The organism is Gordonia otitidis, assembly GCF_020735545.1.
Lineage (GTDB): Bacteria > Actinomycetota > Actinomycetes > Mycobacteriales > Mycobacteriaceae > Gordonia > Gordonia otitidis.
Genome location: NZ_CP085974.1, coordinates 461,242 through 518,912, shown reverse-complemented (window position 1 = coordinate 518,912; position 57,671 = coordinate 461,242). Strand labels below are relative to the sequence as shown.

General features: G+C 66.7%; 55 protein-coding genes (2 of these 55 only partly in view). 35 read left to right on the top strand and 20 right to left on the bottom strand.

Going from position 1 to position 57,671, the window contains the following annotated elements:
* Together LK459_RS02290 and LK459_RS02285 are read left to right on the top strand one after the other, a co-directional pair.
* Positions 1–221: the final stretch of an HAD-IB family hydrolase gene (locus tag LK459_RS02290; protein ID WP_227921523.1), read on the top strand. Its footprint begins 1,309 nt before the window's first position; only the last 221 of its 1,530 coding nucleotides appear in the window; its start codon lies off the left edge, out of view; the stop codon is at positions 219–221.
* Positions 218–1,654: a wax ester/triacylglycerol synthase domain-containing protein gene (locus tag LK459_RS02285; RefSeq protein ID WP_227921522.1), complete on the top strand. Its 1,437-nt coding sequence runs from the start codon at positions 218–220 to the stop codon at positions 1,652–1,654. The genes LK459_RS02290 and LK459_RS02285 overlap by 4 nt, the downstream gene beginning before the upstream one ends.
* A gap of 66 nt (positions 1,655–1,720) precedes the next feature.
* Here LK459_RS02285 and glpX read toward each other — a convergent pair whose 3' ends face one another.
* From glpX to LK459_RS02270, 3 genes are all read right to left on the bottom strand, one after another.
* Positions 1,721–2,716, bottom strand: coding sequence for a class II fructose-bisphosphatase (gene glpX, locus LK459_RS02280; RefSeq protein ID WP_007239496.1), 996 nt, complete (start codon positions 2,714–2,716; stop codon positions 1,721–1,723).
* Between the two features lie 159 nt (positions 2,717–2,875).
* On the bottom strand, positions 2,876–3,655 hold the full coding sequence (locus LK459_RS02275) for an amino acid ABC transporter ATP-binding protein (RefSeq protein ID WP_227923539.1): 780 nt from the start codon (positions 3,653–3,655) through the stop codon (positions 2,876–2,878).
* Positions 3,656–3,723: 68 nt separating this feature from the next.
* Positions 3,724–5,262: an ABC transporter permease subunit gene (locus tag LK459_RS02270; protein WP_227923538.1), complete on the bottom strand. Its 1,539-nt coding sequence runs from the start codon at positions 5,260–5,262 to the stop codon at positions 3,724–3,726.
* A 112-nt stretch (positions 5,263–5,374) separates the two neighbouring features.
* Between LK459_RS02270 and LK459_RS02265 the strand changes: the two genes are divergently transcribed.
* On the top strand, positions 5,375–5,947 hold the full coding sequence (locus tag LK459_RS02265) for a DUF4245 domain-containing protein (RefSeq protein WP_007239499.1): 573 nt from the start codon (positions 5,375–5,377) through the stop codon (positions 5,945–5,947).
* A gap of 34 nt (positions 5,948–5,981) precedes the next feature.
* Here the strand turns inward: LK459_RS02265 and LK459_RS02260 are convergent, their stop codons facing one another.
* The 3 genes from LK459_RS02260 to LK459_RS02250 are packed head-to-tail and all read right to left on the bottom strand — an operon-like array spanning position 5,982 to position 8,553.
* Positions 5,982–6,269 (bottom strand): exodeoxyribonuclease VII small subunit, encoded by a 288-nt coding sequence (locus LK459_RS02260; RefSeq protein ID WP_227921521.1) that lies wholly within the window; start codon positions 6,267–6,269, stop codon positions 5,982–5,984.
* Complete coding sequence (gene xseA, locus LK459_RS02255) at positions 6,266–7,687, bottom strand: exodeoxyribonuclease VII large subunit (protein WP_407648703.1); 1,422 nt, start codon at positions 7,685–7,687, stop codon at positions 6,266–6,268. Before xseA ends, LK459_RS02260 begins: the two co-directional genes overlap by 4 nt.
* The gene (locus tag LK459_RS02250; protein WP_227921520.1) at positions 7,684–8,553 is read right to left on the bottom strand and encodes a lipid droplet-associated protein; all 870 of its coding nucleotides are present in this window, start codon (positions 8,551–8,553) and stop codon (positions 7,684–7,686) included. The genes xseA and LK459_RS02250 overlap by 4 nt, the downstream gene beginning before the upstream one ends.
* A gap of 83 nt (positions 8,554–8,636) precedes the next feature.
* Here LK459_RS02250 and LK459_RS02245 point away from each other — a divergent pair, with 83 nt between their 5' ends.
* Positions 8,637–9,590, top strand: a complete 954-nt coding sequence (locus LK459_RS02245; protein WP_227921519.1) for a 4-hydroxy-3-methylbut-2-enyl diphosphate reductase — start codon at positions 8,637–8,639, stop codon at positions 9,588–9,590.
* 9 nt (positions 9,591–9,599) lie between these two features.
* On the opposite strand, the gene mycP is transcribed toward LK459_RS02245, so the two are convergent.
* Positions 9,600–10,949, bottom strand: coding sequence for a type VII secretion-associated serine protease mycosin (mycP, locus tag LK459_RS02240; RefSeq protein ID WP_227921517.1), 1,350 nt, complete (start codon positions 10,947–10,949; stop codon positions 9,600–9,602).
* 38 nt (positions 10,950–10,987) lie between these two features.
* Positions 10,988–12,520: a type VII secretion integral membrane protein EccD gene (gene eccD / locus LK459_RS02235; RefSeq protein ID WP_227921516.1), complete on the bottom strand. Its 1,533-nt coding sequence runs from the start codon at positions 12,518–12,520 to the stop codon at positions 10,988–10,990.
* 125 nt (positions 12,521–12,645) lie between these two features.
* On the opposite strand from eccD, the gene eccCa reads away from it, so the two are divergent.
* The 18 genes from eccCa (at position 12,646) to tsaD (ending at position 32,653) form a co-directional block, all read left to right on the top strand.
* A complete protein-coding gene (gene eccCa, locus LK459_RS02230; protein WP_227921515.1) occupies positions 12,646–16,749 on the top strand; it encodes a type VII secretion protein EccCa in 4,104 nt (1,367 codons plus the stop codon).
* Positions 16,746–18,083, top strand: a complete 1,338-nt coding sequence (locus tag LK459_RS02225) for a type VII secretion-associated protein (RefSeq protein WP_227921513.1) — start codon at positions 16,746–16,748, stop codon at positions 18,081–18,083. Before eccCa ends, LK459_RS02225 begins: the two co-directional genes overlap by 4 nt.
* Before the next feature lie 168 nt (positions 18,084–18,251).
* A complete protein-coding gene (rplM, locus tag LK459_RS02220; RefSeq protein ID WP_227921512.1) occupies positions 18,252–18,695 on the top strand; it encodes a 50S ribosomal protein L13 in 444 nt (147 codons plus the stop codon).
* Positions 18,692–19,294 carry a 30S ribosomal protein S9 gene (rpsI, locus tag LK459_RS02215; RefSeq protein WP_007239505.1) on the top strand — a complete coding sequence of 201 codons (603 nt, stop codon included), beginning with the start codon at positions 18,692–18,694 and terminating at the stop codon, positions 19,292–19,294. The genes rplM and rpsI overlap by 4 nt, the downstream gene beginning before the upstream one ends.
* 1 nt (position 19,295) lies before the next feature.
* Positions 19,296–20,660, top strand: coding sequence for a phosphoglucosamine mutase (gene glmM, locus LK459_RS02210; RefSeq protein WP_227921510.1), 1,365 nt, complete (start codon positions 19,296–19,298; stop codon positions 20,658–20,660).
* Positions 20,657–21,355: an HAD family hydrolase gene (locus LK459_RS02205; RefSeq protein ID WP_227921509.1), complete on the top strand. Its 699-nt coding sequence runs from the start codon at positions 20,657–20,659 to the stop codon at positions 21,353–21,355. Before glmM ends, LK459_RS02205 begins: the two co-directional genes overlap by 4 nt.
* Before the next feature lie 225 nt (positions 21,356–21,580).
* Positions 21,581–21,937 (top strand): hypothetical protein, encoded by a 357-nt coding sequence (locus tag LK459_RS02200; protein WP_227921505.1) that lies wholly within the window; start codon positions 21,581–21,583, stop codon positions 21,935–21,937.
* Positions 21,934–23,022 (top strand): hypothetical protein, encoded by a 1,089-nt coding sequence (locus LK459_RS02195; protein ID WP_227921504.1) that lies wholly within the window; start codon positions 21,934–21,936, stop codon positions 23,020–23,022. The genes LK459_RS02200 and LK459_RS02195 overlap by 4 nt, the downstream gene beginning before the upstream one ends.
* Positions 23,019–23,276, top strand: a complete 258-nt coding sequence (locus LK459_RS02190; RefSeq protein WP_227921503.1) for a hypothetical protein — start codon at positions 23,019–23,021, stop codon at positions 23,274–23,276. Before LK459_RS02195 ends, LK459_RS02190 begins: the two co-directional genes overlap by 4 nt.
* Before the next feature lie 10 nt (positions 23,277–23,286).
* The gene (locus LK459_RS02185) at positions 23,287–24,222 is read left to right on the top strand and encodes a dienelactone hydrolase family protein (protein ID WP_227921501.1); all 936 of its coding nucleotides are present in this window, start codon (positions 23,287–23,289) and stop codon (positions 24,220–24,222) included.
* Positions 24,223–24,228: 6 nt separating this feature from the next.
* A complete protein-coding gene (glmS, locus tag LK459_RS02180) occupies positions 24,229–26,091 on the top strand; it encodes a glutamine--fructose-6-phosphate transaminase (isomerizing) (RefSeq protein ID WP_227921500.1) in 1,863 nt (620 codons plus the stop codon).
* A 9-nt stretch (positions 26,092–26,100) separates the two neighbouring features.
* Positions 26,101–27,561: a bifunctional ADP-dependent NAD(P)H-hydrate dehydratase/NAD(P)H-hydrate epimerase gene (locus LK459_RS02175; RefSeq protein ID WP_227921497.1), complete on the top strand. Its 1,461-nt coding sequence runs from the start codon at positions 26,101–26,103 to the stop codon at positions 27,559–27,561.
* Positions 27,562–27,655: 94 nt separating this feature from the next.
* Entirely contained in the window at positions 27,656–28,846 is a 1,191-nt protein-coding gene (gene alr, locus LK459_RS02170) for an alanine racemase (RefSeq protein WP_227921495.1), read from the top strand.
* On the top strand, positions 28,843–29,970 hold the full coding sequence (locus tag LK459_RS02165; RefSeq protein ID WP_007237073.1) for an alpha/beta fold hydrolase: 1,128 nt from the start codon (positions 28,843–28,845) through the stop codon (positions 29,968–29,970). The genes alr and LK459_RS02165 overlap by 4 nt, the downstream gene beginning before the upstream one ends.
* Positions 29,967–30,419: a tRNA (adenosine(37)-N6)-threonylcarbamoyltransferase complex ATPase subunit type 1 TsaE gene (gene tsaE, locus LK459_RS02160; protein WP_227921494.1), complete on the top strand. Its 453-nt coding sequence runs from the start codon at positions 29,967–29,969 to the stop codon at positions 30,417–30,419. Before LK459_RS02165 ends, tsaE begins: the two co-directional genes overlap by 4 nt.
* A complete protein-coding gene (gene tsaB / locus LK459_RS02155; RefSeq protein WP_227921492.1) occupies positions 30,412–31,113 on the top strand; it encodes a tRNA (adenosine(37)-N6)-threonylcarbamoyltransferase complex dimerization subunit type 1 TsaB in 702 nt (233 codons plus the stop codon). The genes tsaE and tsaB overlap by 8 nt, the downstream gene beginning before the upstream one ends.
* A complete protein-coding gene (gene rimI / locus LK459_RS02150) occupies positions 31,110–31,607 on the top strand; it encodes a ribosomal protein S18-alanine N-acetyltransferase (RefSeq protein ID WP_227921491.1) in 498 nt (165 codons plus the stop codon). The genes tsaB and rimI overlap by 4 nt, the downstream gene beginning before the upstream one ends.
* Entirely contained in the window at positions 31,604–32,653 is a 1,050-nt protein-coding gene (gene tsaD, locus LK459_RS02145; RefSeq protein WP_227921489.1) for a tRNA (adenosine(37)-N6)-threonylcarbamoyltransferase complex transferase subunit TsaD, read from the top strand. The genes rimI and tsaD overlap by 4 nt, the downstream gene beginning before the upstream one ends.
* A 10-nt stretch (positions 32,654–32,663) precedes the next feature.
* On the opposite strand, the gene LK459_RS02140 is transcribed toward tsaD, so the two are convergent.
* Positions 32,664–33,074 carry a MarR family winged helix-turn-helix transcriptional regulator gene (locus tag LK459_RS02140; RefSeq protein ID WP_007237078.1) on the bottom strand — a complete coding sequence of 137 codons (411 nt, stop codon included), beginning with the start codon at positions 33,072–33,074 and terminating at the stop codon, positions 32,664–32,666.
* A 99-nt stretch (positions 33,075–33,173) separates the two neighbouring features.
* Between LK459_RS02140 and LK459_RS02135 the strand changes: the two genes are divergently transcribed.
* The 3 genes from LK459_RS02135 to groL all read left to right on the top strand — a co-directional run bounded on the left by LK459_RS02135 (position 33,174) and on the right by groL (position 36,892).
* Entirely contained in the window at positions 33,174–34,697 is a 1,524-nt protein-coding gene (locus LK459_RS02135) for an MFS transporter (RefSeq protein ID WP_227921488.1), read from the top strand.
* A 168-nt stretch (positions 34,698–34,865) separates the two neighbouring features.
* Positions 34,866–35,165: a co-chaperone GroES gene (gene groES / locus LK459_RS02130; RefSeq protein WP_005174150.1), complete on the top strand. Its 300-nt coding sequence runs from the start codon at positions 34,866–34,868 to the stop codon at positions 35,163–35,165.
* A 113-nt stretch (positions 35,166–35,278) separates the two neighbouring features.
* Positions 35,279–36,892, top strand: a complete 1,614-nt coding sequence (gene groL / locus LK459_RS02125) for a chaperonin GroEL (protein WP_227921487.1) — start codon at positions 35,279–35,281, stop codon at positions 36,890–36,892.
* 179 nt (positions 36,893–37,071) lie between these two features.
* Here the strand turns inward: groL and LK459_RS02120 are convergent, their stop codons facing one another.
* Positions 37,072–37,368 carry a WhiB family transcriptional regulator gene (locus LK459_RS02120; protein WP_005174148.1) on the bottom strand — a complete coding sequence of 99 codons (297 nt, stop codon included), beginning with the start codon at positions 37,366–37,368 and terminating at the stop codon, positions 37,072–37,074.
* A gap of 448 nt (positions 37,369–37,816) precedes the next feature.
* On the opposite strand from LK459_RS02120, the gene LK459_RS02115 reads away from it, so the two are divergent.
* The 3 genes from LK459_RS02115 (at position 37,817) to LK459_RS02105 (ending at position 40,221) form a co-directional block, all read left to right on the top strand.
* Complete coding sequence (locus tag LK459_RS02115) at positions 37,817–38,641, top strand: hypothetical protein (protein ID WP_227921486.1); 825 nt, start codon at positions 37,817–37,819, stop codon at positions 38,639–38,641.
* 61 nt (positions 38,642–38,702) lie between these two features.
* Complete coding sequence (locus tag LK459_RS02110) at positions 38,703–39,290, top strand: sigma-70 family RNA polymerase sigma factor (protein ID WP_007237082.1); 588 nt, start codon at positions 38,703–38,705, stop codon at positions 39,288–39,290.
* A complete protein-coding gene (locus LK459_RS02105) occupies positions 39,274–40,221 on the top strand; it encodes an anti-sigma-D factor RsdA (RefSeq protein ID WP_227921485.1) in 948 nt (315 codons plus the stop codon). The genes LK459_RS02110 and LK459_RS02105 overlap by 17 nt, the downstream gene beginning before the upstream one ends.
* A 135-nt stretch (positions 40,222–40,356) precedes the next feature.
* Here LK459_RS02105 and LK459_RS02100 read toward each other — a convergent pair whose 3' ends face one another.
* Entirely contained in the window at positions 40,357–40,746 is a 390-nt protein-coding gene (locus LK459_RS02100) for a DUF5319 domain-containing protein (RefSeq protein ID WP_039993237.1), read from the bottom strand.
* Between the two features lie 147 nt (positions 40,747–40,893).
* On the opposite strand from LK459_RS02100, the gene guaB reads away from it, so the two are divergent.
* The 3 genes from guaB (at position 40,894) to LK459_RS02085 (ending at position 45,516) form a co-directional block, all read left to right on the top strand.
* Positions 40,894–42,405, top strand: a complete 1,512-nt coding sequence (gene guaB, locus LK459_RS02095; protein WP_227921484.1) for an IMP dehydrogenase — start codon at positions 40,894–40,896, stop codon at positions 42,403–42,405.
* Between the two features lie 90 nt (positions 42,406–42,495).
* Positions 42,496–43,638, top strand: a complete 1,143-nt coding sequence (locus LK459_RS02090) for a GuaB3 family IMP dehydrogenase-related protein (RefSeq protein ID WP_227921483.1) — start codon at positions 42,496–42,498, stop codon at positions 43,636–43,638.
* A gap of 69 nt (positions 43,639–43,707) precedes the next feature.
* Entirely contained in the window at positions 43,708–45,516 is a 1,809-nt protein-coding gene (locus tag LK459_RS02085; RefSeq protein WP_407648701.1) for a GMC family oxidoreductase N-terminal domain-containing protein, read from the top strand.
* A gap of 7 nt (positions 45,517–45,523) precedes the next feature.
* Here the strand turns inward: LK459_RS02085 and LK459_RS02080 are convergent, their stop codons facing one another.
* The 4 genes from LK459_RS02080 to LK459_RS02065 form a co-directional block, all read right to left on the bottom strand.
* Positions 45,524–46,072 carry a cysteine hydrolase family protein gene (locus LK459_RS02080; RefSeq protein ID WP_227921482.1) on the bottom strand — a complete coding sequence of 183 codons (549 nt, stop codon included), beginning with the start codon at positions 46,070–46,072 and terminating at the stop codon, positions 45,524–45,526.
* Positions 46,073–46,382: 310 nt separating this feature from the next.
* Positions 46,383–46,985 carry an energy-coupling factor transporter transmembrane component T family protein gene (locus LK459_RS02075; protein WP_227921480.1) on the bottom strand — a complete coding sequence of 201 codons (603 nt, stop codon included), beginning with the start codon at positions 46,983–46,985 and terminating at the stop codon, positions 46,383–46,385.
* Positions 46,982–47,656 carry an energy-coupling factor ABC transporter ATP-binding protein gene (locus LK459_RS02070; protein ID WP_007238749.1) on the bottom strand — a complete coding sequence of 225 codons (675 nt, stop codon included), beginning with the start codon at positions 47,654–47,656 and terminating at the stop codon, positions 46,982–46,984. The genes LK459_RS02075 and LK459_RS02070 overlap by 4 nt, the downstream gene beginning before the upstream one ends.
* A 13-nt stretch (positions 47,657–47,669) precedes the next feature.
* Positions 47,670–48,323, bottom strand: coding sequence for a biotin transporter BioY (locus LK459_RS02065; RefSeq protein WP_007238748.1), 654 nt, complete (start codon positions 48,321–48,323; stop codon positions 47,670–47,672).
* Between the two features lie 198 nt (positions 48,324–48,521).
* Between LK459_RS02065 and guaA the strand changes: the two genes are divergently transcribed.
* Complete coding sequence (gene guaA, locus LK459_RS02060; protein ID WP_039993972.1) at positions 48,522–50,087, top strand: glutamine-hydrolyzing GMP synthase; 1,566 nt, start codon at positions 48,522–48,524, stop codon at positions 50,085–50,087.
* Positions 50,088–50,099: 12 nt separating this feature from the next.
* On the opposite strand, the gene LK459_RS02055 is transcribed toward guaA, so the two are convergent.
* Together LK459_RS02055 and LK459_RS02050 are read right to left on the bottom strand one after the other, a co-directional pair.
* Entirely contained in the window at positions 50,100–50,312 is a 213-nt protein-coding gene (locus LK459_RS02055) for a hypothetical protein (RefSeq protein ID WP_007238746.1), read from the bottom strand.
* Positions 50,309–51,730, bottom strand: coding sequence for a PspC domain-containing protein (locus LK459_RS02050; RefSeq protein WP_227921478.1), 1,422 nt, complete (start codon positions 51,728–51,730; stop codon positions 50,309–50,311). Before LK459_RS02050 ends, LK459_RS02055 begins: the two co-directional genes overlap by 4 nt.
* A gap of 82 nt (positions 51,731–51,812) precedes the next feature.
* Here LK459_RS02050 and LK459_RS02045 point away from each other — a divergent pair, with 82 nt between their 5' ends.
* On the top strand, positions 51,813–53,180 hold the full coding sequence (locus tag LK459_RS02045) for an ATP-binding protein (RefSeq protein WP_227921477.1): 1,368 nt from the start codon (positions 51,813–51,815) through the stop codon (positions 53,178–53,180).
* Positions 53,177–53,863, top strand: a complete 687-nt coding sequence (locus LK459_RS02040; RefSeq protein WP_227921475.1) for a response regulator — start codon at positions 53,177–53,179, stop codon at positions 53,861–53,863. The genes LK459_RS02045 and LK459_RS02040 overlap by 4 nt, the downstream gene beginning before the upstream one ends.
* Before the next feature lie 49 nt (positions 53,864–53,912).
* Here the strand turns inward: LK459_RS02040 and LK459_RS02035 are convergent, their stop codons facing one another.
* On the bottom strand, positions 53,913–55,187 hold the full coding sequence (locus LK459_RS02035) for a serine/threonine-protein kinase (protein WP_007238742.1): 1,275 nt from the start codon (positions 55,185–55,187) through the stop codon (positions 53,913–53,915).
* Between the two features lie 105 nt (positions 55,188–55,292).
* On the opposite strand from LK459_RS02035, the gene LK459_RS02030 reads away from it, so the two are divergent.
* Positions 55,293–56,324, top strand: a complete 1,032-nt coding sequence (locus tag LK459_RS02030; RefSeq protein WP_227921473.1) for an Rv2578c family radical SAM protein — start codon at positions 55,293–55,295, stop codon at positions 56,322–56,324.
* Between the two features lie 75 nt (positions 56,325–56,399).
* On the opposite strand, the gene LK459_RS02025 is transcribed toward LK459_RS02030, so the two are convergent.
* Positions 56,400–57,062, bottom strand: a complete 663-nt coding sequence (locus tag LK459_RS02025) for an ABC transporter ATP-binding protein (protein ID WP_227921471.1) — start codon at positions 57,060–57,062, stop codon at positions 56,400–56,402.
* Positions 57,059–57,671 carry the 3' portion of an FtsX-like permease family protein gene (locus LK459_RS02020; RefSeq protein WP_227921470.1) on the bottom strand. Its footprint extends 473 nt past the window's final position, so only the last 613 of its 1,086 coding nucleotides appear in the window; the start codon falls outside the window, past its right edge — the gene reads right to left on this strand; its stop codon occupies positions 57,059–57,061. The genes LK459_RS02025 and LK459_RS02020 overlap by 4 nt, the downstream gene beginning before the upstream one ends.

Here is a 57,671-nt window from a genome sequence, read left to right as displayed (position 1 = left end):
CGCCCGGCACGATCGAGGTTCGGGTGCTCCCGCCCGTCGACACGTCGGCGTGGCAGACCGAGACCATCGGCGAGCACGCCGAGGACGTACGTCAGATGTTCATCACCGCGTTGGCCGACTGGCCGGAGCCGAGTGGCGCTGCGCAACAAGAGGGTTCGCAGAACACGGGTGTTGAGCAGCAGGACGAGAAGCGCGACGACGCAGGGGAGACTGTCGGATGAGTGAGGACCAACCCCTCGAGTGGGGGACTGAGCAGCACATGAGTCCGGTCGACGCGTTGATGTGGCGCGGCGATACCGACCGACGACTACGCGGAACGATCTCCATGATCGAGATCTACGACTGCGAACCCGACTGGGACCGACTGATCGCGGCGCACGACTGGGGTAGCCGCATGGCGCCGAGGTTTCGTTCGCGCGTGGTGGATTCGCCGCTGCACACGGGGACCCCGAGCTGGGCCATCGACCCGGAGTTCGACCTCCACTACCACGTCCGCCGGATCAGACTGCCCGGCGACGGGTCGATGCGTGAACTGCTCACCACCTGCGAACAGTTGGCGATGACGGCGCTCGACCCCGCACGCCCACCGTGGGAGGGCTACCTGATCACAGGACTCGCCGACGGGAAGACAGCGTACTTCCTCAAGGCACACCATGCGCTGACTGACGGACTCGGAGCGATTCTCGCGCTCGCGCAACTTCATTCGACCTCGCGCGATCCGATCCCGGACAAGCCTCAGCCGCCGGCCCCCGCACCGACAGAACTGTCGGCGCTCGAGGTCCTCGCTCGCCAGGTCGGCCAGGAGATCAGGCGGACGCCGTATCGGGCCGGACTCGTCGTACGTGGTGCGCTCGCGTTGACCGATCCCAAACGCGCGCTGAGCAAGGTCTTGCGATACGGGCGTTCGGTACCCCGGGTAGCCGGGCTGATCAGTCCGCCCGGTTCACCGCTTCTCGCGCACCGGAGTCTCTCGTGGCGATTTCTGGCGTTCGAGGTTCCGTTCGCGGAGTTGAAGGCCGCGGCGACGTCGATGAAAGCATCGATCAACGACGTCTATCTCGGCGGACTGATCGGCGGCTTCCGTATCTATCACGAGAAGATGGGGCAGGAGGTCGACGCGATCCCGGTGGCGATCCCGATCTCGGTGCGTCGACCCGAGGACCCGGAGGGCGGCAACAGGATAGCGGTAGGCCGACTGGCGGGGCCGATGTCGATCGACGACCCCTTCGAACGGGTGTTGACGATCCGTGAGCAGGTCCGCGCGGCCCGTACCGAACCCGCCGTCGACATCTTCAACACGCTCGGATCGGTGCTGGCGTGGATGCCCGGTGAACTCCTCGGTCAGTTCAGCGGCGCAACGAGCATGAACGACCTACAGGCAAGCAACGTGCCCGGTATTCCGTGGGAGACCTTCGTCGCCGGGGCGAAGGTGGAGCGCTTGTTCCCCTTCGGCCCGTTGCCGGGCTGCGCGGTGATGGCGACCATGATCACGCACAACGCCACCGCATGCCTGGGATTGAACTGCGACGCGGCGTCGATCACCGACCCCGAGTTGTTCGCCGAATGCATCGTCGCCGGATTCGACGAGGTGCTCTCGCTCGCCGACCCTGCCGACGATGCGGCCGTGCGGGTCGGGATGCGGCGAGTGGTCTGAACGACCCCGGGGATCCGCACGAGCCGGGAGGTCTGGCGCAGACGTCCCGGCTCGTGGTGGTACCGACTAGATGTCGAGGCGGGCGTACTCGCGCAGCTTGGTGGTGCGGTGCACGGCCTCGATTCGACGGATCGTTCCCGACTTCGATCGCATGACCAGTGAGCGGGTGGTCGCCCCACCGGGACGGTAGGTGACGCCACGCAGCATGTCGCCGTTCGTGACACCGGTCGCCGCGAAGAAGCAGTTCTCGCCGCTGACCAGATCGTCGGTGCCCAGCACGCGGTCGAGGTCGTGGCCGGCGTCGATCGCCTTCTGGCGTTCTTCGTCGTTGCGCGGCCACAGCTTGCCCTGGATCTCGCCACCCATGCACTTCATCGCGACCGCGGTGATGATGCCCTCGGGGGTACCGCCGACACCCATCAGCATGTCGACGGTCGAGTAGTCACCGGCAGCGGCGATCGCGCCCGCGACGTCGCCGTCGGAGATGAGGCGGATCTTGGCGCCCGCCTTGCGGATCTCACCGATCAGATCGGCGTGACGCGGACGGTCGAGGACCACGACGGTCAGGTCGCCGACGTCGATGCCCTTGGCCTTGGCGACCGAGTTGATGTTCCACTCGACCGATTCGTCGATGTTGATGGCGCCCTTGGCTTCCGGTCCGACTGCGATCTTGTCCATGTAGAAGACGGCCGACGGGTCGTACATGGTGCCGCGTTCACTGACCGCGATGACGGCGATCGAGTTGGGGCGGCCCTCGGCCATCAGGGTTGTGCCGTCGATGGGATCGACGGCGACGTCGCACTCGGGGCCGAGCCCGTTGCCGACCTCCTCGCCGTTGAACAGCATTGGCGCCTCGTCCTTCTCGCCCTCACCGATGACCACGACGCCACGCATCGACACCGTGGAGAGGAGTTCGCGCATGGCGTCGACGGCTGCGCCGTCGCCCTTCTTCTTCTCGCCGCGACCCACCCAGCGTCCCGCGGCGAGCGCCGCTGCCTCGGTGACCCGCACCAGCTCCATGGCAAGGTTGCGGTCGGGTGCCTGGTGGTTCTCGGCTGTCATGTCTGATCGACTCCTTGACGTCAGCGATGAGGTGCGCCGACGGTGATGGGCGTCGGCGGTGATGCTCGCCCTCATCATTTCACGTCGCGCGGGAGCTGACGCACTCGCCCGGCGGCTGATCTGACGTGTCGACGCAGCGCACGCGGGTCGGGGCCTCGGTCAGAGCGGGTCGAGGATGCGTCGCAGGAACTGGCGGGTGCGGTCCTTGGCAGGGCGGGTGATCACCTCGTCGGGGCCGCCGCGCTCGACGATGACGCCGCCGTCGACGAACAACACCTGATCGGCGACCTCCTGAGCGAACCGGATCTCGTGGGTGACCACCACCATCGTCCAACTCTCCTCGGCCAGACTCTTGAGTACCTTCAGCACGTCGCCGACGAGTTCGGGGTCCAGCGCCGACGTCGGTTCGTCGAAGAGCAGCACCTGCGGGTGCAGTGCGACGGCGCGGACGATTCCCACGCGCTGCTGCTGGCCACCCGACAGCTGGTGGGGGTACTGGTCGCGCTTGTCGGCGAGCCCGACGCTCGTCAGCAACGCCTCGGCCTCGGCGACCGCCTCTGCCTTCGCGCGATGCTGCACGATGACCGGACCCTCGATCACGTTCTCGAGCACAGTCTTGTGGGGGAAGAGGTTGTAGTTCTGGAAGACCATCGCGCTCTGCGCGCGGTAGGCGGCGATGTCGGACTTCGTGTACTGCCCGCTGAAGTCGATCGTCTGTGTGCCGACGCGGATGACACCGGCGTCGGGGATGTCGAGAGCGTTGAGCGCCCGCAGGATCGTCGTCTTGCCCGACCCGGAGGGGCCGAGGATGACGGTGACGGTGCCCCGGTCGACGCTGAAGTCGATTCCGCGCAGCACGTGGTTGTCGCCGAACGACTTGGTCAGTCCGGCGACGTCGACGACGGGCCCGGGTGGGGCGTCGGGCGTAGGTCGTTCCATCGGGCCGTCGTGTGACTCGTCGTGTGGCTCGTGGTGTGGGGCGTCGGGATGCGTCGGGTCGTGGTCGGTCATCGTGTCACGAACCTCCCCAGTCGGGATTCGAGTCTGTTCTGCAGCGCGGACAGCACCAGGCACACGATCCAGTAGTAGATCGCGGCCGTGGTGTAGAGGGCGAAGAACTCGAACGTCGGAGCCGCGGCCAGCTGCGCAACGCGTAGGAGTTCGGTCACCAGGATCGTCGACGCGAGGGACGTGTCCTTGACCAGGGAGATCAACGTGTTCGACAAGCCCGGCACCGCATTGCGCGCCGCCTGCGGCAGGATGATGCGACGCATCGTCGTGCGATAGTTCATGCCGATCGTCTGCGCGGCCTCGGTCTGACCCTTCGGAACCGAGAGGATCGCACTGCGGATGATCTCGGCCGCGTACCCGCCGACGTTGAGCGAGAACGCGACGACGGCCGCGGGAAACGGCGGCACCTTGATGCCCAGTTCGGGTAGCGCGTAGAAGATGATGAAAAGCTGCACCAGCAGCGGCGTACCGCGGATGATCGAGATGTAGACACGCGCGAGCCAGTTGACCACCCGCGTGTCGGAGAGCCTCGCCAGCGCCACGACCAATGCGATCACCAGTCCGACCACGAAGCTGATCGCCGCGAGTGGGATGGTCACGGTGATCGTTGCCTTCGCCATGGGCCACAGGTTGTCGCCGATGATCTTCCAGGTGCTCCGCGGAACGGCCTGTTGGTGCCCGGCCGCCGCGCTGCCGCTCGCATCGGCTTTGAGGTACTTCTGCGAAATGCGGGAAAGTGTCCCGTCGGCGGTCAGTTCGTCGAGCGCCTTGTTGATGTCGCCGGTGATGCCGCTGTCTTTTCTGGCGGCGAATGCCTGCTCGCTCGTGTCCCCGGTCTTGGCGGCGATCTTGACACTCGTGTCGCCGGTCTCGGCGAAATAAGCGTAGACCGCGACGCTGTCGTTGACCGTCGCCTGGACGCGGCCCTGATTGAGCAGCTTGATCGCCTGGGTGAATCCCTCGACGGACTCGACGGTCGCGCCCGCGTCCTTGGCCACCTGCGCCCAGTTGCTCGTCGTCGACTGTGCGGTGGTCTTGCCCCTCAGGTCGTCGAGCGAACGGATCGAGTTGTCGTCGGCACGCGTGACGATGACCCCTTCGCTGACGGCGTACGGCTTGGAGAGGTCGTATTTCGCTTTGCGTTCCGGGGTGACCGACACCTGATTCGCGACGACGTCGAACCGGCCCGCCTCGAGGCCGGCGAAGATGGAATCCCATGGCGTGGTGACGAACTCGGTGCGCACACCCAACTTGTCGGCGACCGCGTTCGCGACGTCGACGTCATATCCCGCGAGTTGACCGGTCGTCGGATCGCGATAGCTGAAGGGTGCGTAGGTGCCCTCCGTACCGACGCGCAGCACGCCCGACGACCGGATCTCGTCCATGCCGTTGCGTTGACCGTCGGAGTTGCCGCAGGCGGCTAGGGCTCCGGCTGCGATCAGCGCGACCAGCACCGCGATGGCGACCCGTCCGCTGCGACGAACCAGCACAGTGCTGAACCCGAGACGGGACACGACGAGCTGTAGCGCGCGCATACGGAACGGTACCGCGTGGGACCGACGCTGACGTGATGCAACTGTGGCCGCGGGCACGCTCGTCGAGGGCCGCGGCACGAGGCGTCGTCGACGACTGGGATACTCGTGAGCCATGGCGAGTAAACCCCGCATCCTGACCAGCGGCAAGGACATGATCTGGACGCTGATCCCGTTGCTGGCGGTGTGCGCACTCGTCGCGATCGCCTCGGGGAATTGCTCGGTCGGGCTGACCGGCACCGCGTCGGATGACAAGACCCCCGCCTACGACGTCCGGGACGGCCTCGCCGCCGATGCCAGGATCATGCCGTTCCCGATCCGACGTCCGCCGACACCCGAGGGCTGGAAACCGAACTCCGGCAGCACGCAGGAGATAGCTAATTCGACGTCGAGCAATGTCGGATGGGTCACCGGCACCGGCGCATACCTGCAGCTCACGCAGACCAACGCGTCCGAGGATGACCTGGTCGAGAAGCTCGGTGGTGATGACGTGTCGTCGGGAACCGGTACCAAGGAGATCGGTGGCCGCACCTGGGTGGCCTATTCGACGCACGACGGCAACAAGTTCTGGATCACCGACCTCTCGGACGTGCGGATCGCAGTGATGTCGCGTGGCCCCGATTCCGAGATGCAGCAGATGGCCGAGTCCGTGCTGGCTCAGGAGCCGTTGCCGAAGACCGGTTCCTGACCACGGTGGCGCGTGTGGCGCGCCGGACAGGGTGTCACTCGCCGTCGAGATCCTCGTCGTCGGCGTCCGGATCGTCGTCCGAGTCGGTGTCTACCTCGTGCGAGAGTGCGGCCTCGATGCGGTCCCGGGCGCCGGTCAGATGTGCTTCGCACCGCGTGGCCAGTGCTTCTCCACGCTCCCAGAGAGCAAGGGATGCGTCGAGGTCGAGGCCCCCGTGCTCGAGTGTCGTGACGACCTCGATGAGCTCGTCACGAGCCTGCTCATAGCCGAGTTGCTCGACCGGAATCGGCTTGGCGGACTTGCCTTTCGCAGGGCCGGTCACGTGGTGCTCCTCTTCGTGCTGCGGTTGCCGGTGCCGTCGGCGGGATTCCTGATGCCGTCGGCGGGGTCTGTGGTGCCGTCGGCGGGTTTTTCGGTGCCGTCGGCGGGGTCTGTGGTGCCGTCGGAGACCTGTGCCAGCGCGGCGCCGTCGCCGACGCGGATGCGCAGCCGTGCTCCCGCCGGCATCTGGTCGGTCGAGGTCACCACGTGGGGTTCGCCGGTGTCGACGCGTTGGACCACGGCGTATCCGCGCGCGAGTGTCTGCGCGGGTCCGAGGGTGGACAGCCGCGCCGACAGGTGCTCGACGCGACGTTCCTCGGCATCCACCATCCGGACCACGTCGCGGCGGATGTCGCGGCGCATGCGCTCGACGTCGTCGGAGCGTCGGTCGATCATCGTGAACGGGTTTGCCAGGACCGGTCGGGCGCGCAGCCCCGAGATCACCCGTTCCTCGCGATGAACCCAGTTCCGGAGGGCGTGGGCGCTGCGTCGGCGCATCTCGGCGATCCCGGCCAGCTCGGCGGTGACGTCGGGGACCACCCGTTTCGCCGCGTCGGTGGGGGTGGCCGCCCGGACGTCGGCGACGAGGTCGAGAAGCGGGTTGTCAGGCTCGTGTCCGATGGCGCTGATCACCGGCGTCGAGCACGCCACGACGGCACGCAGGAGTGTTTCGTCGGAGAAGGGGAGTAGATCCTCGACGCTTCCCCCGCCGCGTGCGATGACGATGACGTCGACGTCGGGGTCGGCGTCGAGTTCGGCGAGGTGTGCCAGGATCCGCGGTACTGCCGTCGGACCCTGCACGGGCGCGTCACGCACCGCGAAGCTTACCTGCGACCAGCGTGCGGCCGCCACCGTCATCACATCGCGTTGCGCGGCACTGGCCCGTCCGGAGATCAGGCCCACCGTGCGCGGGAGAAACGGCAGCCGGCGCTTGAGTCGTGGATCGAGGAGACCTTCGGCGGCGAGGAGTTGTTTGAGTCGCTCGATCCGCAGCAGCAACTGGCCGATGCCGATGGGTCGAATGTCGGTGACGCGCAACGAGATCGTCCCGCGGCCCGCGTAGAAGTCGGGGCGTCCGAGCATCACCACGTGGCTGCCCTCGGTGACCGGGACCTCCGTGCGCATCAGCAGATCAGGGTTGCAGGTGACGGTGATCGAGATGTCGGCGGCCGGATCGCGCAGTGTCAGGAAAGACGTGCGCGTTCCGGGACGACGCGAGACCTGGGTGACCTGGCCCTCCACCCAGATCTGACCGAGGCGGTTGATCCACTCGGCGATCTTGCGGTTGACCGTGCGCACCGGCCACGGGTTGTCCGCATTGTTGCCTGAGTCGTTGTTGCCCGAGTCCCTGGAAGCGGAGCCCCTGGTGCCGGAATCCGCGGGGTTGCTGCCGGTCGGCGTTCCGTGCGCCGAGGTCACGAGTTGGGGGACCGCTTGTTCTGTGCCGTGATCCGGTTGTCGAGCATGGTGACGAACGGCGCGCGGTTCTTGGTGGCCGCCTCGTATGCCGCGAGGGCGGTCAGATCGTCGAGGTCGACGGCCCGGAGCTTGGCGCGCAGTTGAGCCAGGGTCAGGTTGTCGTACTCGATGAACTCGACGATCTCCGGTTTGTCGACGTCGGGGGTGCCATCGGTTGTCGGGGTGTCGCCTGCGACGAGATCTGCGGGAGCCGAGCTGTAGAGCGCGAATCGCCCCGCGTCGGCCCGCGGCGCCGTCGGCGATGCCGCGCTCGGTGATGATGCGGCGTCCGACGGACCGTCTGCGTCCGTGGCGCTCTTCGCCGGCGTGGCTTTCTTGGCCGGTGTGGCTGTCGGGGCCGCGCTCTTCGGTGTTCCACTCTTCGGTGTTCCACTCTTTGGGGCCGCACTCTCTGGTGACGCACTTTTCGGTGCGGCGCTGCTCGAGGGTGCGGATTTCTGCGTCGGGGGAGCCTTCGCGGTTGACGGAGTCGCGCGAGGCGTCGTGACCGGCGCGTCCTCGGCATCGGGGACGTCGACTTCCGCGGTCTCGATGGGGGTTCCCGGATCGATCTCGGTGAGCTCGTCCTCGTCGAAGCGGGCCCACTCGGGCTGCTCGTCCGGTTTGTCGAAGATCATGTCGAGAGCCTCGTCACCCTTGATGGCGAGTTCGGCGATCTGCTGCTGCGCGCGCATCCCCGCCTGAAGGGTCTGACTGACCGCTGTCATGGGCAGCGTGAACAGGCGTGTCGGGAGTCGGCGGGTCTCTTCGATTGCCACGACGATGAGACCTGCGGCGATACGTGCAGGATAGGGTGCGCGAACCATGACAACACTCTGCCATCTGGTCTGCGTCACACCAACCCGGAGCACGCCGGTTCGGAGGTCTCACACCACGTACCCTGGAGACCATGTCTGAATCCAAGCGTGTCCTGCTGGCCGAGCCGCGTGGTTATTGCGCGGGCGTCGACCGAGCGGTCGAGACCGTCGAACGCGCCCTGGACAAGCACGGAGCACCGGTCTACGTGCGCAAAGAGATCGTCCACAACCGACATGTCGTCGACACGCTCACCGAGCGCGGTGCGGTGTTCGTCGGCGAGACCGACGAGGTTCCCGAGGGCGCGATCGTCGTGTTCTCCGCTCACGGCGTATCTCCCGAGGTACATCGGACCGCCGCCGAGCGCAGCCTGAAGACGATCGATGCAACATGTCCGCTGGTGACCAAGGTGCATCAGGAGGCCAAGCGTTTCGCCCGCGACGACTACGACATCCTGCTGATCGGCCACGAGGGCCACGAGGAGGTCGAGGGCACCTCGGGCGAGGCGCCTGAGCACATCCAGATCGTCGACGGCCCCGACAGCGTCGACAACGTCACCGTGCGCGACGAGTCGAAGGTGATCTGGCTGTCGCAGACCACGCTCTCGGTCGACGAGACGATGGAAACCGTCCGTCGGCTCCGCGAGAAATTCCCCGAGATGGCCGATCCGCCCAGCGACGACATCTGCTACGCCACCCAGAACCGGCAGGTCGCCGTCAAGGCCATGGCGCCGCAGTGCGACCTCGTGATCGTGGTGGGCTCCAAGAACTCGTCCAACTCGGTACGCCTCGTCGAGGTGGCCGTGCAGAACGGCGCCAAGGACGGACACCTCGTCGACTACGCCCGCGAGATCGACGACGCCTGGCTCGACGGCGTCTCGACGGTCGGCGTGACCTCCGGTGCGTCCGTTCCCGAGGTGCTGGTGCGCGGGGTGCTCGACTACCTGGCCGAGCGCGGCTACGACACCGTCGAGAAGGTCAACACCGCCGAGGAGACGCTGACGTTCGCGCTGCCGCGCGAGTTGCGGCCCGCGCGGACGGCGAAGTAGCGACGCGGTTCAGTACTCGTCGGGGTCGAGGGCCCGCACCCTGCGGTGCGGCAGCGCAAGCGCGAGCACGACGAGGACCGCGGCCCCCGCGGCGCCCCCTCCGATCAGCGCGACGTTGCGCGCGCTGTGATCTGGTGCAGGTGTCGACGTCGGTGCGGCGATCGGATGAGAACCGGTGGAATCGGTGCGCGAAGCGCCGTCGAGTTCTGCGGTGAGCGCCGCGACCGGATCGATCACACCGAATCCGATGCGTGTGTCGCGGCCGGATCCCGGGGCATGTGCTGTGCTGATGACGCGGTCGATCACCGAGGCTGCGGACAGCTTCGGGTAGCGGGCCCGTATCAACGCGACGACGCCGCTGACGTAGGCGGTCGAGAAGCTGGTGCCGCGCAAGGGAACCGGACCGGACGGATCCGCGTGTGCATACACCGCACGGCCGGAGCCGTCGATACTCACGACGTCAGTGCCGGGAGCCGCGACCGAGACCCACGGACCGTTGAGGCTGAAGTCGCTCGGCGTTCCGGTACTCGCATCGACCGAACCCACGGTGAGCACATACGGCGAAAACCATGTGGGACTTGCGATCATCGACACCGAACGCCACCCGGACAGGTCGTCGCCCGCGGGTAGCGGGTTCTGGCTCGAACACGCCGAGTCGCGCGTCAAGTTGCCCGCCGCGACGATGACGACGACGTCTCGCTCGTGCGCGTACCGAACCGCTGCACCAAGCGATCGGTCGTTGAGCTTCGTCCCGGCGGCAGCGCACGCGACCTCCGAGATGTTGATGACGGTCGCGCCGAGATCGACCGCGCGTACGACGGCGTTGGCGAGTGTGCGCACCGATCCGTAGCCGCTGCCGACGTGCGGGTCGTCGGAATCACGGGAACGCTTGGCGCCGAACGCAGTACTCGACTGGCGGATGGAGATGATCGACGCATCGGGTGCCATTCCGCTGAACGCGTCGCGTGAACCGGGGGTACCCGCGATGATGCCTGCGACGAGGGTGCCGTGCGCATCGCAGTCCGACAATCCGTCGCTCGTCGACACGTAATCGCCACCCCCGGTCAACCGCGGAAGTCGAGGGTTCGGGGTGACACCGGTGTCGATGACCGCAACGCGCTGACCCGTCCCCGTGGCGAACCGCCAGAGTTCCGGCAGACGCATCATGGCGTGAGCGCCCGCGGCCGAACGGTACTCGTCAACCGCCAGGGTCTCAGCGCACAGCGTGCGCTGTTCGGTCGGCTCCGGTGGTGCGACAGGTGCCGACCTGACGAGCGCGGACGTGTCGATGACGGGAGGACTGACCGCGAGCGCGGGTGCTCCGCTCGCACATGTCATCACGGCGATGCACGTGACCATCACTCCCACAACTGAACATGTGCGTCCAGAACGCACTGTCAGAATTCCCGCGCGAGCTGGTAGAGGTCGAGGATCCAGAGCAGCAGCGGGATGACGGTGAGCAACAGTGCGTACTCGAAGAGTTCTGCGGCGCGTCGAAGGACGGGAGAGAAGTCGTACGAGGGTGCGATTCGGCCGAAGACGAACGCAGCGAGGGCCAGCGCGGTGCCGATACCGAAGCCGGCGAGTGCCCACGACGAGGGCTCGCTGACCGCCAGTGAGACCACCACCGCGATCACGGTGAGCGTGCCGCCGACGATCTGCGTCGCGGCTTGGGTGAGGTCGCTGTGCGACCGTCCGCGCAGGCACAGGACGACACCGATGACGACCGCGAAGGCGACCGGGATGGCATGAAATCCGGACAGTGGCGCAGCGGCACCGACTGCTGCCGCGCAGGTGACCGCGGTCGCCCCGCCGGTCATTCCAGTCAGATAGGCGTTGGCGAGATGTGAACGCCGTTCGAGTGCATCGACTTTCGGAAGCGCGATCGCACCGATCGCGCCGATGCCATCGATCGCGGGTGCTGGCTCGAATGCGTCCTGATCGATGGGCGCGCCAGCGGTCGGCACCGGAGGCACAGGCAGCTTGGTGAGCAGAATCGTTGCGCGCGAGGCCATGCAGACGGTCAGCAATCCGACGGTGGCGAGAATGGCGCACACCTTTTCCACGTCCAGATCGCTCACGAGTCGAGACGTGGCTGCCGCTGCGGTCAGCAGCGCGGCAGTGGTCAGGGCACTGTGCGTGATCGGTCCGACCGCCGTCACCCGATACGAGCAGACGGCAGCGAGGAGTACCAGAGTGCAGCCGAGCGCCAGATGCGCAGCACCGAAGGTGCCGGGAGGGGCGAGGAGTCCAGTGACGAACGCGAAGGGCATGGCCGCGGCCGATAGCACGGTCGCGGTGGCGGCATCGTCGAATTGCCTGGCGATGACCGCAGCTGCGGCGAGAAAAGCCAGAGCCGCCGCGCCGCCGAAAATCGCTGTCGTGCTGCCCATTCCGCCGGTTCGGGCGAGGGCGAGCGAGGCTGCGCCACCCAGGCCGGCGACCAGTGCGGCACCATAGCCCGTGTAGCGGGCAGCGGTGGGTGACCACGCGGCGAACACGGAGTCGTTCAGGCGTGCGACCGCGTCGACGACATCGTCGAACAGTACAGGTGACTCGCCGGTCTCGACCGACCGGAGCATCAACAGATCGCCATCGCGCACTCCCGACTCCGACAGCGTGCGGTTGGGTGCCAAAGGCTCGCGCCCGACGTGCGCCAACGTCCAACGGTGGTGTCGGTCCTGGATCTTCTGCGGCGGGTCGAGATCGTCGGGGTCGCGGCGGAGCGGAACGCGTGACTCGATGTGCTCGACGAGTTCGCCGATCAGCACCGCGATCGGCACGGCGGCAGGCAGCCCGACGTCGAGTTGTGCATCGCCTCCGAGGACCGACACTCGCACCAGGGCGGGTTCGATCCGAGCGGTGTCGGCGGTGCGCTGCTCGGTGGGGGAGGCGCCACCGGACACCCTCGACGTGTCCACAGATGTCATGTTTGTCCGTTCTTTCTGTGATTCGCAGCTAACATAGCGAACTACTGCGTCGGCGACCAAACAAGTCTCAACAGGTCTGGAAGCCAAGGGACGCAGTGTGTGTCCGGGTTCTGTGGGGGGATGAGTTGGTTTCGACGACGGAGGGGTTCGTGCGGCGCGCGCGCATTGCCGTCCCGCGTGCTCCCGGCGGCGAGTTGACCATCGCGGCGCCACCGGACGTGCCGCGCGTGGTCCCGGGGAACCTGTTGATGAAGTTGCTGCCCGTCGTGATGATCGTGGCGGTCATCGGCATGCTCGCGCTCATGTTCGCCACCGGCGGCCGCAACATTCTCAGCAATCCGCTGTTCATGATGTTTCCGCTGATGATGCTCATGTCGATGTTCGGCATGTTCGCCGCGGGAGGTCGGGGCGGGGGTAAACGGGCGGCAGAGCTCAACGAGGAGCGCAAAGACTACTTCCGGTATCTCGGCCAGTTGCGCGAACAGGTCCGCGACACCGTCGACAAGCAGCGGGCTGCGCTGACCTGGAGCCATCCTGACCCGCGTGCGCTGCCCGGTCTGATCGGTACGCGTCGGATGTGGGAGCGTCGGCCCTCGGACTCCGACTTCGCGCACATCCGGATCGGTGTCGGCGCACATGGTCTCGCCACGCGCCTGATGGCGCCAGAGACAGGTCCGCTCGAAGACCTCGAGCCCGTCTCGATGGTGGCATTGCGACGATTCGTGCGTACGCACTCGGTGGTGCACCGCTTGCCGACGTCGATTTCGTTGCGCGGATTCCCCGCGATCAACATCGGGGGCGTTCGTCAGCAGACCCGCGACGTGGTGCGAGCCATCGTCGCAGAACTGTGCGTGTTCCACGGGCCTGATCACCTGCGGATCGCGATCGTCACCTCCGACCCGGCAGGTGAGGCATGGGACTGGGCGAAATGGCTTCCCCACGTGGGACATCCGGATGCATTCGACGGACTGGGGCCGACGCGCATGGTGTTCGGATCACTCGCCGACCTCGAGGCATCACTGGCATCCGAGTTGCTCGACCGTGGTCGGTTCAGCAGATCCGCGCCACCTGTGTCGGGACGCTTCCACCTCGTCGTGATCATCGACGACGGGCGAGTCGTCGGCGACGAGCGGCTGATCAACGACGCCGGTACCGAACAGGTGACCGTAGTCGACCTCACGGCGCCGCCCGACGGTCTGGCTGCGCGACGCGGTCTCGACCTTGCGATACGCGGCGAAAAGGTCTGTGCGCGAAGCGCTGTGGGTGTCGAAGAGTTCGCAGACGTCGACTCGCTGACGGTCGCCGAAGCCGAGGCGATCGCCCGGAGACTGGCGCGTTACCACCTGGCCACCGCGGCGAGCATCGCCAACCTCGACTCGGAGGCCACCGCAGGTGATCCCGGCCTGCCTGCACTGCTCGGCATCGACGACGTCGCGCGCTTCGACCCCGCCGTCGAGTGGCGCGGTCGGGTGGGCAGGGATCGGTTGCGCGTTCCGATCGGCTTCCAACCCAACGGCACGCCGGTGGAGCTCGACATCAAGGAGAGCGCGCACGGTGGAACCGGACCGCACGGACTGTGCATCGGTGCAACGGGTTCGGGAAAATCGGAGTTCTTACGAACCCTCGTCGTGTCCATGTTGGCCACGCACTCTCCGGCCGAACTCAACCTCGTCCTCGTCGACTTCAAGGGTGGAGCCACTTTCCTCGGTCTCGAATCCGCGCCGCACGTCGCTGCGATCATCACCAACCTCGAACAAGAACTCGCGATGGTGGACCGGATGAAGGATGCCCTGTCCGGCGAGATGACCCGTCGACAGGAGGTACTTCGCGCTGCCGGGAACTTCGCCAATGTCGCCGAATACGAGCGTGCCCGGGCGTCGGGAGTGCGCCTGGAACCGCTGCCCGCACTGTTCATCGTCGTCGACGAATTCTCCGAACTGCTCTCACAGAAACCGGATTTCGCGGAACTGTTCGTGGCGATCGGCCGATTGGGTCGCTCACTACACATCCATCTGCTGCTCGCATCCCAGCGCTTGGAAGAGGGAAAACTCCGTGGCCTGGACAGTCACCTCTCCTACCGCATCGGGTTGAAGACGTTCTCGGCCAACGAATCCCGGTCGGTACTCGGTGTCCCCGACGCCTATCATCTGCCGAGTGTTCCGGGCTCGGCATATCTCAAATGTGACAGTGCCGAACCGATCAGGTTCAACACGTCGTACGTATCCGGGCCATATCACTCGCCGTCCGCTCACCGCGACGACCCCGACGACGGCTCGCGGCGTCCGCGCGCACGGATGAAGATGTTCACCGCACTGCCCGTCCCCCTCGACGATCTGGATGCGTCGCTGATGGCGGAGAGCGCCTCAGGCCCGGGCGGTTCGGTGCTCGATGCCGCCCTGGCGCTGCTCGACGAAGAACCACCGTCTCGCGATGGAAGTGCCGGAGTGGGCGGAGTCGCAGCCGTGGGCGTCCCGACGTTGTTGCAGACGCTCGTCGGTCGTATCGCCGGACACGGTCCTGCCGCGCACGGTGTGTGGTTGCCGCCGCTCGACGAGTCGCCGACAGTCGACGCGTTGGTCGGGAGTGACGGTGGCAAACCCTCGGCGCACGGAAATCTCGTCGTCGCCGTCGGCATCGTCGACCGCCCCTTCGATCAACGCCGCGATCTTCATCTCCTCGACGTCTCCGGCGGCGCAGGCAATGTCGCCGTCGTGGGCGGCCCGCAGTCGGGCAAGTCGACGACGCTGCGCACGTTCATCATGTCGATGGCGGCGACTCACACACCCGAGCAGGTGCAGTTCTACTGTCTCGACTTCGGCGGGGGCAGTCTCACCGGACTCGCCGGTCTCCCGCACGTCGGCACGGTCGCCTCGCGCGGTGACCTCGACGCGGTGCGCCGCACGGTCGCCGAGGTGTCGGCGATCCTGCGTCGACGCGAGTTGTTGTTCGCTCGCCTCGGGATCGAATCGGTACAGGATTTTCGAGCCCGGCGCGCGCAGTGGTTCGCCACGGGTGTGCTCGCCGACGACGACCCTCTCACGCAGGACCGTCACGGCGACGTGTTCCTGGTCTTCGATGGCGTCGGCGTGCTGCGCGGCGAGTTCGACTTCCTCGACGACCAGATCAGCACGCTTGTGTCACAGGGGCTTTCGTACGGTGTGCATGTCGTTGTCTCGGCGTCGAGGTGGGCGGAGGTCAAGCCGGCGATGCGCGACCTGATGGGCAGTCGGATCGAACTGCGCCTCGGCGACCCCGCCGACTCCACCATGGGACGACGTACGGCGGCGTCGGTACCTCAGAACAGACCCGGCCGCGGACTCACCGAGCAGGAACTACACATGCTCATCGCACTTCCGCGACTCGACGGCGTCCGCTCGGCGGAGTCGCTGCGTGCAGGGGTTGCGCAGGCCGTCGCGAGGTTGCAACACACCTACGGTGACGACCGGCAGGCGATGCCGGTCCGCAAGCTCGGCACCGAGATCAGCAGGGACCGCGTCGACGAACTGGTGGCGGCGTCGACGATCACATTGCGCCCGAACCAGGTTGCGATCGGTGTCGGAGAACTCGAGCTGGCGCCGGTGATCCTCGACTTCGGGGTGCAACCGCACTTCATGGTCTTCTCCGACGTCGAACACGGAAAGACCAACGTACTGAAGACGATCGTCAACGGTCTCGTCCGCGGATCGACCCCCGACGAGGTGAAGATCGTGCTCGTCGACTTCAGACGGACGATGCTCGGCATCATCGAAGGTGACCACCTCGCCGGGTATGCGAGTTCGACCGAGAGCGCGGGATCGATGATGACCCAGCTGGCCGGCTACTTCCGCGATCGTCTCCCGCCCGACGACCTGACGGTGCAGCAGCTCAAAGATCGCAGTTGGTGGTCTGGTCCAGACGTGTACGTGGTCATCGACGACTACGACATGGTGGCGACCGGCGCACGGCATCCCATCGAGCCGCTGGTCGAGATGGCCTCGCACGCGCGTGACATCGGACTGCACATCGTCCTCGCACGGCGGTCCGGGGGCGTCGGGCGGGCCATGTTCGATCCGATGATCGCGCGATTGAAGGACCTGTCCAGCGACGTCCTGCTCATGAGCGGCGACCGAGACGAGGGGTACATCGTCGGGCGGTCGCGGATGCAACAGCTCGTGCCGGGCCGCGGCGAACTCATCTCACGAATCCGGCCACAGGAGATGATCCAGGTGGCACTCGAGCCAGGCGCATGAGCATCGGACCGACGGCGACACCGTCACACTCGGTGCCGGCGTCACACTCAGCAACGCAGACGCCGGTCGTCGTCGACCTGGCGTATGGCGACGTGGTCGTCGACGCTGCTGGTCGACGCGAGCGGTTCGACGTCACCTACCTCCTCGATCACATCGACTCGACGTTCGTCACCGTCGATGACGTGCCGCGACCTGCCGAGGAGGTCTGGCGCGAGGCGTTGCGGGCGGTCGTGCGTCACGCCGGCCCCGCGCCGCTTGTGATCGGCCACCCGAGCACCTGGGGCTCGGTGCGGCGCGGGGTCCTCGCCCGCGCAGCTGCCGCGGCGGGGGTGCCCGTCACCCTGCTGCCGCGCGCCGTGCTCGTCGCGCGTAGTCACAGCGACACCGTGATGGGCAATTGTGTGGTGGTGGAGACAACGCATCGACCGTGTTACCCGGGCACGACGCCGGGAGCGTGGGACGTGCAGCGGATGCTCCGGACGTCGACGGGCTGGATGGTGGAACGTAGCGGTGTCCTGACTCTGGGCGAGGACGCGGAGATGGGGGAGCAGATCGTCGCACTCATCGACGACTCGGTGGAGGCGGTCTTCGTCGACGGTGCCGACCCTGCGGAGGTGCAGAACGCGATCGAGCAGATCTGCGTGTACGCCGTCGCCGGGCGCGTGGTCGCGGTCGATCGGAGTCTGCTGCGTCGCCACGGCGCACGCACCACCGTCGTGGCCCCGCTACCCGACGTGGTGGTGTCGGCGTCGCCGGACCCGACTGCGAGGCCGTCGTGGCTGCGGCGGCACCGGGTGTCTGTGGCCGCCGCTGCGGCGATCGTGACGGGCCTCGCGGTGCTCGGCGTCGTCGGATGGCGACACGACGGGTCGGCTGGGACCGTGTATCGCGACGCGGCGGTGGGCAGAACGACGTTGTCGGCGCCTGCCTCGTGGCGGGAGAGCCCGCTGCCCGTGCCCGGTGACCCCGACGACCGCGGCACGAGCAGGACGCGCACGGTGTTCACCGATCCCGCGAACGGTGGTCGGATTCTGCTGGTACAGAGTGACGTGCGGCCTGCCTCGACACTGGAGTCCGTCGCGCGCAGTCTGGGTAATCGCATCACCCAGCGAGGCGACGAGGTGGTTAGCGAGTTCTCCGCGTCCACGACCTTCGGCGGCCGCGAGGTGATCGCATACCGGGAAGCGCCCGCGTCCGGATCGGCGATCCGCTGGTACGTCCTGGTAGACGACGACCTCCAGGTCAGCGTCGGCTGTCAGGCCGGTTCGACGGGAGAACCCGTCGACGCCGAATGCGCTCGGGCCGTGTCGACGGTCCAGATCGCCGAGGAGTAGTGGTTTTGACCCTGACCTGCGCTGTCGCGTACTCTGGATCGCTGGTGCGCGGCACCTGTCTTTCTCATGGAAGCAGGTAGCAGAGCCCCCGGGTCCCCACTGGTCGCCGGGAACACGCTCCGCCTGCGCCCCTGACCAGCACCATCGAACAAGAGTTGAGGACCACCTGTGCCTACTTACACCCCGAAGGCCGGTGACATCACACGTACGTGGCATGTCATCGACGCCAGCGACGTGGTGCTCGGCCGGCTGGCCGTGCAGAGCGCCAACCTGCTCCGCGGCAAGCACAAGCCGACCTACGCACCCCACATGGACGGTGGCGATTTCGTCATCATCATCAACGCCGAGAAGGTTGCGCTGACCAGCAACAAGGCTGACCGCAAGCTGAACTACCGGCACTCCGGGCATCCGGGTGGCCTCAAGGTGCAGACCACCGCCGAGCTGCTCGAATCGCACCCCGAGCGGGTCGTCGAGAAGGCGATCACGGGAATGCTGCCCCACACCAAGCTCGGCCGCGCCATGGCCTCGAAGCTCAAGGTGTACGCAGGCCCGAACCATCCCCACGCGGCCCAGCGCCCCGTCCCCTTCGAGATCAAGCAGGTGGCCCAGTGAGCAACGAGAACATCAGCGACGAAGCTGTGGAGAACGCGGTGGAGAATGCCGCTGCCGCCCAGGCCGCTGCCGGTGACGACACCGCCGCCGCCGAGGGAGCTGTCGAAGCCGCCGTGGAGGCCGCAGTCGAGCTCGAGCAGGCCGCAGACGACTACGACACCGAGGCACCCGCTGCCGCCGAGGTCACCATCGATCGTGGCCCCGTGGTCATCGACCGTCCGATCCAGACCGTCGGCCGCCGCAAGGAGGCCGTCGTTCGCGTTCGCATGATGCCCGGTTCGGGTGGGTTCACCCTCAACGGCCGCAGCCTCGAGGAGTACTTCCCCAACAAGGTCCACCAGCAGCTCATCAAGGCTCCGCTGGTGACCGTCGAGCGCACCGAGTCGTTCGACATCTTCGCCAAGCTCGTCGGCGGTGGCCCCTCGGGCCAGGCCGGTGCGCTGCGGCTCGCCATTGCCCGTGCCCTCATCGAGGTCACCCCTGAGGACCGCCCGGCACTGAAGAAGGCAGGCTTCCTCACGCGCGACCCGCGTGCGGTCGAGCGCAAGAAGTACGGCCTGAAGAAGGCCCGCAAGGCGTCGCAGTACTCCAAGCGCTGACTTGGCACGCCTTTTCGGTACCGACGGCGTCCGAGGCCTGGCCAACGATCAACTCACACCCGAGTTGGCGTTGCGCCTGGCCTCGGCCGCCGCGGTCGTTCTCGGACAACTTTCCACACCGCGCGACGACGCACGCGGCACCCGGCCCCAGGTGGTCGTCGGCCGCGACCCGCGCGCATCCAGCGAGATGCTCGAGGCCGCTGTCTGTGCGGGCCTGGCTGCCGTCGGAGCCGACGCCATCCGTGTCGGCGTACTGCCGACGCCCGCGGTCGCATTCCTGACCGGCGACTACGACGCCACGTTCGGCGTCATGATCTCCGCGTCGCACAACCCGATGCCCGACAACGGCATCAAATTCTTCGGCGCGGGCGGACACAAACTCGACGACGAGGTCGAAGACCGGATCGAAGCCGTGATTACCTCCGGCGACGTCCCGCATCCGACAGGCGCAGGCGTCGGCCGACTTCGGGACGCCCCGGACGCCGCTGCGCGCTACGGCGCGCACCTCGCCGCAGCGATCGACGCGCGACTCGACGGCCTCAACGTCGTGGTCGACTGCGCCAACGGCGCAGCGGCACAGGTGGGTCCGCACGTGTTCAGCGCCGCGGGCGCGAACGTCACCACCATCCATGCCGAACCCGACGGCATCAACATCAACGCCGACTGCGGCTCCACACACATGGAGAAACTGCAGGCAGCCGTCCTCGAGCACGGCGCCGACCTCGGCATCGCGTTCGACGGCGACGCCGACAGATGTCTCGCGGTCGATTCGACGGGGCAGCTCGTCGACGGAGACGCCATCATGGCGATCCTGGCCACCGCGCTGCACGCCCGTGGCCGGCTCGTCGACGACGTGCTCGTCGCGACGGTGATGAGCAACCTCGGTCTGCACATCGCGATGCGCGAAGCGGGAATCGAAGTGCGCACCACCGCCGTCGGTGATCGCTACGTGCTGGAGGAGCTGCGTCGCGGGGGCTATTCACTCGGCGGTGAGCAGTCCGGCCACATCGTTTACCCAGACGCGGGAACCACCGGCGACGGCATCCTCACCGGCCTGCTGCTCATGGAGCAGATCGTCAGGTCGGGCAGGCGACTGGCCGACCTCGCGTCGATCGTCACCGTGTTGCCGCAGGAGCTCATCAACGTCCGCGTCGCCGACAAGCACGCCGTCGCGATCGCGGAGTCGGTGCGTGACGCCGTCGACGCAGCCGAGCAGGAGCTGGGATCGACCGGTCGAGTCCTGTTGCGGCCCTCGGGAACCGAGCAGTTGGTGCGGGTCATGGTGGAGGCGCCGACCCCGGAACTCGCGCACGGGGTGGCTGCTCGCATCGCGGGCGTCGTCGCCGACGCCGGGGCTGCGGGATGAGTTCGCCACCCAAGGCGGTCCTGTTCGACTTCTCCGGCACGTTGTTCCGGTTCACCGACAGGCCCGAGTGGTTCGCCGATCTGCACGACGAGAACGGCCAACCGCTGCACCTCGACCATCAGATGGAACTGATCCGACGGATGACCCAGCCCGTCGGGCTGCCGGCCGCCGTCGAGGATGACGATCGGATCTCCTGGGAGAGAAGGGATCTCGATCCCGCTGAGCATCGTCGTGCCTACCTCGCGATCCTGCGTGCGTCCGGACTCACGGTTCCCGGGCAGGCGGAGTCGCTCTACGAGCGCGTGCTCGATCCGGCGTCGTGGGAGCCGTTCGACGACACCGAGGCCGTCTTGCGTGGCCTGCGTTCGGCGGGGGTTCCGGTCGGCGTCGTCAGCAACATCGCCTTCGACGTCCGCAAGGTTCTCGAGCGTGTCGGCCTACGTGATCTGGTCGGGTCGTACGCGCTGTCGTACGAGGTCGGTGCGATCAAACCAAACCCCCGTATCTTCCACGCGGCCCTCGACGAACTCGGGGTCGCCGGGTACGACGCGCTCATGATCGGCGACAGCCAGGAAGCCGACGGCGGCGCGACGAGGATCGGCTGCGCTTTCGAGCTGGTCCATGACGTCCCGCCTACCGATCGGCCCACGGCGCTCCTCGATGCCGTTGCACGCCATGGCATCGCGCTGCCGTGACCGCGGCCCGCGGCCGAGCGACACATCGAGACGTCGAGTGCGGAATTCTCGACGAACATGGAACCCACAGCACTTGCTCAGCGTCTAGACTTCAACGCCACACGTAGAGTGCCGTAGACCGGACATCCCGACGACGGAACACCGAGGCATCTCGACAAGACGTGACGGTGGATGGACGGGGGCAGGACTGTGCCGAAGAGTGGGCCGCATGCCGCGGTAGATCACGTGCGTGTCGACGTCGATCAGGTCAATGCGGTGGCGTCGTTCTATCGACACGCGTCTTCGGTGGTCGCCGCTGCAGCGTCGGACATGGAATCCCGACCGTTCGGGCGGTGGAGCGTCGGGGAAGCGTATGCCCTGATGGCGCAACGCTATGGTGCGATGGGCGAGCATCTCGTCGGGCGTCTCCGAGCGCAGGCCGCCGCAGCAGCCGACCTCGCCGACATACTGACCCAGGGAGCATCGCGCCTCGACGATGCCGACTCCGCCGGCGCGTCGACGATACGTCGAGCCGACGGTCGCGACGCCGCCGCGGCAGCGTCATCTCAGGGGTCCGCCCGTGCCACCGGGAGTCCCTCGTGAGTCGGAGACCGGGCAGTCTTGCCGAACTACGGACACAGGCGATCGCGGGCAGCGACGAGTTGATCTCACTGATGGGTGTCGGGCGAACACTGGGGATCGACGTGCCCGCTGACGACGACGAGATCCGAAAACCGTTGGCGCGCATAGGCCAGTTCGACATCGCCGGACTCTCCGACGACGCGCACCGACTCGCATCCGCCCATCGTGTGGTCGCCGAGCAACTGCACTGCCTGCCCGAGCAGCAGGTCAGGCTCGACGACGGATGGTCGAGCGCGTCGGGCGACGCAGCGATCGGCCACGTCCTCGATCTTCAGCGTCGCATCGAAGCAGACCTCGGCGCGCTGCGCGCCCTGTCCGACTCGACGAACGCAGCGGCGACGGGCATCGACCGTCTCTTACGGACGTGGTACGTCACTGTCGCGCGCTGTTCGTCCCCACTCGTGGCGGGAGTACCCAGCGGCGAACTGCCGACAGCGATTCTCACCGGGAGGATGCCGCTCACGCTCGTCGCCGCCGACATTCTCTCCCGCGTTCACCTGTTCCTCAGCACCGCCGAGACGACGGTCGCTGCACTCGACGACATCCTGCACACTCTCAACCGTGCGACGGAGGGCCTTGATGGCGACGCATATCAGACCGGCGATCGAGGTAGGGGACGTCTCGACGTGAATCATGCGAAAGCGCAGAGCACGTTGATCGTGATCCCCGAGGCGCCGGCCGGTGAGGAGCGGCCCGGCGCGCATGCGCCTGTCGGACCCGGCGCGCATGCGCCTGCGGGGCCCGAAGCGCATGCGCGTTCGGGTGAGCAGCCGGATCACACGGGCGAGAACCCGCCCCGGTCAGGTCGTCAGTCCGAGAGTGTCGACGTCCCATTGACCCTGCCGCGCCCCGATCAGCCCGCCACGTCCACGCAGGCGCCGCAGTCAGTCCCCGGCCCCCAGTCAGTCCCCGGCCCGCAGTCAGTCCCCGGCCCGCCGGCCGACCAGCCACCGCCGGGTGGCGATGGCCCGCGAGCCGATCAACCCCTGTCGCAGGTCCCCGAATCAGATTCCGCGGCCGATCTGGCACTGGCGGGTGACCAGTGACCATCGCAGATCAGATCGACGCGCTTGCCCGCGCGGCGACAGAGTCGATCGTCGGTGCCTCACGTGAGTTCAGCGCGACACAGACCGACCTGGCAAGCGCGTGTGCCGAGCACCGGAGCCGATCCGGCTCCCCATCGACACGGGCGCGTGAGCAGCTCGTCATCGACGCAGACGAAGCCGACGCGCTTCCCCGCGTGCTGTTGCCTGCCGACATGGCCGAGGCCAGTCCGCATTCTCCCGCTGAGAGCACATAGGCTGAGCTACGTGGCCCGGAAAAAGCGCATCTCCGCCAAGTCCCCCGACAAGTTGGCCAAGCAGCTCGCTCGGCGTGGTCCGCACAAGGTGTTGCGGGGCGACCTCGGCATCGTCGGCATGCATGGCCAGGTCTTCACACCGGCCGACGCCGGTCGGTATCCGGCCGTCGCTTTCGGTCACGGGTGGTTGAGCAGCGCCAAACGCTATCGCGACCTGCTGTACCACTTCGCCTCATGGGGCATCGTCGTCGCGGCGCCCGACGATCAGAAGGGAGTACTGGCCTCCGACGTCGGTCTGGCAGCCGATCTGCGTGCCGCCGCGACGGTCGTCAGCAACTACTCACTCGGCACCGGAGAAGTCACCGTCGACCGTGACCGTATCGGTGTGATCGGTCACGGTTTCGGCGCCGCTGCCGCCGTGATCGCCGCGAGTGACGAGCAGTTGCTCGGGCAGGAAGCGCTCGCTCTGCGCAGCGTCGTGGCACTGTTCCCCGCCCCGACGACCGATGCTCTGCCGAAAGCCGCGGCGACTGCCACGGCTCCGTGTCTGATCCTGACCGGTGCGCGCGAGCTCGACAACGTCGACGCGAACGCCCTGACGTTGGCGCGTGACTACGCGGGCGATGTGTCGTTGCGCACCATCCCGAAGGCCACGCGTGCCGACATCGTCGCGCGACCGTCGATCAAGTCGCTGATCGGGTTGAGTGCGGTCGACCGCAAGTCGCATTCGACCGTACGTGCGATCAGTACGGGATTCTTGCTGTACACCCTGACCGGAGACCCCCAGTACGCGGGCTTCACCGACCCCGAGGCGCAGATCGGCAAGACCACGGTCGTCGACGTCGAGGAACCGCCGGAGGAGCGGCTCGACTCGGTGTCGCGTCTGTTCGGTGCGAAGTCGAGCGGTGCGGGTCGTCAATTGCTCGCAAAATCCCCGGTACGCTGAACATCTATGTGTGGAATCGTCGGATACGTGGGCAGGCGCGATGCCCTTGACATCGTTGTCGAGGCGCTGCGCCGGATGGAATACCGCGGATATGACTCGGCGGGCGTCGCCATTCTCGACGGGCACGGTCACACGACCGTCGAAAAGAAGGCAGGTCGCCTCGAGAACCTGGACAAGCAGATCGCGTCGGTCGGTCGGGATGCCCTCGCGGGCACGACCGGAATGGGGCACACACGATGGGCGACGCACGGGCAGCCCACCGACCGCAACGCCCACCCGCATGTGAGCACTGACGGCAAGCTCGCCGTCGTGCACAACGGGATCATCGAGAACTACGCACCGCTGCGTGCCGAGCTCGAAGCCGAGGGCATCGAGTTCACCTCCGACACAGACACCGAGACCGCGGTGCATCTCGTGGAGCGCGAGTACAACTTCGGCCCGACCGCGGGTGACTTCGTGGCGAGCGCCTACTCGGCGCTGCGTCGACTCGACGGTGCGTTCACGTTGGTGTTCACCCACTCCGATCATCCCGACACGATCGTCGCGGCACGACGGTCGACGCCGCTGGTCGTCGGCGTCGGTGAGGGCGAGATGTTCGTCGCCTCCGATGTCACCGCCTTCATCGAACACACCCGGGATGCCGTCGAGCTCGGTCAGGACGAGGTCGTGGTGATCTCGGCCGACAGCTACACCATCACCGACTTCGAACAGAACCCCCGCCCGGGCAAACCGTTCCACATCAATTGGGATCTGGCTGCCGCGGAGAAGGGTGGCTACGACTACTTCATGCTCAAGGAGATCGCCGAGCAGCCCCGAGCTCTCGCCGACACACTCCTGGGGCACCTGGAGAACGGGCGGATCGTCCTCGACGAGCAGCGTCTGTCCGATGACGACCTGCGCGACGTCGACAAGGTCTTCGTCGTCGCCTGTGGAACCGCCTATCACGCAGGCATGCTCGCCAAGTACGCCATCGAGCACTGGACCCGGCTGCCCGTCGAGGTCGAGCTGGCAAGCGAGTTCCGCTACCGCGACCCGGTGCTCGACCGACAGACCCTCGTCGTGGCCATCTCGCAGTCCGGCGAGACCGCCGACACGCTCGAGGCCGTCAGGCATGCCAAGGATCAGAAGGCCCGGGTCCTCGCGATCTGCAACACCAACGGTGCGCAGATTCCCCGCGAGTCCGACGCTGTGCTCTACACACATGCCGGCCCCGAGATCGGCGTCGCCTCGACGAAGTGTTTCCTCGCGCAGATCGCCGCCGCCTATCTCGTCGGTCTCGCGCTCGCTCAGGCGCGCGGCACCAAGTACGCCGACGAGGTCGCGCGGGAGTTCGGTGCGATGGAGGCCATGGTCGACGCCGTGACCGAGGTGCTCGGCACGATGGATCCCGTCCGCGAACTCGCGGAGTCGCTCGCCGATCGCCCGACCGTGCTGTTCATCGGGCGTCACGTCGGTTACCCGGTGGCGCTCGAGGGAGCGCTCAAGCTCAAGGAGCTCGCCTACATGCACGCCGAGGGGTTCGCGGCGGGTGAGCTCAAACACGGTCCGATCGCCCTCATCGAGGACGGACTGCCTGTCATCGTCGTGATGCCGCAGGCCGATGGCCGTGCGGTGCTGCATTCCAAGATGGTCAGCAACATCCGGGAGATCCAGGCGCGCGGAGCGCGGACCATCGTGATCGCCGAGGACGACGACGATGCCGCGCGCGCGGTCGCCGACCACTTCATCCCGATCCCGAAGACGCCGACGCTGTTGCAGCCGCTGGTGTCGACCGTGCCGCTGCAGGTCTTCGCCGCGAGCGTCGCGCAGGCACGCGGCTACGACGTCGACAAGCCGCGAAACCTCGCCAAGTCGGTCACGGTCGAATAGGGGAGCCACATGCCGGTCAGCTACCTCACCGCCGACGCCGTCCGAGCCGCGGAACGCGCGACAGGGGAGTTGCTGACCAACGGCACGCTGATGCGCCGCGCCTCCCACGGTGTGGCCGGAGCAGTGCTCGCACTCCTTCGTGACCGATCAGGCGCCGTCGTCGGGCGCACTGTCGGCCTAGTAATCGGAGCAGGCGACAACGGCGGCGATGCGTTGTACGCCGGAGCCGAACTCGCGAGGCGCGGTGTGGCTGTCCGTGCGGTCCTCCTTTCTCCCGACAAGGCACACCCCGGCGGGCTGACGGCTCTCCGACGCGCGGGCGGTCGGGTCGTCGACGCACTGCCGGGTTCGCTCGACGCCGTCGTCGACGGTGTCGTGGGTATCGGCGGGCACGGGCCCCTGCGACCGGCCGCGGCAACGGTGTTCGCGTCGATCGACCCCGCCACACCGATCGTCGCCGTCGACCTTCCGTCCGGGGTCGACGCCGACACCGGACAGGTCAACCACCCGGCGGTACGCGCCGACGTGACCGTCACCTTCGGGGTGCGGCGACACGCTCACCTGCTCGCGGCACCACAGTGCGGCCGAATCGAGCTCGTCGACATCGGGCTGGCTGAGGATCCCGAGGGAGAGCCGACATCGACCGGGGGCACCGGCGCGCAGTCGCCACGCCTGTACGCGCTGACCGACGCCGAGATCGCCGACGCGTGGCCGATACCTGGCCCGCACGACGACAAATACACGCAAGGTGTCGTCGGAGTGATCGCCGGCTCGCATCGCTATCCGGGCGCGGGAATCCTGTGCACGGGTGCCGCCGTGACCGCGACATCGGGCATGACGCGGTACGTCGGATCAGCGCACGCCGAGGTGGTGGAGCACTTCCCGGAAGTGGTCGCGGTGCCCGAGTTCGCCGACGCCGGTCGGGTACAGGCATGGGTCGTCGGCCCGGGAGCCGGAACCGACGACGCGGCCACCGAACTCCTGGGCAAGATCCTCGCCACAGAACTCCCGGTTCTCGTCGATGCCGACGGGCTGACCGTGTTGTCGGAGCATCCAGATCTCGTGCGCGGGCGCGACGCCCCGACGTTGCTGACGCCGCACGCGGGCGAATTCGCTCGGCTCACCGGGGAAGAAGTGGGCGCCAATCGTCTCGGGGCCGTCGCCGGACTCGCACGACGCTGGGGCGTCACGGTGCTCTTGAAGGGGCGCGTGACCTTGGTCGCGGAGTCCGACGGCACGGTGTTCGGCAACGACGCGCAATCGTCGTGGGCGGCGACCGCCGGAGCGGGTGACGTGTTGTCGGGGATCGCGGGCGCTCTTCTCGCCGCGGGTCTGCCGCCCCTGTGGGCGGGCGCAGCAGCAGCGCGCGTGCACGCCCACTCCGCGGCGCTGGCCAGCGGTGGCGCACCCATCGGGGCGTCGAACCTGCTCGGTGCGCTGAGGCCGGCGATCCGCCGTCTGCTGGCCTGAGGCACGAGCAGGCTCCGCGAATGGGTGGGACCTCTCGGATCGCCGATCACGACCCCCTGAGTGCGACACAAACCACTTCCGCGGATCTGGGACAATGGTCGCGATGACCTCTCACGATCCGACGCCCGGCGCCTTGCCCGCAGCCCTGACGGCGACCATCGATCTCGACGCGATCGCGCACAACGTCGGTGTGCTCCGCGCCGCGTCGGGCACCGATCTGATCGCGGTGGTCAAGGCGAACGGCTACGGGCATGGTGCCGCGCCGGTCGCGCGAGCGACACTCGAAGCCGGAGCGGCAGAACTCGGCGTCGCGCACATCACGGAGGCGCTGGCGTTGCGCGACGCAGGTATCGACGCCCACATCACCGCGTGGCTGCACACCAACCACGCCCCGTTCGATGCCGCGATCTCCGCAGACATCGACATCGCGCTGTCGTCACGGCGTCAGCTCGCCCGTGTCGTCGACGCCGCGCAGCGTCTGGGACTCTCCGCCACTGTGACCGCCAAGGTCGACACCGGGCTCAATCGCAGCGGTGTCGCCGCCGACGAATGGGCCGACTTCGCGGACGATCTCGCCAAGGCGAAAGCCGACGGCGCGGTGCGGGTACGCGCGATCATGTGCCATCTCGTGCGCGGCGACGAGCCGGAGCATCCGTTGAACTCGCAGCAGGCCGAACGCCTCGACGCCGCTGCCGCAGATCTCGCGCAGCTGGGGAGCCCCGCCGAGGTGATGCACATCGCCAATTCGCCGGCGGCGCTCACTCGTCCGGACCTCGCCCGCGACCTGGTGCGGCCCGGCCTCGCGCTCTACGGATGCAGCCCGATTCCTGAGCGCGGTGACTTCGGGCTGGTACCCGCGATGACACTGCGCGCCGAGGTCGCGTTGGTCAAGACACTCGCCGCAGGGCAGGGCGTCTCGTACAACCACCACTGGACGTCGGAACGCGACACCATGATCGCGGTGATTCCGGCCGGCTACGCCGACGGTGTGCCGCGGTTGCTGTCCAACCAGATGCGGGTACAGATCAACGGTCGCAGTTTCCCTCAGGTCGGTCGGATCTGTATGGACCAGTTCGTGATCGACCTCGGCCCCGATGGTGACGGCGTCGCGGAGGGCGACATCGCCGAACTGTTCGGAACGGGGGCCGACGGCGCCCCGATCGCCCGTGAGTGGGCCGATCAGATCGGCACCATCGACTACGAGATCATCAGCGGGATCGGCGCACGAGCCCATCGCCGGTATGTGGGCCGGGCGGCCCGCGAAACCCGAACGGCGCAGCGGTGAAGCCTTACGAACGGCTCGGTCTCGTCGCAGGCCTCGGAGGTCTCGGCGCGCTCGGCGGGCTGGCCGCCGCGGGCGCGGGTCGTGCGCTGGCTCGGCGTCGCGAGGACTCACGCGACGACCCCTACGCCGGAATCGATTTCACTGCCATCTACTCCGACGAGGCGTCGACGGTGACCACCGACGACGGCCTCGCCCTCGCCGTCCGCACCGTCGATCTCGGCGGTCTGCAGTCGCGCGAGACGCCCGAGGTAACCGTGCTTTTCGTGCACGGATTCAGTCTTCGCATGGCGTCGTGGCATTTCCAACGGTTCGACCTCGCGGCGGCGTGGGCCGACCGGCGCATCCGGATGGTGTTCTTCGACCATCGCGGGCACGGGAAGTCCGACGCCGCTCCGCCCGAGACCTGCACCATCGCTCAGATCTCCGACGACGTCGGTGCCGTGATGCGGACCGTCGCGCCGTCGGGAAGCGTTGTGCTGTGCGGACATTCGATGGGTGGGATGTCGATCATGGCGCTCGCGCGTCGCCACCCCGAACTGTTCGGCCCCGACGGGCCCGTCGCGGGCGTTGCGTTGGTGGCAACGGCTGCCAAGGGTCTCACGGAAGCGGGACTCGCGCGTGGGCTGCGGAATCCACTGGTGGACGCGTTCCGCGCCACCGTGCGCCACACGCCGCGAGTGATCGAAGCCGGCCGCGATCTGACGAGACTGATCCTCGAACCGGTGCTCGTGTCGGCGAGTTTCGGGCCGGACTTCCACAGCGCGGCGCTCGGTCGGGCGGTGGAGAAGATGATCCAGAACACGCCGATCTCGACCGTCGTGAGTTTCCTCAACGCGTTGGAGCACCACGACGAGTCGATGGGTCTTCCCGTGATCGCACAGGTGCCGACCACTGTCGTGTGCGGTACCGCCGATCAGATGACACCGCTGCCGAATTCGCTGCACATGTTCGGCGATCTCGGCGACGACTCCCGACTCGACATCGTCGACGGCGCCGGACACATGGTCCTGATGGAGCAACCGGATCGGGTGACCGACGCCATCGCCGACCTGGTCGAACGCTCGCGCTCGGCGCTGCCCCAGCCACGACGGCGTCGTATTCCGCTGTTGGGCAGGCGACGATGACCGATACCGGTCGCACGTGGACGCGTGAGCTGCCAGACGTCGCCGACACGGAAGCCCTCGGGGTCGAACTCGGCGAGGATCTCTCGGCGGGCGACGTGGTCATCCTCGACGGACCGCTCGGCGCAGGCAAGACGGCGCTGGCGCGCGGAATCGCCGCGGGACTCGGCGTCGTCGGTCGGGTGTCGTCGCCGACCTTCATCATCGCCCGTGAGCACAAACCCGGTCGACCGGGGCGGCCGGGCATGGTGCACGTCGACGCGTACCGTCTCGGTGGCCTCGACGAACTCGACGCCCTCGACCTCGACACCGATCTCACGGACGCGGTGGTCGTCGTCGAATGGGGGGAGGGTGTCGCGGAGCGTCTTGCCGAACGACACCTGCTGGTGCGATTGCACCGCGATCCCGACACCGATGTCCGCCACGCGCAATGGAGTTGGATAGATGGATGAGATGACGGTGCTCGTCATCGACACGGCAACCGACGTGGTGGTGACCGGCGTCGGAACGGTGACGGGCGCAGCGGTACGCGTGTTGGCGGACCGAGCTGTTGCCGATCACCGGCGGCACGCCGAAGTGCTGACGACCCTGATGTCCGAGGCCATGGACGAGGCAGGGATCAGGCGCGACGGACTCGACGCGATCGTGGTCGGATGTGGCCCCGGTCCGTTCACGGGTCTGCGCGTCGGAATGGCGACCGGGGCCGGATTCGGCGATGCGCTCGGTCTGCCCGTTTACGGTGTGAGTTCACTCGATGCCATCGCTTCGGATGCGGCACGACATTTCCCGTCGAACGCGTCGATGCTCGTGGTGACCGACGCGCGGCGTCGGGAGGTGTATTGGGCGCGGTACGCCGACGGTGAGAGGATCAGCGGGCCGGATGTGTCCGCGCCGGATGTGGTCGCGAACTCGCTTGCCGCTCAACCGGCCGACGTCGCGGCAGGATCACCGCACCATCTCGAACTCTGCGGATGGCGTGGCGAACCGTCGCTGGTGAGCGCCCCGACGGTACGCGGGCTGCTGCTGGCAGGCGCGCACGACGTATTGGCGGGAGCCCCGCCGCGACCGCTCGTCCCGCTCTACCTGCGGCGCCCGGATGCGGTCGAACGCAAAGACCAGCGCGACAAGGCGGTGACTCCCGGATGACCACGCCCGAATTGCTCATCGACCGCCTCGAGTATTCGGACATCCCGCGGTGCGCGGAACTCGAACAGGAGATGTTCGTCGGCGATTCCCCTTGGCCGGCAACCGCCTTCCGCGCCGAGCTGAATGCGCCCTACAACCGGTACTTCGCCGCTCGCGAGACACCGGGAGGTGCGGTCGTCGGCTACGCGGGTATTTCGACGCTCGGCGCTGGCGGCGCTTACGAATGTGAGATCCACACGATCGCCGTCGCCCCGAGCCATCGTGGTCTGGGCTACGGGCGGGCTCTCCTCGCCGAGATGCTGGACGTCGCCGATGCCGCCGATGCTCCGGTCTACCTCGAGGTCAGAACCGACAACGACACGGCGATAGAACTCTACGAACGCAATGGATTTGTTCGACGCGGCGTGCGCCGCAACTACTATCAGCCCTCCGGCGCTGACGCATACACGATGGCGCGTCCGTCCGTCTCGGGGCGTGGAGGTGACCCGGCATGATCGTGATGGGAGTCGAGAGTTCGTGCGACGAGACCGGCGTCGGCATCGTCGAATGGACGCCTGGCGACGGCGATGGTCCGGGAAACGTGACGCTCCTCGCCGACGAGGTGGCCTCGAGTGTCGACGAGCACGCACGGTTCGGGGGTGTGGTGCCCGAGATCGCGTCGCGTGCGCATCTCGAGGCGATCGTTCCGGCGATGCAGCGCGCGCGGGAGGCTGCGGGGATCGACAAGCCCGACGCCATCGCCGTGACCATCGGGCCGGGACTGGCCGGAGCGCTGCTCGTCGGAGTTGCCGCGGCCAAGGCGTATTCGCTGGCATGGGACGTTCCGCTGTATGCGATGAACCATCTCGGCGGCCACGTCGCGGTCGACACCCTCGAGCACGGCCCCACGCCCGAATGTGTTGCGCTGCTCGTGTCCGGCGGTCACACGCATCTGCTTCACGTCACCGACCTGGCCGACCCGATCGTCGAACTGGGCACGACCGTCGACGACGCAGCAGGCGAGGCGTTCGACAAGGTCGCGCGACTGCTCGACCTCGGATTCCCCGGCGGACCGGCACTCGACAAGGCTGCAGCACAGGGCGATCCGCACGCGATCGAGTTCCCGCGCGGCATGACCGGACCCCGCGATGCCCGCTACGACTTCTCATTCTCCGGCGTGAAGACGGCCGTTGCCCGCTACGTCGAGAAGTGCCGTCGCGACGGGGTCGACGTGCCGATCGCCGACGTCGCGGCGTCGTTTCAGGAGGCCGTGGCGGATGTGCTGACGCTCAAGGCGGTTCGTGCGTGTACCGACCTCGGTGTCGACACGTTGGTACTCGGTGGGGGTGCGACGGCCAACTCCCGAATCCGATCGCTCGCCCAGGAGCGCTGCGCTGCGGCGGGTATCACGCTCCGCGTCCCGAAGCCCCGACTCTGCACCGACAACGGTGTGATGATCGCGACGCTCGGAGCTCACGTGATCGCTGGCGGCGCGCAACCGTCCCCGTTGACGGTGGCCACCGATCCTGGACTGAGCGTTCAGGTGTCGCAGGAGCGCTGAGCGGCCGGCGTCACTGCTCGCGCAGCAGTTGTGGGCACCCGTCGGTGAGCGAGGCGAGCGTCTCGCGTTGAGTCGGGCGTGCCTGGGCGTAGCGCTCCTCCCCGGCGGCCGTCAGCGCTGCGAACACCGAGCGCCGGTCGGATTCACACATCGTGCGAGACACCAGCCCGTCTTTCTCGAGTCGCGCGACGACGCGCGACAGTGCGCTCTGGCTGAGGTGCACGCCGCCCGCGAGTTCGCTCATGCGTGCCTGGTGCGCGTCGGACTCGGCGAGCAACTCGAGTACCTCGAACTCGCTCGACGACAGGTTGTGTTTGCTCTGCAGCTCGCGATCGAGCGAACAGAGGACCTTGTTGTAGCGGATCGAGAGATCGCGCCATGCGGCGGCGAGTTCGTCGGAAGATGTCACCGCCTTGGTCATGGACCGCATCCTACCCTCACCGGCGGATATATGTTCGGGCAAAAGATGTGACCGCAATTAATGTAGACGCAATGAATGCACGTGCATATAGTTTCTCGCATGGCACACAACACGCATGAAGTGGTCATCGCGAACAGGTCTGACTCGACGCCCGACGTGGGCGAGCAGGCGTACGACATCCAACCGGTGCACCCCGAACCGTCATCGGACCTACACATCACCTCGGCGACAGGCTGGACGAGCAGGGTCTGGATACTCCTGGTCGTCCTGGCGGGCGCGCTGTTCCTCGACGGCCTCGACATCTCGATGGTCGGCGTCGCGCTGCCGTCGATCGGCACGGATCTGCACATGGGGCAGTCGCAGCTCCAGTGGATCGTGAGTGCTTATGTCCTCGGTTACGGTGGGCTGTTACTGCTCGGCGGGCGGGCCAGCGATCTCTTCGGCCGGCGTCGGGTCTTCCTCGTCGCTCTCGGGGTTTTCGGCGTCGCATCGGTCGCGAGCGCCGTCGTCGACATCAATGGTGTGATCATCGGCCTTCGGTTCGTCAAAGGCATTGCCGCGGCCTTCACGGTCCCCGCGGGACTGTCGATCATCACGACGACATTCGCCGAGGGCCCCGCGCGTAACAAGGCGTTCAGCATCTATACCGTCTGCGGCGCGAGCGGCTTCTCGCTCGGGCTGGTCTTCGGTGGGCTGCTGACCGAACTCTCCTGGCGGGCGACCCTGCTGTTTCCGGGGCCGGTCGCACTGCTCCTGCTCCTCGCCGGAATTCGCGTGATTCCGCGCGCTGCACGTACCCGCATGCAGTGGCGAGAGTTCGACGCACTCGGCGCACTCACCAGTACCGGAGCGTTGCTGCTCCTCGTTCTCGCCGTGGTGCGGGCACCCGAGATCGGGTGGGTGGCCCCGGTGACGATCGTCAGCTTCGCCGCAGCGGTCCTGCTCGGTCTCGCATTCGTCATCGTCGAGTTCCGTCACCGCCACCCGCTCGTGCGTCCGGGAATCCTCCGATCGATGCTCCTGGTGCACGCCAATGTCTCGGGCGCGCTGATGTTCGGCGGCTACGTCGCATTCCAGTTCGTCGTGACGCTCTACCTGCAGGACTCGCTGGGATGGTCTCCGCTGTCGATGGCACTCGCCTTCCTTCCGGCGGGAGCGATCGTGGTGGCCAGTGCCCTTCGGATGGACAGGGTGCTCGACCGGGTGCCGACGCCGTTGCTGCTCGTGGCCGGCTTTTCGGCGTTCCTCGGCGGCTACCTGTGGTTCTCCAGGGTGCAGCCCGGCATGTCCTACGTCGACTTCCTGCTGCCGACGATCGTGCTCCTCGGCGTGGGCTTCGCGCTGTGTTTCCCGTCGATCAACTCGCAGGGCACCGCGGGTGTCGCCGACCATGAGCAGGGCTTGGCGTCCGGTCTGGTGAACACGAGTGTTCAGGTTGGCGGGGCGGTGATGCTGGCTGTCATCACCGCGGTCTTGGCCAGTTCGACCGAGTCGTCGCAGCGCGGGCAACTGCTCGGCGGGATGTCGACGGCGATCTGGGTGGTCAGTGCGCTCGCCGTGGTCGGTCTGGTCGGCGCTCTCGTGGCATCGTGGCTGTCGCGTCGTGTTCCGGCGCGCGTCTGACGGGTCGATGCATGGAGTTGCACCCGGGCCCCTTGAGTGCTGGCACTCTCGCGTATAGAGTGCCAGTAGGCACTGAAGTGAACCTCGGCACCCGCGACGACGAGGTTTCGTGCAGGGCCCGCAAACACATACATCGTTTCTCAGATGAGAAAGTTGAGGACTCACATCGTGGCGAGCGTGAACATCAAGCCGCTTGAGGACAAGATCCTGGTGCAGGCTGTGGAGGCCGAGACGACCACCGCATCCGGTCTGGTCATCCCGGACACCGCCAAGGAGAAGCCCCAGGAGGGCACCGTCATCGCCGTCGGCGAGGGACGTGTCACCGAGCAGGGCAATCGCGTCCCTGTCGACGTCAAAGAAGGCGACACCGTCATCTACAGCAAGTACGGCGGCACCGAGATCAAGTACGCCGGTGAGGAGTACCTGATCCTCTCGTCCCGCGACGTGCTCGCGGTGATCGGCAAGTAACAGCCCACGGACCAACGTGTGGTCGTTCCGCCCCGGGGTCTGTACACAGACCCCGGGGCGGATTACGTTGTGCCCCCATTCATTCCAAGTAGAAGGCACTCAAGAAGGAAATCATGGCCAAACAGATCGAATTCGACGAGAAGGCCCGCCGCTCACTCGAGCGCGGTATCGATCAGCTCGCTGACACGGTCAAGGTGACACTCGGCCCGCGCGGGCGGCACGTGGTGCTGTCCAAGGCGTTCGGCGGACCGGCGGTCACCAACGACGGTGTGACGATCGCGCGCGACATCGAACTCGAGGACCCGTTCGAGAACATGGGTGCTCAGTTGGTGAAGTCGGTCGCCACCAAGACCAACGACGTCGCAGGTGACGGAACGACAACTGCAACTGTTCTCGCGCAGGCGATCGTCAGCGAAGGACTGCGCAACGTCGCGGCAGGCGCGAGTCCCGTCGCGCTGGGCGCGGGTATCTCCAAAGCCGCCGACGCGATCAGCGACGAGCTGGTCCGTGTCGCAACGCCTGTCGAGGGCGAGAAGGCCATCGCACAGGTCGCGACCGTCAGCTCGCGTGATCCCGAGGTCGGCGAGATGGTCGGCAAGGCGATGTCGACGGTCGGCACCGACGGCGTCGTCACGGTCGAAGAGGGTTCGGGTCTGCACACAGAACTGGTCGTCACCGAGGGCGTGCAGTTCGACAAGGGCTATCTCTCGCCGTACTTCATCACCGACCCCGACCTCCAGGAAGCGGTTCTCGAGGATGCACTCGTGCTCCTCTACCGCGACAAGATCAGCTCACTGCCCGATTTCCTCCCGCTGTTGGAGAAGGTCGCGCAGTCGGGCAAGTCTCTGCTGATCGTGGCCGAAGACGTCGAGGGTGAGCCGCTGTCGACGCTCGTGGTCAACTCGATCCGCAAGACCATCAAGGCCGTCGCGGTCAAGGCGCCGTTCTTCGGGGATCGTCGCAAGGCCTTCCTCGACGACCTCGCGGTGGTCACCGGCGGCACCGTGATCTCCACCGACATCGGTCTGTCGCTGGCGACGACCGAACTCGACCAGCTCGGCTCCGTGCGTCGGGCGGTGGTCACCAAGGACACCACCACGCTGGTCGAGGGTGGTGGCTCGAAGGAGGCCGTCGCCGCGCGCGCCGAGCAGATCCGACGCGAGATCGACAACAGCGATTCCGACTGGGATCGCGAGAAGCTCGCCGAGCGTCTGGCGAAGCTCTCCGGCGGCATCGCGGTGATCCGCGTCGGTGCCCCGACCGAGACCGCTCTCAAGGAACGCAAGCACCGCGTCGAGGATGCGGTCGCCGCGGCCAAGGCCGCCGTCGAGGAGGGCATCATCCCCGGTGGTGGTTCTGCGCTCGTGCAGGCGTCCAAGGTGCTCGATTCCCTCGCCGAGGGACTTGGCCAGGACGAGGCGCTCGGTGTCCGGGTCGTCCGTGACGCCGTGCGGTCGCCGTTGTACTGGATCGCCAGCAACGCGGGGGTCGACGGTGCGGTCGTGGTCGACAAGGTCACGCGCGAGGAGACCGGCCACGGTTTCAACGCCGCGACGCTCACCTACGGCGACCTGCTCGCCGACGGCATCATCGACCCGGTCAAGGTGACCCGGTCGGCGGTCGTGAACGCCGCGTCTGCCTCTCGGATGGTGCTGACCACCGAGGCTGCTGTCGCCGACGAGCCCGCCGACGGCGCCGACAGCCAGGGGCACGGTCACGCGCACTGAGCGCTAGGCAGACCTGACGTCACACGAAGGAGCCCGGGCAGATCTCACGGTCTGCCCGGGCTCCTTCGTGTGAAAGTTGTGCTTGTGGCGATGAGGTGTCGTATCCGAGAGGGTGTCGCGACGCGGCGGTGATGACGATGTTGATCGACTGTCGCGCCGATCTCACCGACCGGAGTCGATCAGCTCGCGATGCGTCGTCCGACGCCGCGCTTCATCAACATGCTGCGCTCCGACTCCGACAATCCTCCCCAGATGCCGTAGGGCTCAGCGACGGCCAGGGCGTGCTCGCGGCAGTGTGCGATGACGGGGCATTGGTGGCACATCTCCTTTGCGCGACGCTCACGCTGGGCACGCGCTCGTCCGCGCTCACCGTCCGGATGAAAGAACATGGAGGAATCGACACCACGGCAAAGGCCTTGCATCTGCCAATCCCAGATATCGGCATTAGGTCCGGGAAGGTGATTGGGCTGAGGCATGGCACGAACTCCTTTGATTCTCGAGGTACCGCTGCTCTGCTCCGCCGACCCTGAGACCGCCGGAACCACACTTGCGCATCGCCACTTGGGCTGTGCATCGCAAACACTATGCGGACGGCGGAAACAGCGTCAATAGTGCCTCTCGAGGACAAGATCGTTCAAAAAATTCCATCGTTGTTAACGAAATGTTGTGTGGTCGCGTCGAACTAGCACAACCCCGCCCCGCCACCTGCGCGGACCCTCCAGGAGGTTATCCGAGGTGCTGTGAGCAGCGCCGATGCCGATCGATTTCCCTCTCGCCGGGTGAAAGTGCGATCGTGGGCGCGCGCACGGCCGAGAACGCGGGTAACACGGCGGAAATGTATTCATCATGCGTACGTGACGCGGACGTCGAATTAAAGAATTGTGACGGCACGTTAAATTCAGGAAAACGGGGAGGTCTGAAGTGATGTGGACCACGAAATCGTTGCTGAATTCGTTGCGAATTGAATGGTGGGCGGCCGTCGAGCGTGGAGGCACGGGCGATGGCGCAGCCGCCCTGACGATGCTCAGCCGGCTCCGGGAACGTGCCCGCATCGTGGATGCGTCCGATGTGGTGTCGTTGGCGTGGAGCACGACGGCATCCCTGTACCGCCAGGCCGGCCGTCACGACGTCGCCATCGCCTTCGACGCGGCCGCGCTGTCGGCTCTACCCGGTCCCGTGCGGTGTGGCGATCCGTGGTTGCGGGTCGCCGCTCACGACGCGCTGGTCGGACTCGCCGCGGACAACCTCGGACAGCTCCGCTTCCCGGTGACGGCACGATTGCTCGCGCGCGCCGGCGAGCTGTGCCCCGGGTACGAGCCGTCGTTCGGAGGAGGGACCGACGCCCGGGACGCGTGGACGTATTTCGTCACCGAGGTACGACCGCGCGTGCGCGAGAGGTGGGTGGGCACGGAATTGGCGATCTACACAGGTGAGGGTGAGCAAGCACGACGTCGGATCGGCGAAGCGCAGGCACTGCTGACGGGTTGTGTCGCGCGAACTCACGAACGTCATCGCATCAAGACCGATCTGATCGCGGCGGCGGCGTCGGCTGACGACAAGCAGGATGCGTATACGGTTGCGGTGTCGTGTCTGGATCGTGCGCGGGCTGCAGGGCTCGAACCGCTGGCCTGGGCGGCATTGTCGCTGATGCGGGGATTGGGCGACACGTCGGAAGTGACGATTGCGGGCATCGCGCGCTCGCATGACATGCTTGTGGATCGGGGTATGCCGTTCCACGGCCGCTCGTAGATCCGTCACGACTCGATTGATCAGCCAACACAAACGTGTAACACGGGAATCTCAACTGACGATGAAACTGACAGGTGTTGAGTTAGACGAAGCCGTCCGCGCAGCCGCGTCGGGCGACCGGGTCGCACTCACGTCAGTCCTCGAAAGTGTGCAGGAACCCATCGTGCGCTACTGCCGGGGGCGGATCGGTGTCGGAGAACGCCACTTGTTCTCCGCTGACGACGTGGCGCAGGAGGCCCTGATGGCTGTCATGACCGCGCTGCCCCGGTATCAGGACCAGGGGCGCCCGTTCATGGCCTTCGTGTACGGCATTGCCGCACACAAGGTCGCCGATGCCATGCGCGTCGCCGGTCGCGTGAAAGCCGACCCGGTCGAACAGATCCCCGAGGTCGTACAAGTCACCGGGGGGCCCGAGCAGAGCGCGCTCGATGCCGATGCCAGCAGGCAGATGAAAGCACTGCTCGCGTTGATTCCGGAGAAGCAACGCGAGGTGCTGATTCTACGGCTGGTCGTCGGATTGTCGGCCGAGGAGACCGCAGATGCAGTGGGCAGTACGCCCGGTGCGGTCCGGGTCGCGCAACACCGGGCTTTGGCGAAATTGAAGGAACAGCTGAGAAAGGCAGGAGGACATGATGAACGACGAGCGTGAGTCGCGTCGTGGTCGCTCCATGCCGGGTCGGCGGCAGTCGGGGGGCTTGCACGACACCGGAAAGGGTGCGTACAACCAGCACACAGGCGAGTGGGCCACTCCCGACGACACGCCGGTGGACATATCGGCTGTGCAGTTCGACGACGCGTTCCTCGACGCTCTCTCGCGCGACGTGCCGACGCCGACACGTGACGACGCCGAGTACGAACTCGCAGGGCTGCTCTCTGCGTGGCGCCACGAGTCGCTCGCAGAACCGCTGCCGCTGGGGCCGAGCGTCGCAGAGGTCGAGAAGGCGATAGCCGCACAGGGCCCGAGCGCTCGTGCCCGCACGATGGTCCGGACGCTGCGTATCGTCGCGGGGGCCGCTGCCGTGGCAGTGGTCGCAGCGGCGGGGCTGACCGTGATGTCGCAGGGTTCCGAACCCGGAGACCCGCTGTGGGGCGTCAAGAAGGTCGTGTTCGCGCAGGCGGCATCCGAAACCCAGGCTGCCTACGACGTACGCTCGAACCTCGAGAAGGCCGAGGCCGAGCTCGCCGCGGGCAACACACAGGCCGCCGAGTCGTTGATCGCGAAAGCCCAGGGTTCGATGGGGCCGGTCCGCGATTCGTCGACCCGCACGCACATGGACGAATGGATCGGACGCCTACGCGCCGACACCGGCGCAACTCTGAGCAACAATCCGTCGGCGACGTCGCCTGGCGGTGGAAACGTCGACACCTCGGGATCTGCGACGAGCGACCCCGCGCAGCCGACCGACCAGCTCATGAATCAGAGTCAAACGAATCCTGCGCCGACGGCGCCGCACACCACGCCGCCGACGACGACCGAAGCTCCGCCGCAGACGACCACCAAGCCGCCGACGACCACGCCCACCACGACGACCACCGCCGCGAACGATGGGCCCTCGAGCAGCTGGCCACCGACGAGTTGACCCGTTTCCGGTAGGGATACTTCGGGTGACCGCGAGGATCTCGGATCACATATGAGTGGAGCGCCGCAGTTGCGGCGCTCCACTCATATGTCAGGACTCACATGTCAGGTGCAGCGCATCGCGCCGCGCAATTCGTCAGCGTTCGTCTCCGAGGTGATGGTGTGCGTCGGCGTAACCGCGGCAGTAGTCCCATGTCACATACGCGTCGGGACGCGGATCGACCGCAGGTTCGTGAGGACGAACCGTGCCGTCGATCAGAAGTTGCAGCAGGTTGGCGCGCAGCATGTCCCAGTCGTGGTAGTGATCTTCCTGGCAGTCGTCGCAGACCACGACGAGGCCGCGAATTCCCCGGTGGGCGAGCAGCGCCTCGTAGACGGCGAGATCGGCGAGATCCTCCTCGACCGCGAGCCGTTCGCTCTCGTCCAAGGGGATGCCAGGCTCCATCGAATCCAGCATCGAAGCCGGATCACTGGGGTCGTCGGCGAACGGGTCTGGTGGGAGGCCCGGTGGGAGATGATCACGCACATATCCACCGTAACCGATTCGACCACCTGTGCGCCGCAACGCCTCCACAGATCGACGACGGCGCCGGTGCACGTGGGAATTGGTCATCCCGCGGCACTTCGCTGCGGGCGAAACAAGCGGGCCTCCATTACCAGATAGAATGGACGAATGACGCAGGTTCGCACCGGAGGAGACGACCCCGGCAAGGTCGCAATGCTCGGACTGACGTTTGACGACGTCCTGTTGTTGCCCGCGGCATCGGATGTGATTCCCAGTGAAGTCGACACGTCGTCGCGGGTCACCAGGGACATCATACTGCGTGTGCCTCTGGTCAGTTCGGCGATGGATACGGTCACAGAGTCGCGCATGGCCATCGCCATGGCGCGCGCGGGGGGAATGGGTGTGCTGCACCGAAACCTCTCCATCGAGGCCCAGGCGGGTCAGGTGGAGACGGTCAAACGGTCAGAAGCAGGTATGGTCACCGACCCGGTGACGTGCTCGCCGACCAATACGCTCGCCGAAGTCGACGCTATGTGCGCGCGGTACCGCATCTCGGGTCTGCCGGTCGTCGACGATCGCGGCGAACTGGTCGGCATCATCACCAACCGTGACATGCGCTTCGAGGTCGACCAGAACCGGCCGGTCTCCGAGGTCATGACCAAGGCACCGCTGATCACCGCACAGGAGGGGGTGTCCGCGGAGGCCGCTCTCGGGCTGCTGCGCCGCAACAAGGTCGAGAAGCTGCCGATCGTCGACGGCAACGGCAAGCTCACCGGCCTGATCACCGTCAAGGACTTCGTCAAGACCGAGCAACACCCGCTCGCCACCAAGGACTCCGACGGCCGCCTGCTGGTCGGCGCCGCGGTCGGTACAGGCGACCCGCAGTGGGAGCGCGCGATGGCGCTCTCCGACGCCGGCGTCGACGTGATCATCGTCGACACCGCCCATGCGCACAATCGTCTCGTCCTCGACATGGTCTCGAAGCTCAAGGCCGAAATCGGCGACCGTGTCCAGATCGTCGGCGGCAACGTTGCGACCCGTGAGGCAGCGCAGGCTCTCGTCGACGCGGGTGTCGATGCGGTCAAGGTCGGTGTCGGCCCGGGCTCGATCTGCACCACGCGGGTCGTCGCCGGTGTGGGTGCACCACAGATCACCGCCATCCTCGAAGCCGTTGCCGTGTGCAAGCAGGCCGACGTCCCGGTGATCGCCGATGGCGGCGTGCAGTACTCCGGCGACATCGCCAAGGCGCTCGCCGCGGGCGCGTCGACCGTGATGCTCGGCTCGCTGTTGGCGGGCACCGCAGAGGCTCCCGGCGATCTGATCCTGGTGAACGGCAAGCAGTTCAAGAGCTACCGCGGTATGGGCTCGCTGGGTGCAATGCAGGGACGCGGGCAGGGCAAGTCGTACTCGAAGGACCGCTACTTCCAGGACGACGTACTCGCCGAGGAGAAGCTGGTGCCCGAAGGCATCGAGGGGCGGGTTCCCTATCGGGGTCCGCTCGGACAGGTTGTCCACCAGCTCGTCGGTGGTCTGCGTGCGTCGATGGGATACACCGGCTCGACGACCATCGACCACCTGCAGGGTGCGCGGTTCGTTCAGATCACCGCAGCGGGTCTCAAGGAGTCGCATCCGCACGACATCACATTGACCGCCGAAGCGCCGAACTACTATTCACGCTGACGTCGCGGTCGCGGTCGTCTCGGCCGCGGCCTACGTGAGCGCGATCCTCGCGGTCGAATAGCAGTCAACCAACCCCAGAGAGGCGCAACGGTGCGTGACCTGACCGACATCGGCATGGGCAGAACCGCCCGCCGGACATACGAACTCGGCGACATCAACATCGTCCCGTCACGCCGGACGCGGTCGTCGAAAGAGGTGTCGACGGCCTGGCAGATCGACGCCTACCGGTTCGACTCGCCGATCCTGAGTCATCCCACCGACGCGCTCGTCTCACCACAGATGGCAGTGGCGCTCGGCAAGCTCGGTTCCCTCGGCGCTCTCAACGGAGAGGGCTTGTGGGCGCGGCATCGCGATGTCGAGGACAAGATCGCCCAGCTGGTCGACATCGCGCTCAACGATCCGGATCCGCAAGCCGCCGTACGGTTCCTGCAGGAACTGCATCGCGCTCCCATCGACACCGACCTGCTCGGCGAATCGGTGGCGTTCGTGCGCGACGCAGGCGTCACGACCGCGGTGCGCGTGAGCCCTCAGCATGCGCCCGAACTGACGCCGGCTCTCCTCGCCGCAGGAGTGGAGATCCTCGTCGTACACGGCACGATCATCTCTGCCGAGCACGTCGTCCGCGGCGAGGAGGAACCCCTCAACCTCAAGACCTTCATCGCCGATCTCGACATCCCGGTCATCGCGGGCGGTGTCCACGACCACCGCACCGCACTGCACCTCATGCGCACCGGGGCAGCGGGCGTGATCGTCGGTTACGGTTCGGCCGAGGGTGCGACCACGACCTCGGAAGTGCTCGGAATCGGCGTCCCGATGGCGACCGCCATCGCAGACGCCGCAGCGGCTCGTCGGGAATACCTCGACGAGACCGGCGGACGCTACGTCCACGTGATCGCCGATGGCGACATCCACACGTCGGGCGACCTCGCCAAGGCGATCGCCTGTGGAGCCGACGCCGCGGTGCTCGGGACACCGATCGCCGCCGCCGCCGAGGCACCCGGTCACGGTTGGTTCTGGCCGTCGGCGGCAGCACACCCCGACACTCCCCGCGGTGCGCTCCTGCGCGTCTCGACCGACGAAGGGCGCCCGAGTCTCGCCACGGTCCTGAACGGACCGTCCGACGACCCGTTCGGTGAACTGAATCTGGTTGGTGCGCTGCGTCGTTCGATGGCCAAGGCGGGTTACTCCGATCTCAAGGAGTTCCAGAAGGTCGGGTTGTCGGTACGGGCGTGAGGACTCGAGTTCTCGGGTGGATGAGACCGCCGTCACGGCATGTGACAACCGCCGTTAGAATGATCGGCTATGGCAGCCCACCATGGTTTCGACAAGCTCAACCAGCGGAAACACAAGCCCGATCAGCGGAACAGCATGAATGACGAACGCGATTTCGACGTTCTGATCATCGGGTCCGGGTTCGGCGGCAGCGTCAGCGCGCTGCGTCTCGTCGAGAAGGGGTACCGCGTCGGGGTGATCGAAGCCGGACGCCGGTTCGAAGACCACGAGTTCGCCAAGACGAGTTGGCGCCTGCACAAATGGCTGTGGGCCCCCAAGCTCGGTCTGTACGGCATCCAGCGCATTCACGCGCTCAAGGACGTGATGATCCTGGCGGGAGCGGGTGTCGGCGGCGGATCGCTCAACTACGCCAACACCCTCTACAAGCCGCCGACGCCGTTCTTCACCGATCCGCAGTGGAACGACATCACCGACTGGGAGGCGGAGCTGACGCCGCACTACGAGCAGGCTCGTCGAATGCTGGGTGTGGTCACCAATCCGACTGTCACGGAATCAGATCGAGTGATGCGAACCGTCGCAGAACAGATGGGCGCCGCCCACACCTTCACGTCGACGCCGGTCGGCGTGTTCTTCGGTGCGAAGACCGGACTGGAAGGTGTTCCGGGCGAGACCGTGCCCGACCCGTATTTCGGTGGGGCAGGCCCTGAACGCACGGCCTGCACCGAATGCGGAGCGTGCATGACCGGATGTCGAGTGGGTGCGAAGAACACCCTGATGAAGAACTACCTCGGGCTCGCCGAACGCAACGGCGCGACGATCATCGATCGCACCACCGTCGACGGGTTGATTCAGCGCGTCGACGGCACCTGGGAGGTCAGCACGATCGGCTCGTCGTCGTGGGGGCCACTCGGCCGTCGTCGGCGCACGTTCACCTCGGATCAGGTCATCGTCGCTGCCGGCACGTTCAACACACAGAAGCTGCTGCACCGGGCCAAGAACACCACTCTGCCGAAGATCTCGGACGCCATGGGCAGGCTCACGCGTACCAACTCCGAATCGATCCTCGGTGCGATGGCTGCGAAATACGATCCGCAGCATGACTATTCGCACGGAGTGGCGATCACGTCGTCATTCCATCCGGAGCCGAACACCCACATAGAGCCGGTCCGCTACGGCAAGGGCAGCAACGCCATCGCCTACCTGCAGACTGTGCTCACCGACGGCGGGAGCAGGCTCAACCGATTCGGACAGTTCCTCAAGCAGGTCGCACGCAACCCTTTCCTGCTCGTACGACTCCTCTTCGTGCGGAAGTGGAGTCAGCGCACGGTGATCGCGTTGGTGATGCAGAGCAGCGACAATTCGTTGACCACGTTCATGCGCAAGCGCGGTCCGTTCCGCTACATCACCAGCAGGCAGGGACACGGGGAACCCAACCCGACGTGGATTCCGAAGGGCAACGAGGCCACCCGACGTATCGCCGCCATTCTGCCCGGTGGCCTCGCAGGCGGTACGTGGGGTGACATCATGAACATGCCGCTGACCGCGCACTACCTCGGCGGCTGTGCGATCTCCGACGATCCGGCCACCGGTGTCATCGACGCCTACCATCGCGTGTGGAACTACCCGACCCTGCACGTCACCGACGGGGCCGCCGTGTCGGCGAACCTCGGCGTGAATCCATCGCTGACGATCTCGGCGCAGGCCGAGCGCGCTATCTCGTTGTGGCCCAACAAAGGTCAGGAAGACCAGCGTCCAGAGCAGGGGAGCGACTACCGGCGGCTGGCGCCGACCGCGCCTGCACATCCGGTGGTTCCCGCGGACGCACCGGGCGCGTTGCGGCTTTCGATCACTCCGGTGGAGCCTGCGACGGCGCGATGAGTGAGCGCTAACGCAGCGATTCGATCCACTGCTGTGAAGTCATTACGTCGGCCTGCATCGGAAACACCTTCTCGATGAGTACGTCGTGGACAGCGTCGTCGAAGTCGACACACGCATCAGCCAAGACAGTCAGCTCGAAATCGAGATCAGCCGCCTCTCGCAAAGTGGAGAGGACCGCCCCGCTGGTCGCGATTCCTGCCAGAACGAGACTGGTCGTGTTCGACGCCCGGAGCAGCATGCTCAGATCGGAGCCCGAGAAGGCGCTGACGCGACGTTTGGTGACGAGGATGTCGGTGTCGTTTCGGTGGAAGTCTCGATGAATGGTAGCTGCGTGATCCGACGCCATCGGAAATTCGCCCGACTTCTTGAATATCTTGTTGCCCGTACCGATCTCGGGTAGCCCTGGTCGAAATGCGGTACGGACGAAATAGACTTGAATTCCGTGCGCCCGCGCTCCATCGACGGCCGCGACGGCGGCATGCAGTGCTTCCTCGGTGCCGAATTGATCGACGGTGCCGTACTGGTAGTCCAGAACGAGTAGGGCAGTGACATCCATGTCCGGCCGGACCTCCGATGTTTCGCGATCGCGGTGGTGACCGCACGGGCGGCCACCCAGCCTACGCGAGGATGGCTTGCGCCCGGTCCAGCGCGTTCTCGCGCGCTGAGGCCTTGGTCAACCTGTCGACGGTTCGCAATCTCCGATGACGATGGGGGCGAGCATGGTTCGGATACCTGCGCGAGTGCCGATCACTTCGGTGGACCCGGCGACGATTTGCTGAGTGCCAGGACGAGGTCGTCGTGGTGTGCCCGCGCACGACTGTAGGCGCGTTCCTCGTCGCTGGCGATGAACGCCGAGGCAGTGGCGGTCAGTCCAACCCCCGCGCGCTGAGGCTCTCGGCGAACCCGTCGGCGGTGCGTAGTGCGGCGATCACGATGGGCGCCACCAGGATTCGAGCGCCCGGTCGGAGACCCCGAGCTCGTCGTGCCTCGTCGACCTGGCCGGCGATCTCGACGATCAACGGGATGGTGCGGATCGTCAGCGCCAGTGCGATCGCGATGAGGTCGGTGCGCACGCCGAGTCGTCGCAGCGGTGCCATGGCGTGTGTCATCGAGTCGAGCATGTCGGTGGTGCGGGTGGTCAGGCTGACGATCGCGGCGAGCAGCACCGACAGCGCGAGTATTCCGGTGACCAGAACGGCGCGACGCCAGTCGGTGAAGATCAGCTGGAAGACGAGGACGAAGACGAGGATCCACAGCGTGGGTCGGAACTGGCGCCACGCGGTCACCGGACCGATACCGGCAAGCCCGTAGACGACGGTGACCGCCGCCGCGGCGATGGCGAGTGCGGGTAGCGATCGTACGCACAGCGTGATGGCGAGAATTCCCGCCGCGAGGCCCAGTAGTTTCACGCCGGGGGAGAGCCTGTGCACCAGCGAGCTCCCGGGTCGGTAGGTGCCGAGCGGGTTCACGCCATCGCCTCCCGATACGCCCGCAGCGCGACGTCGGGGACGTCGTCGACGGTGATCGTGCCGTCGTCGATCACGAGGATGCGGTCGAAGTCGGCGACGAGATCGAGGTCGTGGCTGACGACGACGAGCTGGACGTCGAGGTCGGCGAACACGCGTCGCAGCATCCTGCTGTTGCGTAGATCGAGGAGCGTCGTCGGTTCGTCGGCGACGAGGATCGCCGGTTCGGTGACGAACACCGCGGCGAGTGCGAGTAGCTGTTTCTGACCGCCCGACAACCTGCTCGCCGGCTGATCGGCGTGACCGGCGAGACCGAAACGATCGAGCACATCCATCGTCCGGTCGCGACGTTCCGCCTTGTTCAGCTCGGTTCTGGTCAGTGAGAGCTCGATGTCCTCACGCACCGTCGGCATGATGATCTGACGATCGGGATCGGAGAAGATGAATCCGACCCGACGTCGAACGCGACGTTTGTCCTTGGCGGCGTCGAGTCCGTCGACGACCACGGTCCCGGTGTCGGGCACGACGAGTGCGTTGATCATCCGCGCGAGTGTCGACTTGCCGCTTCCGTTGGCTCCGACGATGCCGATGCGACGTTCGGGAAGCGACACCGTGATGTCACGGAGCACGCATCGGCCGTCGAAAGCGTGTGAGACGTCGCGGAATTCGATCACGGGCGCTCGGATGTCACGCGGTCGGTGTCGACAGTCGTCCGCGAGAGAACCGCAACGGAGTGATCAGTCCCGGCCAGCCGCGGTGGACCTGCGAGGCGACCAACGCCGCTATCACCGCCTTGACCACGTCACCTGCGATGAACCATCCGTTCGCCGCGATCGCCGCCCACAGTGTCAGGTCGGCTCGAATCATCAGACCGATCGTTCCGCAGGCGTAGATCACCAGGACGCCACCGATGAGGTTGGAGACGATGCCCGGGATCACGCGGTACTTCGGCATCATCAGAGCGGTCAGCACCCCGATGACGAACACACCCGGCAGGAATCCGACGAAGAACCCGGCGGTCGGTGACGAGAGCGAGGTGAGTCCGTTCCGACCGCCGGAGAGAATAGGCAACCCGGCGATGGCGAGAACCATGAAGATCAGCACTGCCAGCGTGCCTTTCTTGGGGCCGAGGATCGCGCCGGTCAGCATCACACCGAGCGTCTGAAACGTGATCGGCACACCCGCACTACCCACGCTGATCTGGCCGGGCAGTCCCAGCGCCGCGATCAACGCGGCGAAGACCGCCGCCTGGGTGAGGTCGGAGATCGAGATCGACAGCCACCGCCTGCTCGGCTTGTGCGCTGATGACCTGGCCTTTTCGCGCTCGTCTGACGTACTCATGGTGACAAGGAGTATTCCACGACGTCACGAAGGCACTCTCCGCACGCCCGCCCGGCGCTCCGTCGTGGCGGTCACTCAAGGAGCCGCAACGGTCACGCATAGAATGGAACGGTGACAGACTCTTCTGCCGGCACTTCCACAGCCACCCCCGCCGACGATGTCTCGACCGACGTCGCGGGCAACTCGTCAGCCGACTTCGTGGAGGGCCCACGCCCGGTGCTCGTCGTCGACTTCGGCGCTCAGTACGCGCAGCTGATCGCACGGCGCGTTCGTGAGGCGCGCATCTACTCGGAGGTCATCGCGCACGACGCGTCCATCGAGGAGTTCAAGGCCAAGGACCCGGTGGCGATCATCCTCTCCGGCGGTCCGGCCTCGGTGTACGCAGACGACGCACCCAGCCTCGACCCGGCGATTCTCGAGCTCGGCATCCCCGCCTTCGGCATCTGCTACGGCTTCCAGACGATGGCGGCCGCACTCGGCGGTGAGGTCGCCAACACCGGTGGGCGTGAGTTCGGGCGGACGAGCCTCACGCTCAACGGCGACGGTGTGCTGCACCAGGGGCTCGACCACAACCAGCCCGTGTGGATGAGCCACAACGACGCCGTGCAGGTGGCACCCGACGGATTCACCGTCACCGGATCGACGCCCGGCGCGCCGGTCGCCGCCTTCGAGTCCGTCGACAAGAAGATGGCCGGCGTTCAGTATCACCCCGAGGTGCTGCACACACCGCATGGACAGCAGGTGCTCACCCGGTTCCTCTACGAGATCGCCGGGCTCGAGGCCGACTGGACACCTGCGAACATCGCCGACGCGCTCATCGATCAGGTCTCCGATCAGATCGGTGATGGTCTCGCGATCTGCGGGCTGTCCGGTGGTGTCGACTCCGCGGTGGCAGCGGCTCTGGTGCAGCGCGCCATCGGCGATCGACTGACCTGTGTGTTCGTCGACCACGGGCTCCTGCGCGCAGGTGAACGCGAGCAGGTCGAACACGATTTCGTCGCCGCCACCGGTGCTCGACTCGTGACGGTCGACGCCGCGGACAAGTTCCTCGACGAGCTCGCGGGCGTCAGCGATCCGGAGACGAAGCGCAAGATCATCGGCCGCGAGTTCATCCGCTCCTTCGAGGGAGCGGTCAGCGACGTACTCGGCGATCGGGCGGCTGACGGCGAGAAGGTCGACTTCCTCGTCCAGGGCACCCTGTACCCCGACGTCGTCGAGTCTGGTGGCGGGAGCGGCACCGCGAACATCAAGAGCCACCACAATGTCGGTGGACTGCCGGATGACCTGGAGTTCACCCTCGTCGAGCCGCTGCGACTGCTGTTCAAGGACGAGGTGCGTGCGGTAGGGCGCGAGCTGGGTCTCCCCGAGGAGATCGTCGGCCGCCAGCCCTTCCCCGGACCGGGACTGGCGATCCGCATCGTCGGCGAGGTGACCGCCGATCGGCTGTCGATGTTGCGCAAGGCCGACCTCATCGCCCGCGAGGAACTGACCGCTGCCGGGCTCGACAATCAGATCTGGCAGTGCCCCGTCGTGTTGCTTGCCGATGTGCGCAGCGTCGGAGTGCAGGGCGACGGACGTACCTATGGGCATCCGATCGTGCTGCGCCCCGTGTCCAGTGAGGACGCGATGACCGCCGATTGGACTCGCGTTCCGTACGAGGTGCTCGAGATCATCTCCACTCGGATCACCAACGAGGTGCCCGATGTCAACCGTGTCGTCCTCGACGTCACGAGCAAGCCGCCGGGCACCATCGAGTGGGAGTAGTCGCGCGCCCGATCACCGTCGGGCGCCACTGACCAGCAGCACCAAACCGGCGACGAGTCCGACGCCGATCACCACCCACCCGATGACCGATGCCGACGGCAAGTCGGGTGAGCCCGCCAGGCCCCACACGGCTATCGCGATCGCGACCACTCCGAGCAGTGCGAGGCCCACCGATCGGCGACCGTCGCCCGCGTGCGTCCGATCGCTGGGGTTGTCGTGACTCATCGGAGCACCTCCACGTTGCCGAGATTGTTGTGTGCGTTGATCGTCAGGACCGGCGCGTGGTTGCCTGCGCTACCGATGGACAGACCTTCAGGGCAGTGCGCTTCTCCGACGTTCGAGGTGCAGTTCGCCCGGACATTCATGTCGCGCGGGACCCGTACCGTGACCTGTCCGACGCCGGCACGCAGATCGACGGTGCGGTCGGTGGTCAGATCCACGCTCCGCAGATCGAGTTCGAGATCTCCGACGCTGACCGAATAGGCGTCGCGAATGTCGTTCTCCCTCATGGGCGCATACGTTCGTTCACCTACCCCGCCCGGCGGGATCGGGCCCCCACCGTCCTGGGCCGACCAACCGGTGACGGCTGCGCTGACGATCACCGCGACGCCCAGCGTGATCGCGAGCGGCACCAGACCGCCCGTCCTGTGCTGGGCCGAACCACGACGTGCGGCGATCGCCACCATGCCGATCCCGACGACGGCCAGTGCCATCGACAGGATGCGGGTCACGCTGAACCACTCGACACCCGCCTGATGTGCGGCCACCCCGGCCATCGCCACGACCAGCGTCGACCCGAACACGAGCAACGGCGCCTTCGGCGAACGGTGTTCGACGGGCTGCGGAGCAGTTTCGGGCTCCGTCGGCTCCGGGAGATCCCAGGCGAATCGCGCGGCGCCGAGCGGATCCCACGACGGCGGCTCCCTATTCGTTGACCCGAACGCGGGCGTCGGGTCTGCGGTGGTCGTGTCGACGGTCGTCGTGGTCGAGGCGTTCTGAAGGGGGGCCGTCGGCTGACCGTCGGCGTCGTTCGACTGGCCGCCGAAGCGGGGATCTGCCGGGGCGGAAGGCCAGGCGCTCGTCGCACCGACGCGCACCCCACGTGGAGTCCACCGCTGGAACTGGTCTGCCGCGGGCGTGATCCCTTCGGGCGTGAGGGTGTCAGCGCTCGTACCCGGCGCCGGCTCCGGCGTTCGACGGAACAACAACCACCAGCCGAGCACCATCAGGATCATCCCCAGCAGCGCCCCGGAACCCCAGGTGCCGCGAGGTCCGATCGAGGTCAGGATCACCACGCACACAACGATGAGGACCAGCAACTTCGGATTGTTGTGACCGCCGTGCCGCCGCCGTCGCTGTCCGTCACCTCGTCGTCCGTCGCGTCGTAGCCGGCGGTGCCCGTCCGGGCGCGCGGCAACGGCAGTGCTCGACGGAAACGCGACCCAGGCCGCGACGTAGAGGATCAGGCCACTTCCGCCGAACAACGTCGACACGACGAAAGCGACCTTCACCAGCGTCGGGTCGACCCGGTAGCGAAATGCGATGCCGCTGCAAACCCCGGCGACCGTGCGCGGACCGGCCGGGCGTACCGGCCGCGTGCGCCAGAGCTCTTCGAGTTGGTTACGGAACTGTGTGGCGTCCATGACCCACATCCTGCTGCCTCCACAGGCAGCCGACATCGGGGACCGACCCTGACGTTCCCCCGGAAATCGGGGATCGACCCTGATGTGGGGACAGGGGGAGGTGCGGCAGTATCGAGATGTGACCACCCCTGTTTCCCCAGACCTGCCACCGGCACCACGGCTGGTCCGTCGCGACGCCGGACGGGTCATCGGTGGCGTCGCGGGTGGCGTCGCCGACCACCTGGGCGTCGACGCGTTCCGCGTACGGGTGGTCTTCGTCGTGCTCGCCGCCCTCGCGGGTGCCGGCGTGCTGGCATACGGACTGCTCTGGTTCTTCTGCCCGCAGGGTGACGACACCACGCCGCCCGCGCGAGGAGAGCGTCGGCAGGCGTTGGGTCTGGCGTTGTTGGCACTGGTGGCGATGACGGTGGTGGGGTTTGCGGCGTCGGGGACACCCGCGGCGTACCTCGTACCGTTCGTCTTCGTCATGGTGGGTGCAGGTCTGGTGTGGCGTGAGTTCGACACGTCGAAAACCGCGCCGCGCAGCACCGCACTCACCTGGACCCGATTGGCAGGTGGTGCGGTGCTCGTCATCGGCGGTCTGGTGGTGATCGTCGTCGCGAGCCGACGGAACTACGGGGGGCTGAGCACCACCCTGCTAGCCGTCGCGGCCACCCTGATCGGCGTCGTCCTGCTCACCGTTCCGCTGTGGATGCGACTGTGGCGCGCCCTCAACGAGGAGCGAGCCGCGCGCATCCGCAACGCCGAACGCGAAGAGATCGCCTCACACCTGCATGATTCGGTACTCCAGACACTCGCCCTCATCCAGAAGCAAGCGGGCAAACCCGAGGAGGTCGCGCGGCTGGCACGCAGTCAAGAACGCGAGTTGCGCGGCTGGCTCTTCGGCGACCCGGCGCAACGTGGGACATCGCTGAGTGCTTCGATGCGCGACGTCGGGGCAGAGGTCGAGGACACCTACGGAATCGAGGTCGAAGTGGTGACCGTCGGCGACCTTCGACCAGACGAGGGGGCTGGACACGGCCAGGCGCGCGACGCCCGCCGCTGGCCCGCACTGGTCGGCGCGACCCGCGAGGCACTGGTCAACGCAGCCAAGCACTCCGGTGAACGCAGCGTCGACGTGTATCTCGAGGTCGGAGAGGAGGAGGTCGAAGTGTACGTGCGTGACCGCGGCGTCGGATTCGACTCCGACTCCGTGGACCCCGACCGCCAAGGACTTGCCCGGTCGATCGTGGCGCGGATGGAACGCGCGGGTGGTTGCGCGCGCGTCGATTCGACGCCGGGGCGGGGGACCAACGTGCGACTGACGATGCCGCGCGACGTCCAGCACACTGCTGTGCGTACCGCCGGGTCGAGCGATGACGAGCCGGTGCAGAATCGAGCAGACGAGCACCGGGAAAACGACGGCCGGGTACACCAGAACGCGACGATCGACCACGGAAAGGCGAGATGACCGAGCAGAGCACGCCCGTACCCGACGCACCCCACCGCGTCTTCCTCGTCGACGACCACGCTGTGTTCCGCTCCGGGGTCCGTGCAGAACTGGCTGACGAAGCCGGACTGCACGTGGTGGGCGAGGCGGGTACGGTGTCCGACGCGGTCGCGGCGATCACCCGGCTGCGACCCGACGTCGTCCTCCTCGACGTGCACATGCCTGCCGGTGGTGGGGTGTCGGTATTACGTGGTGTCACAGAATCATTGGGTGACGACGCGCCGGTGTTCCTCGCACTCAGCGTGTCCGACGCCGCCGAAGACGTCATCGCGACGATACGCGCGGGCGCCCGTGGCTACGTGACCAAGACGATCGACGGACGTGAACTGGCCGATGCGGTGCGCAGGGTCGCCGACGGTGATGCGGTGTTCAGTCCGCGACTCGCGGGGTTCGTGCTCGACTCCTTCACCGGCAAGTCGTCGGCACCCGAACCCGCCCTCGATCCCGAACTCGACTCGCTGACGCGACGCGAACTCGAGGTTCTACGGCTTCTCGCGCGCGGATACACCTATCGCGAGATCGCGGAGGAGTTGTTCATCTCCATCAAAACCGTCGAGACCCACGCATCGAACGTGCTCCGCAAAACCCAACAGTCCAATCGCAACGCGCTCACCAGGTGGGCCGCCACACGGCACATCGGCTGAGTTCCAGGGGGTTTCGCTGCGGCGGGGACAGGTGCGTGAGTCGCGCCGATCAGCGCATCAGTGCGATGGCAAGGACCACCACGATGGCGAGGACCACGAAGAAGACGAATACGGCCGCTGCCAGAGCGGTGCTCGACGTTCCCGATGAGTGCTGCCGGGGCGGGGGACTCGAGTACATCTCCGACGGGAAGTGCGGCGTCGACGACACGAGCGTGTGATCGCGATGAGTCGACGGCGCAGCCGACTGTGAGGTCTGCCAGCCACCCGCCACCGACGCTCCGCCGCTCGAGGTCGGGCGCGACGGTGTCGAACGAAAAGCGGCGGCCGGATAGTCGGAGGCGGAGCGACCCGAATGAGGCTGTCCCTGGCGGGCACCGACACCCGGATCGGTACGCGGGTGTGGCGGCAGGGTGGCGACTCCCGAGCGGGGGATGAGACTGGTGAGCACCTGGTCGGCGCTCGCGTGTCCGCCCGAGGCCGCGGCGACGAGTTCGTCACGCGCCTGCGACATCGTGATTCGCTTCTTGGGACTCGGTTCGAGCATCTGCAACAACACCGATTCGAGAGCGCCTGCGCGGGTCATCGGATTGATCTGCGCCCGCGCGACCTTGTGCAGCATCACCAGGGAGTTGTCGTCGACGCCGAACGGTGGTTCGCCCTCGACCATCGTGTAGATCGTCGCGCCGAGTGAGTAGACGTCGGAGGCCTCCGACGGCTCCGCGCCGCGTGCGACCTCCGGTGCGAAATAGGCTGGTGTGCCGGTGATCACGCCGGTCTGGGTGAGTGAGACGTCGTCCTTGGCGCGGGAGATCCCGAAGTCGGTGAGCTTCACCAGCCCCGCGTTACGCCCCGACTCGGAGATCAGAATGTTGCCCGGCTTGATGTCGCGGTGGACGATCCCTGCCGCGTGGGCTTCGGTCATGGCGTCAGCCACCTGTGCACCTATCTTGGCGGCTTCGGTCACCTCCAGCGTCCCGCTCGAGTGGAGGATCTGTGCGATGCTGCGTGACGGCAGGTATTCCATCACCAGCCACGGTTCGCCACGGTCGAGCGCGACGTCGTGCATGGCTATCGCGTTGCGGTGGGCGAGTTTTGCCGCGATCCTCCCCTCACGCATGGCGCGCTTACGCGCGTTGTCGGCAGAATCGTCGGAGAGGCCCTCGGTGGACAGCACCTGCTTGACCGCGACGTCGCGGTCGAGGAGTTGGTCACGCGCGAGCCACACGGTGCCCATGCCGCCGCCGCCTATTCGCGATCGCAGCCGATATCGGCCTGCCACCAGGTACTGCGGACCCGGTGTGCGATAGCTGTCGGCGAATGACATACCGGCATGATAGCCGCGTAACGGACTCGCGGTCGTTGCTCGGTGCCGACTGTCGCGGTCGTGAGGCGGGTTGACACCACCTAGTACGTATGTTCGACTCGTCCCATGAGGTGGTCCGAACAAGTGGTCGAAGTCGACGACGGCGCGCTACCCGGGTTTGCGCGTGCCGGCCTCGTGCGGTCTGTGCAGACCCCGGAGTTCGAGGGCATCACCTTTCACGAGGTACTCGCCAAGAGTGCGCTCAACGCGATGCCGGAGGGGTCGGGACTACCGTTTCGGTTCACGGTCAACACCTTTCGCGGATGTTCTCACGCGTGCCGCTACTGTTTCGCGCGGCCGACGCACGAATACCTCGACCTCGACGCCGGGCGTGACTTCGACTCCCAGGTGGTGGTCAAGCTCAACGTCGCAGCGGTGCTGCGCAAAGAACTCCGTCGTCGATCCTGGCAACGTGAGACCGTCGCGCTGGGTACCAACACCGATCCCTATCAGCGTGCCGAGGGCCGTTACCGGCTCATGCCTGGTGTGATCACCGCGCTGGCGGAATCGGGCACACCGGTGTCGATCTTGACCAAGGGCACCCTGCTGCGTCGAGATCTACCACTGCTGCGTCAGGCCTCGGGGCAGATCCCGGTGAGCATCGGCGTGTCGCTGGCGATCTTCGACGACGAGTTGCAAAAGCAGATCGAACCCGGAACGCCGTCTCCGCGGGCGCGGTTGGAACTGATTCGCGCGATCGCCGAGGCGGGTTTCGCGCCACACGTGATGGTCGCGCCGGTCATCCCGTATCTGACCGATTCCTCCGCGCATCTCGACGCGCTGCTCGGAGCACTCGCCGAGGCGGGCGCCGCCGGTGTGACGGCGTTTCCGATGCACCTGCGCAGCTCGACGAAGCCATGGTTCATGAATTGGCTCGCCGAGAACCACCCGGCGCTGGTGCGCAAGTACCGCGGCCTCTATGGGCGTGGTGCCTATGTCACCGCGGAGTACTCATTGTGGCTTCGAGATCGGTTGCAGCCCTTGGTGGCCCGTCACGGCCTTGCCGGTCGAGACCACGGCAGGGGCGAGCACGATGGTTCCGAGGAGCGCGACCTCGTCGGTACGCCGCAGTTGGCCGAGGCCTTGACGCTGTTCTGATGCGGTCGGCGCTCCCTCGGGCTCCACCGCGGCTGTTCAAGGACGAGATCGGTGCGCGCTCATCAGCGCGAGAGGTCACCGAACCGCGTGGGCGAGGTCGACCGTGGCATCGGCGCGGGCCACGACCTCCGGGTCGTGTGTGGCGACGACGGTGATGCAGTCGTGCTCGGTCGTCACGCTGTGCAGCAGATCCGTGATCGTGCCTGCCTGTGATCGGTCGACCGCTGCCGTTGGTTCGTCGACGAGGAGGATTCTGGGCTCGTGGATCAGTGCACGGGCGATCGCGACCCGTTGCCGCTGGCCTCCGGACAGCTGCTCGGGCCTCGACCGGACGGCGTCGGCGAGCCCCACCGCGTCGAGCAGTTCGTGCGCGCGAGCCCGCATCGAGCGTGGTCGTCGCCCGGAGATCGCCGCCATCGCGAGCACCTGGTCTATCGCGGTGAGTCCGGGGAAGAGATTTCCGCTCTGGAACACATACCCCACCTGGTGTCTGCGCAACTCCGTGCGACGACGGTCGGACAGCGCCGTGACATCGGTGTCGTCGAGAGTGAGAGTTCCGCCATCGGGTCGTCGGAGCGCTCCGCAGACGCCGAGCAGCGTCGACTTGCCGGATCCCGACGGACCGGTGATCGTGGTCATCTGACCGCGGGCGAACGACGCAGACACATGGTCGAGGACGCGTGATGTCTCTGTGCTGGAACGATATTCGACGACGATGTCGTGTAGGTCGAGGCTCATCGCGATTCTCCTAACATGATCTGGGGGTCTGCTGTCAGAACCCATCGGAGGCTGACAGCCGAGCCGATCATCGACGCCGCGATGACGGCGATGCCGGTGGTGGCCAATGACGTTGCCGGTAGATCGAACGGAACGGCCGAGCCCATCGCGAGGCCGAGCAGATACGCGATGGCCGAACCGATGACGGTCGCAAGAACCACGACCACGGCTGCCTGCGCCAGTGCGGCGCCCACGAGTGCCAGGCGCGACACCCCCAGTGCGCGCTGTAGTGCATAGACGGAGCGACGCTGGACGACCCAGACCGCGAAGAAGGCTGCCACGATGAGCGGCGCGATGACGTAGAGGAACGCGATGATCGAGTTCATGGTCAGTCGCTCTCCCGAATAGCCGGGTGCCGCAGCGAGAATGACGTCCTCACCGACCACATGCGTGTCAGCGAGTTCCGCAGGTGCGCTGCCTCCGGTGAGTGCGATCGCTCCGGCTGCTCCCTCGTCGTGTGGGCGCAGGTTCCCGTCGGGTGCGAAACGTAGGAGTCGCCAGGTGTCGAGGGGGACGTATGCGGCTGCCACGTGGCCGTAGGAGAGTGTGTCGGTGATGCCGACGACGTGG

Bases quoted from the DNA above. Each gene is read 5' to 3' on its own strand.
- LK459_RS02045 (WP_227921477.1), top strand. From the start codon at position 51,813: ATGTGGGGACAGGGGGAGGTGCGGCAGTATCGAGATGTGACCACCCCT.
- LK459_RS02275 (WP_227923539.1), bottom strand. From the start codon at position 3,655: ATGGAACGACCTACGCCCGACGCCCCACCCGGGCCCGTCGTCGACGTC.
- glpX (WP_007239496.1), bottom strand. From the start codon at position 2,716: ATGACAGCCGAGAACCACCAGGCACCCGACCGCAACCTTGCCATGGAG.
- LK459_RS02030 (WP_227921473.1), top strand. From the start codon at position 55,293: ATGAGGTGGTCCGAACAAGTGGTCGAAGTCGACGACGGCGCGCTACCC.
- LK459_RS02050 (WP_227921478.1), bottom strand. From the start codon at position 51,730: ATGGACGCCACACAGTTCCGTAACCAACTCGAAGAGCTCTGGCGCACG.
- alr (WP_227921495.1), top strand. From the start codon at position 27,656: ATGGTCGCGATGACCTCTCACGATCCGACGCCCGGCGCCTTGCCCGCA.
- LK459_RS02065 (WP_007238748.1), bottom strand. From the start codon at position 48,323: ATGAGTACGTCAGACGAGCGCGAAAAGGCCAGGTCATCAGCGCACAAG.
- LK459_RS02120 (WP_005174148.1), bottom strand. From the start codon at position 37,368: ATGCCTCAGCCCAATCACCTTCCCGGACCTAATGCCGATATCTGGGAT.
- guaB (WP_227921484.1), top strand. From the start codon at position 40,894: ATGACGCAGGTTCGCACCGGAGGAGACGACCCCGGCAAGGTCGCAATG.
- LK459_RS02110 (WP_007237082.1), top strand. From the start codon at position 38,703: ATGAAACTGACAGGTGTTGAGTTAGACGAAGCCGTCCGCGCAGCCGCG.
- groL (WP_227921487.1), top strand. From the start codon at position 35,279: ATGGCCAAACAGATCGAATTCGACGAGAAGGCCCGCCGCTCACTCGAG.
- LK459_RS02105 (WP_227921485.1), top strand. From the start codon at position 39,274: ATGAACGACGAGCGTGAGTCGCGTCGTGGTCGCTCCATGCCGGGTCGG.
- tsaB (WP_227921492.1), top strand. From the start codon at position 30,412: ATGGATGAGATGACGGTGCTCGTCATCGACACGGCAACCGACGTGGTG.
- LK459_RS02055 (WP_007238746.1), bottom strand. From the start codon at position 50,312: ATGAGTCACGACAACCCCAGCGATCGGACGCACGCGGGCGACGGTCGC.
- LK459_RS02175 (WP_227921497.1), top strand. From the start codon at position 26,101: ATGCCGGTCAGCTACCTCACCGCCGACGCCGTCCGAGCCGCGGAACGC.
- eccD (WP_227921516.1), bottom strand. From the start codon at position 12,520: ATGACATCTGTGGACACGTCGAGGGTGTCCGGTGGCGCCTCCCCCACC.
- LK459_RS02080 (WP_227921482.1), bottom strand. From the start codon at position 46,072: ATGGATGTCACTGCCCTACTCGTTCTGGACTACCAGTACGGCACCGTC.
- LK459_RS02115 (WP_227921486.1), top strand. From the start codon at position 37,817: ATGTGGACCACGAAATCGTTGCTGAATTCGTTGCGAATTGAATGGTGG.
- LK459_RS02140 (WP_007237078.1), bottom strand. From the start codon at position 33,074: ATGACCAAGGCGGTGACATCTTCCGACGAACTCGCCGCCGCATGGCGC.
- mycP (WP_227921517.1), bottom strand. From the start codon at position 10,949: ATGGTCACGTGCATCGCCGTGATGACATGTGCGAGCGGAGCACCCGCG.
- LK459_RS02250 (WP_227921520.1), bottom strand. From the start codon at position 8,553: ATGGTTCGCGCACCCTATCCTGCACGTATCGCCGCAGGTCTCATCGTC.
- LK459_RS02205 (WP_227921509.1), top strand. From the start codon at position 20,657: ATGAGTTCGCCACCCAAGGCGGTCCTGTTCGACTTCTCCGGCACGTTG.
- LK459_RS02035 (WP_007238742.1), bottom strand. From the start codon at position 55,187: ATGTCATTCGCCGACAGCTATCGCACACCGGGTCCGCAGTACCTGGTG.
- LK459_RS02135 (WP_227921488.1), top strand. From the start codon at position 33,174: ATGGCACACAACACGCATGAAGTGGTCATCGCGAACAGGTCTGACTCG.
- glmS (WP_227921500.1), top strand. From the start codon at position 24,229: ATGTGTGGAATCGTCGGATACGTGGGCAGGCGCGATGCCCTTGACATC.
- LK459_RS02285 (WP_227921522.1), top strand. From the start codon at position 218: ATGAGTGAGGACCAACCCCTCGAGTGGGGGACTGAGCAGCACATGAGT.
- LK459_RS02025 (WP_227921471.1), bottom strand. From the start codon at position 57,062: ATGAGCCTCGACCTACACGACATCGTCGTCGAATATCGTTCCAGCACA.
- tsaD (WP_227921489.1), top strand. From the start codon at position 31,604: ATGATCGTGATGGGAGTCGAGAGTTCGTGCGACGAGACCGGCGTCGGC.
- LK459_RS02225 (WP_227921513.1), top strand. From the start codon at position 16,746: ATGAGCATCGGACCGACGGCGACACCGTCACACTCGGTGCCGGCGTCA.
- LK459_RS02245 (WP_227921519.1), top strand. From the start codon at position 8,637: ATGTCTGAATCCAAGCGTGTCCTGCTGGCCGAGCCGCGTGGTTATTGC.
- tsaE (WP_227921494.1), top strand. From the start codon at position 29,967: ATGACCGATACCGGTCGCACGTGGACGCGTGAGCTGCCAGACGTCGCC.
- LK459_RS02040 (WP_227921475.1), top strand. From the start codon at position 53,177: ATGACCGAGCAGAGCACGCCCGTACCCGACGCACCCCACCGCGTCTTC.
- LK459_RS02270 (WP_227923538.1), bottom strand. From the start codon at position 5,262: ATGCGCGCGCTACAGCTCGTCGTGTCCCGTCTCGGGTTCAGCACTGTG.
- rimI (WP_227921491.1), top strand. From the start codon at position 31,110: ATGACCACGCCCGAATTGCTCATCGACCGCCTCGAGTATTCGGACATC.
- LK459_RS02085 (WP_407648701.1), top strand. From the start codon at position 43,708: ATGGCAGCCCACCATGGTTTCGACAAGCTCAACCAGCGGAAACACAAG.
- LK459_RS02265 (WP_007239499.1), top strand. From the start codon at position 5,375: ATGGCGAGTAAACCCCGCATCCTGACCAGCGGCAAGGACATGATCTGG.